This window comes from Roseiconus nitratireducens (assembly GCF_008629675.1).
Taxonomy (GTDB): domain Bacteria; phylum Planctomycetota; class Planctomycetia; order Pirellulales; family Pirellulaceae; genus Stieleria; species Stieleria nitratireducens.
On sequence record NZ_VWOX01000002.1, the window covers coordinates 173015 to 230685 of the forward strand.

General features: G+C 60.5%; 44 protein-coding genes (1 of these 44 cut by a window edge). 16 read left to right on the forward strand and 28 right to left on the reverse strand.

Features of this window, described 5'->3' with window-relative positions:
* Positions 1-227: 227 nt before the first annotated feature.
* From FYK55_RS03275 to FYK55_RS03285, 3 genes are all read right to left on the reverse strand, one after another.
* Positions 228-1601, reverse strand: a complete 1374-nt coding sequence (locus tag FYK55_RS03275; protein ID WP_150074853.1) for a Gfo/Idh/MocA family protein — start codon at positions 1599-1601, stop codon at positions 228-230.
* A gap of 144 nt (positions 1602-1745) precedes the next feature.
* Positions 1746-2855 carry a formylglycine-generating enzyme family protein gene (locus FYK55_RS03280; protein ID WP_235908389.1) on the reverse strand — a complete coding sequence of 370 codons (1110 nt, stop codon included), beginning with the start codon at positions 2853-2855 and terminating at the stop codon, positions 1746-1748.
* Positions 2852-4147 carry a PQQ-binding-like beta-propeller repeat protein gene (locus FYK55_RS03285; protein ID WP_150074857.1) on the reverse strand — a complete coding sequence of 432 codons (1296 nt, stop codon included), beginning with the start codon at positions 4145-4147 and terminating at the stop codon, positions 2852-2854. The genes FYK55_RS03280 and FYK55_RS03285 overlap by 4 nt, the downstream gene beginning before the upstream one ends.
* Before the next feature lie 254 nt (positions 4148-4401).
* Here FYK55_RS03285 and FYK55_RS03290 point away from each other — a divergent pair, with 254 nt between their 5' ends.
* The 3 genes from FYK55_RS03290 (at position 4402) to rpoN (ending at position 7032) form a co-directional block, all read left to right on the forward strand.
* Positions 4402-4758: a YbaB/EbfC family nucleoid-associated protein gene (locus FYK55_RS03290; protein WP_150074859.1), complete on the forward strand. Its 357-nt coding sequence runs from the start codon at positions 4402-4404 to the stop codon at positions 4756-4758.
* 37 nt (positions 4759-4795) lie between these two features.
* The gene (recR, locus tag FYK55_RS03295; RefSeq protein ID WP_150074861.1) at positions 4796-5395 is read left to right on the forward strand and encodes a recombination mediator RecR; all 600 of its coding nucleotides are present in this window, start codon (positions 4796-4798) and stop codon (positions 5393-5395) included.
* Positions 5396-5544: 149 nt separating this feature from the next.
* Positions 5545-7032 (forward strand): RNA polymerase factor sigma-54, encoded by a 1488-nt coding sequence (gene rpoN / locus FYK55_RS03300; RefSeq protein ID WP_449314224.1) that lies wholly within the window; start codon positions 5545-5547, stop codon positions 7030-7032.
* 132 nt (positions 7033-7164) lie between these two features.
* Here the strand turns inward: rpoN and FYK55_RS03305 are convergent, their stop codons facing one another.
* The 5 genes from FYK55_RS03305 to FYK55_RS03325 all read right to left on the reverse strand — a co-directional run bounded on the left by FYK55_RS03305 (position 7165) and on the right by FYK55_RS03325 (position 11093).
* Positions 7165-7809, reverse strand: coding sequence for a 3-keto-disaccharide hydrolase (locus FYK55_RS03305; RefSeq protein ID WP_150074863.1), 645 nt, complete (start codon positions 7807-7809; stop codon positions 7165-7167).
* A gap of 243 nt (positions 7810-8052) precedes the next feature.
* A complete protein-coding gene (locus FYK55_RS03310; RefSeq protein WP_150074865.1) occupies positions 8053-8454 on the reverse strand; it encodes a hypothetical protein in 402 nt (133 codons plus the stop codon).
* A 432-nt stretch (positions 8455-8886) separates the two neighbouring features.
* Entirely contained in the window at positions 8887-9744 is an 858-nt protein-coding gene (gene ilvE, locus FYK55_RS03315) for a branched-chain-amino-acid transaminase (RefSeq protein ID WP_150074867.1), read from the reverse strand.
* A gap of 60 nt (positions 9745-9804) precedes the next feature.
* Positions 9805-10653: an enoyl-ACP reductase FabI gene (locus FYK55_RS03320; RefSeq protein WP_150074869.1), complete on the reverse strand. Its 849-nt coding sequence runs from the start codon at positions 10651-10653 to the stop codon at positions 9805-9807.
* Positions 10650-11093 (reverse strand): 3-hydroxyacyl-ACP dehydratase FabZ family protein, encoded by a 444-nt coding sequence (locus FYK55_RS03325; protein ID WP_150074871.1) that lies wholly within the window; start codon positions 11091-11093, stop codon positions 10650-10652. The genes FYK55_RS03320 and FYK55_RS03325 overlap by 4 nt, the downstream gene beginning before the upstream one ends.
* Before the next feature lie 266 nt (positions 11094-11359).
* Between FYK55_RS03325 and pgsA the strand changes: the two genes are divergently transcribed.
* Together pgsA and FYK55_RS03335 are read left to right on the forward strand one after the other, a co-directional pair.
* On the forward strand, positions 11360-11965 hold the full coding sequence (pgsA, locus tag FYK55_RS03330) for a CDP-diacylglycerol--glycerol-3-phosphate 3-phosphatidyltransferase (RefSeq protein ID WP_235908390.1): 606 nt from the start codon (positions 11360-11362) through the stop codon (positions 11963-11965).
* Positions 11962-13026, forward strand: coding sequence for a CPBP family intramembrane glutamic endopeptidase (locus FYK55_RS03335; RefSeq protein ID WP_150074876.1), 1065 nt, complete (start codon positions 11962-11964; stop codon positions 13024-13026). The genes pgsA and FYK55_RS03335 overlap by 4 nt, the downstream gene beginning before the upstream one ends.
* A gap of 308 nt (positions 13027-13334) precedes the next feature.
* On the opposite strand, the gene FYK55_RS03340 is transcribed toward FYK55_RS03335, so the two are convergent.
* Complete coding sequence (locus FYK55_RS03340) at positions 13335-14717, reverse strand: hypothetical protein (RefSeq protein ID WP_150074878.1); 1383 nt, start codon at positions 14715-14717, stop codon at positions 13335-13337.
* On the reverse strand, positions 14714-16051 hold the full coding sequence (gene der, locus FYK55_RS03345; RefSeq protein ID WP_150074880.1) for a ribosome biogenesis GTPase Der: 1338 nt from the start codon (positions 16049-16051) through the stop codon (positions 14714-14716). Before der ends, FYK55_RS03340 begins: the two co-directional genes overlap by 4 nt.
* 181 nt (positions 16052-16232) lie before the next feature.
* Between der and FYK55_RS03350 the strand changes: the two genes are divergently transcribed.
* Together FYK55_RS03350 and FYK55_RS03355 are read left to right on the forward strand one after the other, a co-directional pair.
* A complete protein-coding gene (locus FYK55_RS03350; protein WP_150074882.1) occupies positions 16233-17183 on the forward strand; it encodes a uracil-DNA glycosylase in 951 nt (316 codons plus the stop codon).
* A 134-nt stretch (positions 17184-17317) separates the two neighbouring features.
* Positions 17318-19006 carry a glutamate ligase domain-containing protein gene (locus tag FYK55_RS03355; protein ID WP_150074884.1) on the forward strand — a complete coding sequence of 563 codons (1689 nt, stop codon included), beginning with the start codon at positions 17318-17320 and terminating at the stop codon, positions 19004-19006.
* Between the two features lie 187 nt (positions 19007-19193).
* Here FYK55_RS03355 and ribH read toward each other — a convergent pair whose 3' ends face one another.
* From ribH to FYK55_RS03380, 5 genes are all read right to left on the reverse strand, one after another.
* Positions 19194-19682 carry a 6,7-dimethyl-8-ribityllumazine synthase gene (gene ribH / locus FYK55_RS03360; RefSeq protein WP_150074886.1) on the reverse strand — a complete coding sequence of 163 codons (489 nt, stop codon included), beginning with the start codon at positions 19680-19682 and terminating at the stop codon, positions 19194-19196.
* On the reverse strand, positions 19672-21186 hold the full coding sequence (gene rho / locus FYK55_RS03365; RefSeq protein WP_150074888.1) for a transcription termination factor Rho: 1515 nt from the start codon (positions 21184-21186) through the stop codon (positions 19672-19674). Before rho ends, ribH begins: the two co-directional genes overlap by 11 nt.
* A gap of 301 nt (positions 21187-21487) precedes the next feature.
* On the reverse strand, positions 21488-22228 hold the full coding sequence (gene coaE / locus FYK55_RS03370; RefSeq protein WP_150074890.1) for a dephospho-CoA kinase: 741 nt from the start codon (positions 22226-22228) through the stop codon (positions 21488-21490).
* Positions 22192-22908, reverse strand: a complete 717-nt coding sequence (locus FYK55_RS03375) for a zinc ribbon domain-containing protein (RefSeq protein ID WP_150074892.1) — start codon at positions 22906-22908, stop codon at positions 22192-22194. Before FYK55_RS03375 ends, coaE begins: the two co-directional genes overlap by 37 nt.
* A 152-nt stretch (positions 22909-23060) precedes the next feature.
* Positions 23061-24569, reverse strand: coding sequence for a class I adenylate-forming enzyme family protein (locus tag FYK55_RS03380; protein ID WP_150074894.1), 1509 nt, complete (start codon positions 24567-24569; stop codon positions 23061-23063).
* A gap of 337 nt (positions 24570-24906) precedes the next feature.
* On the opposite strand from FYK55_RS03380, the gene FYK55_RS03385 reads away from it, so the two are divergent.
* From FYK55_RS03385 to FYK55_RS03395, 3 genes are all read left to right on the forward strand, one after another.
* The gene (locus tag FYK55_RS03385) at positions 24907-27267 is read left to right on the forward strand and encodes a DUF1592 domain-containing protein (protein WP_161604277.1); all 2361 of its coding nucleotides are present in this window, start codon (positions 24907-24909) and stop codon (positions 27265-27267) included.
* Positions 27264-28601: a DUF1552 domain-containing protein gene (locus FYK55_RS03390; RefSeq protein ID WP_150074898.1), complete on the forward strand. Its 1338-nt coding sequence runs from the start codon at positions 27264-27266 to the stop codon at positions 28599-28601. The genes FYK55_RS03385 and FYK55_RS03390 overlap by 4 nt, the downstream gene beginning before the upstream one ends.
* Positions 28602-28970: 369 nt before the next feature.
* Complete coding sequence (locus FYK55_RS03395) at positions 28971-30659, forward strand: BBP7 family outer membrane beta-barrel protein (protein ID WP_150074900.1); 1689 nt, start codon at positions 28971-28973, stop codon at positions 30657-30659.
* Between the two features lie 71 nt (positions 30660-30730).
* Here FYK55_RS03395 and FYK55_RS03400 read toward each other — a convergent pair whose 3' ends face one another.
* Positions 30731-31672: a nucleoside hydrolase gene (locus FYK55_RS03400; protein WP_150074902.1), complete on the reverse strand. Its 942-nt coding sequence runs from the start codon at positions 31670-31672 to the stop codon at positions 30731-30733.
* A 97-nt stretch (positions 31673-31769) separates the two neighbouring features.
* Here FYK55_RS03400 and trpD point away from each other — a divergent pair, with 97 nt between their 5' ends.
* The 3 genes from trpD to FYK55_RS03415 all read left to right on the forward strand — a co-directional run bounded on the left by trpD (position 31770) and on the right by FYK55_RS03415 (position 35813).
* Positions 31770-32783 (forward strand): anthranilate phosphoribosyltransferase, encoded by a 1014-nt coding sequence (trpD, locus tag FYK55_RS03405; protein ID WP_150074904.1) that lies wholly within the window; start codon positions 31770-31772, stop codon positions 32781-32783.
* A 175-nt stretch (positions 32784-32958) separates the two neighbouring features.
* Positions 32959-34104: an aminofutalosine synthase MqnE gene (gene mqnE / locus FYK55_RS03410; RefSeq protein WP_150074906.1), complete on the forward strand. Its 1146-nt coding sequence runs from the start codon at positions 32959-32961 to the stop codon at positions 34102-34104.
* Positions 34105-34373: 269 nt separating this feature from the next.
* Positions 34374-35813: a pectate lyase gene (locus FYK55_RS03415; protein WP_150074908.1), complete on the forward strand. Its 1440-nt coding sequence runs from the start codon at positions 34374-34376 to the stop codon at positions 35811-35813.
* A 216-nt stretch (positions 35814-36029) separates the two neighbouring features.
* Here the strand turns inward: FYK55_RS03415 and FYK55_RS03420 are convergent, their stop codons facing one another.
* The 7 genes from FYK55_RS03420 to FYK55_RS03450 form a co-directional block, all read right to left on the reverse strand.
* On the reverse strand, positions 36030-37676 hold the full coding sequence (locus FYK55_RS03420; RefSeq protein WP_161604278.1) for an FAD-dependent oxidoreductase: 1647 nt from the start codon (positions 37674-37676) through the stop codon (positions 36030-36032).
* Entirely contained in the window at positions 37673-39211 is a 1539-nt protein-coding gene (locus tag FYK55_RS03425) for a polyamine aminopropyltransferase (protein WP_150074912.1), read from the reverse strand. The genes FYK55_RS03420 and FYK55_RS03425 overlap by 4 nt, the downstream gene beginning before the upstream one ends.
* Positions 39208-39474: a DUF350 domain-containing protein gene (locus FYK55_RS03430; protein WP_150074914.1), complete on the reverse strand. Its 267-nt coding sequence runs from the start codon at positions 39472-39474 to the stop codon at positions 39208-39210. Before FYK55_RS03430 ends, FYK55_RS03425 begins: the two co-directional genes overlap by 4 nt.
* Before the next feature lie 16 nt (positions 39475-39490).
* Positions 39491-39691 (reverse strand): hypothetical protein, encoded by a 201-nt coding sequence (locus FYK55_RS03435; RefSeq protein ID WP_150074916.1) that lies wholly within the window; start codon positions 39689-39691, stop codon positions 39491-39493.
* A 21-nt stretch (positions 39692-39712) separates the two neighbouring features.
* Positions 39713-41263, reverse strand: a complete 1551-nt coding sequence (locus tag FYK55_RS03440) for a DUF4178 domain-containing protein (RefSeq protein ID WP_150074918.1) — start codon at positions 41261-41263, stop codon at positions 39713-39715.
* Positions 41263-41751: an S-adenosylmethionine decarboxylase family protein gene (locus FYK55_RS03445; protein ID WP_150074920.1), complete on the reverse strand. Its 489-nt coding sequence runs from the start codon at positions 41749-41751 to the stop codon at positions 41263-41265. Before FYK55_RS03445 ends, FYK55_RS03440 begins: the two co-directional genes overlap by 1 nt.
* A 108-nt stretch (positions 41752-41859) precedes the next feature.
* Positions 41860-42987, reverse strand: a complete 1128-nt coding sequence (locus FYK55_RS03450) for an SPFH domain-containing protein (RefSeq protein ID WP_235908391.1) — start codon at positions 42985-42987, stop codon at positions 41860-41862.
* 495 nt (positions 42988-43482) lie between these two features.
* Between FYK55_RS03450 and polA the strand changes: the two genes are divergently transcribed.
* Complete coding sequence (gene polA / locus FYK55_RS03455; protein ID WP_150074924.1) at positions 43483-46287, forward strand: DNA polymerase I; 2805 nt, start codon at positions 43483-43485, stop codon at positions 46285-46287.
* 357 nt (positions 46288-46644) lie between these two features.
* On the opposite strand, the gene FYK55_RS03460 is transcribed toward polA, so the two are convergent.
* Entirely contained in the window at positions 46645-48705 is a 2061-nt protein-coding gene (locus tag FYK55_RS03460) for a sigma 54-interacting transcriptional regulator (RefSeq protein WP_235908392.1), read from the reverse strand.
* 301 nt (positions 48706-49006) lie between these two features.
* Between FYK55_RS03460 and FYK55_RS03465 the strand changes: the two genes are divergently transcribed.
* Together FYK55_RS03465 and FYK55_RS03470 are read left to right on the forward strand one after the other, a co-directional pair.
* The gene (locus FYK55_RS03465) at positions 49007-50368 is read left to right on the forward strand and encodes a DUF1598 domain-containing protein (protein ID WP_150074926.1); all 1362 of its coding nucleotides are present in this window, start codon (positions 49007-49009) and stop codon (positions 50366-50368) included.
* Positions 50369-50731: 363 nt separating this feature from the next.
* Positions 50732-52561, forward strand: a complete 1830-nt coding sequence (locus tag FYK55_RS03470; RefSeq protein ID WP_150074928.1) for an arylsulfatase — start codon at positions 50732-50734, stop codon at positions 52559-52561.
* 235 nt (positions 52562-52796) lie between these two features.
* Here FYK55_RS03470 and FYK55_RS03475 read toward each other — a convergent pair whose 3' ends face one another.
* From FYK55_RS03475 to FYK55_RS03490, 4 genes are all read right to left on the reverse strand, one after another.
* Positions 52797-54140 carry a sigma-54-dependent transcriptional regulator gene (locus tag FYK55_RS03475; protein WP_150074930.1) on the reverse strand — a complete coding sequence of 448 codons (1344 nt, stop codon included), beginning with the start codon at positions 54138-54140 and terminating at the stop codon, positions 52797-52799.
* Between the two features lie 10 nt (positions 54141-54150).
* A complete protein-coding gene (locus tag FYK55_RS03480) occupies positions 54151-55980 on the reverse strand; it encodes a sensor histidine kinase (RefSeq protein WP_150074932.1) in 1830 nt (609 codons plus the stop codon).
* Between the two features lie 747 nt (positions 55981-56727).
* Positions 56728-56985: a hypothetical protein gene (locus FYK55_RS03485; protein ID WP_150074934.1), complete on the reverse strand. Its 258-nt coding sequence runs from the start codon at positions 56983-56985 to the stop codon at positions 56728-56730.
* A 385-nt stretch (positions 56986-57370) separates the two neighbouring features.
* A protein-coding gene (locus FYK55_RS03490) for a thioredoxin domain-containing protein (RefSeq protein ID WP_161604279.1) crosses the window boundary here: on the reverse strand, positions 57371-57671 show its 3' portion. 2042 nt of this gene lie beyond the right edge of the window; 301 of the gene's 2343 nt are visible here — the last part of the coding sequence; the start codon falls outside the window, past its right edge; the stop codon is at positions 57371-57373.

Consider the following 57671-nt stretch of genomic DNA (forward strand, 5'->3'; position numbering starts at 1 on the left):
GAAGATAACAAGTCGTTGGCAATGACGACCGACCGACGGTCATCACCTGGAAACCATGGACTGCCCCGTCATTGCCGACGAAGCAGCGTGATCAGGTACATCGTGGACGCACGCGGACACGGGAGAGCGGGCCGTCGTGATGGCACCGCGGCCCCAAAGGTCGGCCAGCGCGCCGAGCGCGGCATCAAACGTTCGCCGCCGGTCGGCAAGACGTCCGTCAGCGTCGATCAAAGGTATTCGCGCCGCTTGACCAGACCGGGCATCGGCACGCTGTACTTTCCATCGGCATTGGCTTTCAACGGAGATTCAGAATCCAGGGTCAACTTGTCGATCCCCGGGCCGAACTCGTGGTCGTGCTTCATGAACGCTTCCAAAGTGATCTCCTGACCGGTGTGGGCAGCCATCCGCCCCATGCTTGTCACCGCGCTGGCCATCACACCGCGCTCCACTTCGTTGTACGTTTGGTCTTCGCGAACAGCCCGGATCAAGTCGTCCCATTCCAACTGGTAAGGGTTCGGCTCCGGTTGAGGGTAGGCCCAGACCAGATTGGCGTCGTCAGCATTCTGACCGCGATAGATTCGCGATTTGGCCGGCGTGTGCGACGCAGTGGAGATGATCCCCAGGCCTTTGGTTCCGTGGGCGAAACTGGCAAATTCACGTTTGCACCCCGGGATCGTCCGTCCGTCGACGAACAGCTTGGTCCCGTCCGCGAAGGTGTACTCGATGTCGTAAACGTCAAAGTTCTGGTCGACGTTGTCGCCGCGATAGTGACGTCCGCCACAAGCGATGGCTCTTTCCGGCCAAGCGTTCTTCATCCAACACGATTCATCGATGTTGTGAATCAAGAAGTCGCTGACCGCTCCGCCGCTCAGCCACAAAAACCCGTGGAAGTGTTTGATCTGGTATTGCAACTCGCTCAGGTCGCCGTTGTTCGGCGGCGCAGCGGCCGAACCGGTGGGTCCCGCCATGCGGTACGCCCGCATCATCAGGATGTCTCCCAGCTCGCCATTCTGAATCCGGTCAAACAGTTCCTGCCGTGCGACGCAGTGGCGGCACATCAAACCCACCGCCACCTTCAAGTTCTTATCGATTGCTTTCTTGTTGAGTTCCAGCATTCGCACCGAGGTGGGGGCATCGACGGTCACCGGCTTTTCCATGAACACGTTCAAACCACGCTCGATGGCGTAGGTGTACTGCACCCAACGGAACGCCGGCGGCGTCGCCAGAATCACGATGTCCCCCGGCTCCAGGGTGTCCATGACCTTCTTGTACGCGTCAAATCCCACGTGACGACGTTCTTCGGGGACGTCGACCTTGCTGCCGACTTCTTTGTGCGTCGACAGCGAAGCATGCGTGCTTTTCAGTTTGTTTTCGAAAACATCCGCCAGAGCAACCAGCTTGATCGGGCCGTTGTCCACCGAAAGCGCGTTCAGCGCTGCTCCCGTTCCGCGGCCGCCGCAGCCGACCAACCCGATCCGAATGGTGTTGTCTTCGGCCGCGTGAACACGATGGCCGGCTGCTGCGGCCAGCGTCGTGGCTGCTGCGGCGGCTTTGGTCGATGTGTGCAAGAACTGTCGGCGAGTCGATTGTGGTGAAGTCATCTGATTCTGTTGGTGGGAGAAAAATGGACGAGAAGCGGGGAGGTTGGGGAAAGGCACGTGGGGTTCGTGCGGGCAACGGACAATGCAATCGCTGAACGGGCGGCCGATTGGAAAAGCGGCCGCACAGTCGGATGATTCCTCGGGTTATTCTTCGGGGTCTTTTTGTTCGGGCTCAGTCTTGTCCCACTTGGCGGCTTTCTGATCGTCGGAGGGCTCGTTCAGCGGCCGCACGACGCGAAACCCGACCGACAGCGCGTCGGTGTGATACCAAATGCTTCGCGGGATTTGGGGGTCCTGTTGTTTCCAGTCTTCTTCTGACGCCTTGCGGGCGGCGCTGCGCAGCACTTCGGGGTCGTCATCCCATCCGCCGCCGCGAACGACTCGCGGGTAAAGCGTTTTTGGGACGGCCAACGGATCAAGCGCCTCTTGGATTGAATCGTAGGGGGTGTACTGGTCCAGCACCCATTCGGAAACGTTCCCGTGCATGTCGTACAATCCCCAGGGGTTGGGCTTCTTCTGACCAACGCGTTGGTAACTGTCGTCACTGTTGTCAAAGAACCACGCGTAGTCCTCCAGCTTGTCGGGATCGTCGCCGAACGAATAGGCGGTTTCCGTTCCGGCGCGACATGCGTATTCCCATTCGGCTTCGGTCGGCAAACGGTAGTAACGGCCGGTCTTGGCGGACAGCCATTTGCAGTAAGTCCTCGCGGCGTGTTGCGTCATGCAGATTGCAGGATAATTCCCGCGTCCCATGCCAAAGCTCATGTCCGTGTACGGTTCGGTGGGTTTGGAAACGCCGTCGACCGCTTCGTCGCGAGACGTCTTGGCGAGCGACAGCATCTGCCGACGCAGCTGGTCGATCTCTTCGTTCCAGACGTCGTACTGGTCCCAAGTGATCTCATGCTTGCTCATCCAGAACGGAGAGACGGAGACGACCCGCTGCGGCCCTTCGTCCTCGTTTCGATCGGCTTCCTGGTCCGGACTCCCCATGCGGAACTTGCCACCGGGGATCGGAACCATTTCGATTTTCAGCTCGGTGTGTTCAATCACCTCCGCGTAGGGCTTCATCTCCCCTTCACTGGACGCCATTGCATCCGGAATCTCCAGCGGCGCGGGACGGCTGGGCGCCTCCGCTTGCGCGTGCATCGCGCTCCATGACGAGCCCCAGGCCAACAACAAACAGGTAGAAACGGTTCGCAGCATCGCAGTCGAATGGATGAAAGTAGAAAACAGGTGAAAGGAAGAAACCGTCAATTGGAATCTGTACGAATGCAGTACAGGCATTGATCGCTTCTGAGCAGCAGGCGATCGCCGACGATCGCCGGAGTGGCGTTGAATCTCTCTTCGGAATCGCCAAGCCGGTTGACGGCCAATTCGTTGTACTTGGGCCCCGCGTCGAGCACCAAGACGCCGGCGTCACGCGTTGTCAGGAACAACCGTTTGCCGTCACTGACAATCGAAGCGTAGACCCGCGCGCGTGTGGGCATTCGCTCGCGAAACATTTCCTCACCGTCGGAGGCACGCAGGCACAACGCGATCGCTTTGTCGTGCGACCAGTACAAATAGTCGCCGACCAGAATCGGGCTGGTCACGTTGGCACCCCGCGACTGTTCCCACAGCAGATGTGATTCGGAGACGTCGCCGCGTCCGCCGGCGCGAATCGCAAACGTCTTGTTTGATCGGCCTCCGCTGCAATAAAGCACATCGCCACGCGCGATCACGCACGGCACCACGTAGTCGCCGATCGCATCGCATTGCCACAAGCGATCACCGGTGTCGGGATCAAATCCCAGCACGGCGCCTTTCTGGTTGACGATCAATTCGGTCTTTCCGCCGGGCAACTCCACCAGCGTGGGCGTCGTCCAGGCACGGTCAATCGAATCCGCTTGCCAACGGATTTCGCCGGTCGCTTTGTCCAGGGCGAACAGTTTCCCCGATTCGATCGATGCATTCTGGATCACCAGATCACGATAAAGAATCGGGCTGGCAGCGGCACCAAATCCAGCCGTTTCGCCGCCGACATTGCGTCGCCAAAGCAATTCGCCGTCATGTGAAACGGCCGCCACGCCGGAGGGACCAAACGAGGCATACACCGCGGACCCGTCGGCGCAAGGTGTTGGCGAGGCGTAACCGTGCTCCGCGATCCGTTTCCCGACCGGTTGCTCTTCCGACGATGGCTCAATTTCGCAGTCCCAGATCAGTTCGCCGTTGTCCAGGCCGATGCACAAGACATGCAGCCGCAATGCCGACCGCTCCCCCGGGTCCTCCACGTCCAAGCCGTAGCCGTCGTAGGCGGTCAGGTAAATGTGGTCGTTCCAAACGACCGGACTACTGCTGCCCTTGCCCGGCAGTTCCGTTTTCCAAGCCAGGTTTTTCTGATCGCTCCACTGGACCGGCAGATCGGCATCCGCCACGCCCGATGCCTGAGGACCGCGAAACCGCGTCCAAGAATCTCGCCTCCCATCAACATCTTGGGACGCCGCGATGCCGGCAGCCAAAGTCGCAGACGCCAGCAACACCGAGAGCAGGAAGAATCGCGGCAGCATCAGGAGTCAAAATCGGTGGGAAGGAGAGTTCAGGCGGGACCCGTCATTCTATTCGACCGCACGACCAGCGTGGGAAACCTGCCGGACGCTTTTTCGCGACGCCGATCGGGTGGCCGCCGGGGAAGCGGAGGCCTGGATTTCGGCCGCCCGCCAGCGTCACGGGCCGCCGGGGATCTTATTCCGCCCCCGTTTCCATTCCGCTACAATCCCCTGCCCTCTGGCAACGCTTCCGGCCCCGCAGTATCGGCGAAATCATGTTCAAAGGTCTTGGTAATCTCGGCAACATCGCTTCCATGATGGGGGCGTTCAAAGAGCTGCCGCAAAAGATGCAGGAACTCAATACGCGGATGAAATCCGAACACGTCTCCGGTAGCTCCAGCTGCGGGCGAGTTTTGGTGGTGGTCAACTGCGTCGGCGAAGTCCAATCCGTCACGATCATTGAAGTCGAGCTGGAAAAGGCCGAATTGGAACAGGCCGTGACCGAAGCCACCAACCAGGCCGGAGCGACCGCCAAACAGACCTACGCCGATTCGATTCGGGACATGGTCTCCGAGATGAACCTGGACATGCCCGGCATTGACGGTCTGCTGACGTCCTTCACCGGCAACTGATCGACGCCAGCCTTCAACGCAAGCGGGAAAGCACGTGGTGGACAAACACGCCGGGGCCGTTTCGGAACTGGTCGATCAGCTTGGACGACTTCCCGGTATCGGCCGCAAGAGCGCTGAACGCCTGGCATTTCACCTGTTGCGGATCCCCGAAGGAGAAGCTTTGGCATTGGCCGAAGCCATCCGTCGGATCCGCAACGACGTCCGCTATTGCAGCGTCTGCTTCAACCTCTGCGAAGGCGACCTGTGCTCGATCTGTCGCTCGGACAACCGGGACTCCACCCGGCTGTGCATTGTCGAACAGCCACGTGATTTGATGAGCCTGGAGCAGTCCCAGGCTTTTCAGGGGCTGTACCACGTGCTGCTGGGGCGGATCGCCCCGCTGGAAGGCATCGGCCCGGATCAGTTGACGATTGACGCTCTGGTCGATCGGGTCCGCGAAGGCAACTTCAGTGAAGTCATCATGGCGACCAACCCCACGGTCGAAGGCGACGGGACCTCGCTGTACATCAGCAACCTGCTGTCCGAGTTCCCGATCCAGATCACCCGGCTGGCCCGGGGAATCACCGCCGGAAGCATTCTGGAATACGCCAACCGCGAAATGATCGCCGATGCGATCACCGGAAGGCAAAAATTGTGACGATTGGCACACTATGTGCTTGCCAGTGGCGCAAAAACGCTATGATGGGGCTGGCTGAAGGATGCTGGCCTATCCACCGGGTGATGTGACGACGGTGGTCGAAAGTGCATCTCAGACGTGGATAAATGAATCCGATGAGTGGAATGCGAATGTCGATGGGCCTTCAGGCCCGCCAGATGCAAGTCCAAAAGCTTGCCCCGCGGATGATCCAATCGATGGAGATCCTGCAGCTGCCGATGCTGGCGCTGCAGGAACGCATCGAACAGGAAATGAACGAGAATCCGCTTCTGGAACAGCAGGATATTGACAATCCCGCCAACGACGACAACGACGAACCGCCATCGGCGGACACCCGCAGCGAGGACGAAAAGGAGCTGGTCGTCGACGAAGGTGGCGACAACTCGGACGATTTCGAGCGGCTGCAGAACATGGTTTCCGAGCTGCCCAGCACGTTTGATGACTCCTTCCGGCGCTCCGCGGGCCGGATGCAGGAAGAGGCCGATCGACGCCACGACTTGATGGCCAACGCCCAATCGCGGCCGGAATCGTTGAACGACTACCTGCTGCACCAGCTGGCCGAGCTGGACATCGACGACGACGTCGAACGGCTGGCCGAACGCATCATCAGCACGCTGGACGCTCGCGACGGCGGCTACCTGCGGTCGCCCCTGGCCGATCTGCTTCCGAGCGATCACAGCGTCAAGGACTACGAAGTGGCCGAAAAAGCACTCGCGGTCGTCCAGTCGCTCGAACCCACCGGCATCGCCGCCCGCAGTCTCAGCGAGTGCCTGCTGATGCAGTTACGCCCGGAATTTCCGCATTACGAGGAAATGGAAAAGCTGATCAGCGAGCACCTGGAGGATCTGGCAGCCAACCGCCTGCCGCAGATCCAAAAGAAAACCGGGTATTCGATCGAGCTGATCCAGACGGTTCGCGAAGAGCTGCAGGTCCTGAATCCGAAACCGGGCGCCGCGTTCATGGAGACCTACGTCCCCAACGTCACGCCGGACATCATCCTGGAGCAGGACGAAAACGGTGAGTACAAAATTCGGCTGGACGACGACCGGGTTCCCACCCTGTACATCAGTGAGTACTACCGTCGTCGCTTGGAAGACCCTTCATGCACGCCGGAAGAACGCGAGTACATCAAACGCAAGATCAACAGTGCCCAGTGGTTGATCGAATCGATCGAACAACGTCGAAGCACATTGACCAAGGTTGCCGAGGCCATCGTCGCCCACCAAAAGCGGTTCTTTGAAGAAGGCCCGGAAGCGATTGAGCCTCTGAAAATGCAACAGATCGCGGAGAAGGTTGGCGTGCACGTCACCACGGTCAGCCGTGCGGTCAACGACAAGTGGATGCAAACACCACGCGGCATCATCCCCTTGCATCGTCTGTTCGTCGGCGGCACGCAGACCGAAGACGGAGAAGACGTCGCCTGGGATACGATCCGGCTGAAACTTCAGGAGTTGATCGACAACGAAGACAAGAGCGATCCGCTCAGCGATGAAGGCCTGGTCAAGAAGCTGGCAGAATCAGGCATGACCGTCGCCCGCCGCACCGTCACCAAGTACCGCAAGCGGATGGGAATTCCCAGCAGCCGCCAACGGAAAGACTGGTCGCTGGCGAAGAAGTAATGCGCTTGAAGATGCGCTGCAGGGCAAGCAACGCGTGCCGGTGCGTCAAAGAAACACCCCCGTAGATCACGCCGTCATGCACAGCATGACCTACGTGGATGACACGCGTTCCACCTTGATGGTAAGGTGGATCTACAGCTTCTTGACGCGGATGTTTTTGAAGTAAACCTTGCTGTCAGGATCATGTGCCTGCAGTGCGAAGGTGCCTTCGCCAAGGCGTCGTTCAAAGTCGTTGCTGAACGCTTCCTTGTTCTCCGGCTCCGTGTAGTCGACCAACGTCTCGCCGTTGACGATCAGCTGGATGTGACGTCCTTTGACGATGATTTCCTGGGTGTACCACTCGTTGTCTTTCACCCCCGGGTCGTCGACGTTTTCCACACCGTACAGGCTGCTGGTCTTCTTAGGATCGCCGTGGGAAACGTTGACCTGGCATTCGTACCCGTAACGCGGCCAGCCGGTCGGCTGGTACTTGGTGTGAAAGTAGATCCCGGCGTTGCTGCCCGGTGTGGTTTTGACATCGCATTTGAAGTGAAAGTCATCAAACGGTGCCAGGTCACCCACGTAAAACAGGTGGCAACGAGCGCCGTCGCAGACCAGAGCACCGTCTTCGACGTGCCAGGCATTCTGGTTCTCTTCGGCCAACTTCCAATTGTCCATCGACTTGCCGTCGAAGATCGTCGTGAACCCGGTTTCCGTCTTCGGCTCTTCGGCGTTCAAATTCGTGGACAGGCAGACGACGCCGAAAACGGCGATCAGGGAAAACAGTGTGAGGCGCATGGGGGTCTCAAGCTTGTGGGAGGAACAGGGACACGGAAAATATCGTATCACGCGGCGCGGCGAAGCAGTTGCCGCACTGGACACGCGGGGGCGAACGGCGGATCGGCCAGTGCCCGCCCGCCGGATCGTGATGTGAGATGTCAACGGTGAACCGTAAAAAAACGCTTGCCGTCGACCACGATCGGCAAGCGTTTCGATTCGTTTCCGGGGATCGGACAGCGTCCGAAGTCCGACGCGACAGGATCAGTCGTCCAGTCCGGCGTCGGTCGCGGGCAATTCGCTGTTCTTGATCTTGGCGGCGAACTCTTTGCCGTCCTTGCTCTTCTTTTCGCCAGCCTTCTTCAGCCCCTCGGTGATCTTCTTGGCGGCTTCTTCCGGATTGGCTGTCACGTAGTCCTTCGGGAAATCCTCGGCCTTCAAGAATTCATTGACGGCTTTGCCATATTCGTTGCGGACTTTTTTCTTGTCTTCGCCTTTGACGTGGCACACGTAGCAACCGGCCTTGCGGGCCGTCTTCACGAAATCTTCGTTGACGTCATCGCCGCTCAAATAAGTTTCTTTCCATTGCTTGTTGAAAGTGCTAGTTGCCAACACCGGGCTGGCGATCAAAGCAAAACAACTAAACAGGATTGCGAACCGTTTCATGCAGTGTCTCCGAGGGAAATGTGTGTGCCTCACTTGGGGGCACGCCCCGAGATGGGGGCAAAGGTGGGTAGGTGGAGCGGGAATGCGATGCTTCCGCCGCTCCACATTAAGCCTCAATGGGCCTCAAAAGTCAAATCGGGGCAGGCTCAAATCGCTGTATTTCTTGCTAAACAAGCCCTTTTGACACCCGACTCGCTGGACGGCGCCCCTCTCAATCAAAAACACCATGATTTGCGGTGCAATGACCGGCAAGACGCTCGCCGCCGGTGGAGGCGGGAAAACCCGCGGCTGGCGCCACGCGGCTCACCAAACTGGCGCTGTCCAGCCAGGCTCCGTCTGAAAAACCGATCGCCGGGGCTCGTTGCCACCGGATGGCGGCAGACTGGACGGCCGTGGACGCAACGGCGGAAGAATGTCCATCGGCCAATCGACTCACTGGCGGACCAGTTTCCGGAAAGCTTCGTTCAGTTTTTTGGTGATCGGGCCGACATTGCCGTCGCCAATGTCACGACCGTCAAGCTTGACCGCCGGAATCACCTCGGCGGCACTGCCGGTCAGAAAGCATTCGTCGGCCACATAAATGTCGTGGCGGGTCATCGGACACTCGGAGGTTTCGATGCCTGCCTCCCGTGCCAACTCCAGCACCGCATCCCGCGTGATCCCCTGCAGGATACCGGCCTCGACCGGCGGCGTGGAAAGCCGGCCGTTTTTGACAATGAACAAGTTGTCGCCGGTGCATTCGGCCACCTCGCCCTTGTGGTTCAGCATCAGGGCTTCAACGCACCCGGCCTTCAAACCCTCCATCTTTGCCAAGATGTTGTTCAGGTAGTTCAGCGACTTGATTCGGGGGCTGAGTGCAGCCGGATGATTCCGAATCGTCGACGCGGTCACCAGTTCCAGTCCGTTCTCATAGAAGGATTCCGGGTACAACGTGATGCTGTCGGCAATGATGATTACTTGCGGATCGGAACATTTGAACGGGTCCAGCCCCAGCGGCCCGCTTCCCCGCGTGACGACCAACCGAATGTAGCCATCCTCAATCGCGTTTTTCTTGACCGTCGCGTTGACGTCCTCTGCCAGCTGCTCCATCGAGATGGGGAACGGCAACCCGATGGCCCGCCCGGATTCCTCCAACCGAACCAGGTGCTCCTTCAATCGGAACACCTTTCCGCCATAGATCCGCATCCCTTCGAAAACCCCGTCGCCATACAACAGCCCATGGTCGTAGACGCTGATTTTGGCATTCTCAGAATCGAAGAATTGGCCGTTGATGTAAATCTGGCGGGACATCGTGATGGTTGGTGTGAATGAATGATTGAACGGAAATGGATCGCCCGGCAGCCGACGTGGTCAGCGGACCTCGGAGTCGGTGACGGCTTGGACGACCGCGGCGTCAAAATAGTTGATGGCCATTCCGGCGTCGACGACGATTGACTGCGCCGTGATGCCGCTGCTGCGGGGTGAGAGCAAAAAGACAGCCGTCTGCGCCACTTCGGCGGTCTGCACGGCCTGTCCCCGCGGAATCACCCGTTCGGCATACAGATACGAATCGACGTAGCCGGGGATCCCTGCCGACGCGCTGGTCTTCAACAGCCCCGCGGCCACGGCATTGAATCGAACCCGGCTGAACCGGCTGAACGATTTGGTCAGGAATGCCAGGGACGATTCCAACGCGGCCTTGATGGGTGCCATGAACCCGTAACTTTCGCTGGCCATCCGCGTGGTGCTGATGCCGATCGTGACGACCGACGCGTCCGGATCGAATCGGTCTTTCAACGCGTTGCACAAATTGATCAGCGAGTAGGCGGAGATATCGACGGCCTGCAGGAACTGCTGCCGCGTCGTTTCGTGAAATGGACGAATCCCTTCTGGATAGTCCGCGAAAGCGATGGCGTGGACCAATCCATGAAGAGAGACTCCCTCCTCGGCCAACTGGTTCGCCAACGCATCGATCTGACTCTGGTCCTCGACATCACACACGCGAACGTCGCGATCGGCGAGCAACTTGGCGGTGCTTTGTCGACGCGATTCACTGCGGACCGAATAGATCACCTGACCGCCGGCCTGTTCGATCAGCCTGGCGATCGCAAATGCGACGCTCTTCTTGTTGGCAACTCCCAGTACCAGAAAGGTCTTTCCGGCAAGCTGCAAGAAATCAAACGCCTCCCCGGCGGGGGCCGACTTCGCGCGATCGTTCAAACCGATGCCTCCTTGGCCGTCCGGGTAATGCTGCAGGCAAAGTCCAGCCGCATCGCGGGCTTGCCGTCAAGCAACATTTTCCCGGTCAAGAAGTAGGCATTGCTGACACTCTCCTTCAGCTCCACGTGGATCTGAACCGTGTCGCCGGGACGCACCATGCGTTTGAACTTGACGCTGTCCATGCGGGTCGCCACCGGCACACTGCCCTGCTCATCTTGAAGCTGCTTTTGCAGCAACACCGCACCGGCCTGCAGGCAGCATTCGCACTGGATCACCCCCGGTACGATCGGGTCACCGGGAAAGTGTCCCTGCACGAAAAACTCGTCGTCGCCAAACGTCTTCTCGCAAACGATGTTGTCCCCGTCCTGCGAGACGATACGATCCAGCAACAGCATCGGCTCGCGGTGCGGGATCGCCGCTTCGATTTCTTGCTTGTTCATGTTCGGTAATTGAATTTCTGGAGTAAAACGCGCCAAGCCCGGGATTGGCCAAGGGCCGGTCGCCGGCGGGCTGAAACGAAGATCTGCGTCGCGGGAAAACGCGTTCCCGCGCCCGGATTCAGGCGAAGAGCGCCGGTCACAACGGGCTCCTTGCCGATGGGCCCCCGGCTGTCAGGTCAGGCCCGGACTGCTGCCCCTTTCCTACCCGGCCGGAGAAGATCATCATGAGCGGGATATTGACTGCAGGCAAAACGAGTGGAAAAGCTTTGAGAGCTCCCGAATCGCGTTCGATCTTCAATGTCCCCAACGTCCTGACCAGCATTCGCTTTTGTTTGGCGATTGCGGTCATGGCCTTGATTCCGACGGGGCATTACCTGCTGGCGACGATCATTTTTCTGGTCGCCGCGTCGACCGATTGGATGGACGGCTACTGGGCCCGCAAGTACGGCCAGGTCACCAAATTCGGCCGAATTTTTGATCCTTTCGTCGACAAGATCATCATCTGCGGCTCCTTCATCGCCCTGGTGGGCATTGAGGGATCGCTGATCGCGTCCTGGATGGCGACGATTGTCGTCGGGCGAGAATTGCTGGTCACCAGCCTGCGCGGGATGGTCGAAGGCAGCGGCAAAGATTTCTCGGCCAGCTGGTTGGGCAAGTGGAAAATGGTGCTGCAATGCGCCGCCATCGTCTCGACGCTGCTGTGCCTGATCAGCCCACCGCCGGCGACCTGGCTGTGGATCACGACCAACGTGCTGGTCTGGTCCGCAATCCTCCTGACCGTCTACTCGGGCTACGACTACACGGTGACGGCGGCCCGGTTGATGCAAACCCAGCCTGATGACCCTGACGCATCGGAACCAGCTTCGGAATGACTCACGAAGCTCTCTACACGGCCGGTTTCGCCCTGATCGCCGCGTCGGTCGTTGCGGCGCTGCTGGCCGGGTGTGTGCTGTGGATCCGCTGGTTCGCGGGCAAATCCAAGCGGAATCTGTGTGGCGACGTTTCGCAGGAACTGATCACCCGCCAACCGCAGCCGACCCCGCGGTGGACCGTCTTCGACTTCCTGTTGATGTTCGGTCTGTTCATCCTGGCCGCCAGCCTGCTTTCCGGGGGCCGGCTTCCCAGCGGCGACCTGCCGGCCGAGCCGCTGCCTGCCGGCGCAAATCAGGCCAATTCGGGCCAGGCCGTTTCGCAGCAAGCGTTGTCCTCCGCCCGTCCGATCGCGGACAGGTCCGTCGAGAGAACTGAGGATGCGACGGAATCGTTGCCGGATTCACAAGCCACGTCGGTGACGGAGCGTTCCCCGGCAACCCCTTCGCTGCGACAACAAATCCGTGCTCACTTTTATGCCAATCTGATCGCGTTCGGACTGACGCTGGCCTACTTGCGAGTGCTCAACGGAGCCACGCTCTCCAATCTGGGGCTGATCCCGACGCTCTCCGATCTTCGTCGCGGCGTGATCGCCACGCTTTGGATTCTGACTCCGGTCTTGCTGGTCAACATCGTGGTGGTCCAATTGATTCAGTACGAGCATTCGGTCACCAACCTGCTCGCCGACGACACGCGTCTGGGGACCTTCCTGTTTCTGCTGCTATCGGCCGGGTTTGTCACGCCGATTGTCGAAGAGTTCCAGTTTCGGCTATTGCTTCAGGGCGGTCTGCAACAGTTTGCCGATCCGCCGCCGGCCAACGACGGGACGTCGAACTGGATGCCACGTTCGTTCTGGCCGATCGTGGTGACCAGCCTGATTTTTGCCGGGATGCATTGGGGACAAGGCGGCGCTCCCATCCCGTTGTTTTTCCTCTCCGTGGGACTGGGAGCCTTGTATCAAGGAACCGGCCGATTGACTCCCGCGATCGTCGTGCACCTGTTGTTGAACACCGCGACCTTGTGCATGGAATTCTGCCGCATCAACGCCAACATCCAAACCTGACCGCTGGACCGGGTCCAGCGTCGATGACGGAGATTGGGGGCGTTGCCGCCAGAGCACAAACGGCGGGGCCTTCGGCCCGCCAATCCCGTGACCGATGGGGGCGATGCCCCGGCCGTTTGTTCCCAAACGATGTTCGACCGCCAGGCATTAACGACAGGGGCAACGCCCCGTCCGTTTACCCAGCCCGGCCCAACGGGCCGGGAAAACGGCATCCCCATCCAACGCGAGGGCCAACGGCCCGGCCATTTGTTGTTTGATCGCCGCCCTGCCCTTTTCGACGCCCTGCCCTTTTCGACGCCCTGCCCGTCTCAGCGTCCTGCTCGCCAACCCGCGATCGGCCCACAAATCCCGATCACGAAACTTCCCAAAACCGCCGGCAAGAAAATGGCCGCGGCATCGGCGAAACGGCCTAACGGAGGACTGGAAAGAATGATCAACGCGAGCTTGAAACCGGCATACGTCAGCCCCACCAGCGTGAGCGCTGTCCAACCCTCCGGGACGTGCAACGGAGATCGATTGGGATGCATCGTGATTCGCACAACCAACGTCAGGCCCCCCAACAGAATCATTGCCAAAAAGACGGGATGCATGGCGATGTCGGCCACGATTCCCCACACCGCCCGACGCGCCGCAAGCGGCAGCCATCGCAAATACCCGCGCCCATGGCTGGCCAGAATCTGACGGTTCATGGCTCCGATCCGGCGATGAACGCGAACATTGAACGGGTCGCCAGAGCCGCCGGCATCGCGGTCACGTTCCAAATCCTGAGCGATCGGCAGAATCACGAAATAGTTGATCCGATCCCACTGCGCTTCCAGGGTCATCGTCGGCAGGCCGCCGTCGACCGGCAATTCATAACCGTCCTGTTCCAAGCGGTCGGCCACCCGACTGGCAAGCTCGCCGCCGTCTCCCGAAAGTCCGCGAAGGGTCTGCGGAGAAACGGTCTGCACCAGCACCGCGGACAGGTTTTGGTGACCGAACGGAAGCAAACCGAATTCGCCCACGCGGACTTTTCGCAAAGCCATCCAGCTCAGTAAAGCAACCAGGACCACCGCGGCAACCACGCAGCCGTGGTAACGGGGCCGCTGACGCGAGGACGTATCGCCGGCTGGGTCGGGGACAAGGCGGTCGTCATGCACCGCCAGCATCCAGCCGACGACGGCAAACCAGGGAATCAAAAACAAATAGGCCGGTCGGACCGCGATGGTCAACAAACAACACACCCCGGCGGCAATCCAGACGGCTCTGGAGCCCGTCCGCGTTGCGTGCATCAATCCCACCGCGCAGATGACACCCAGGGATGCCGCCGGCGCATCGGTGCTGATCGTGCTCAGATGGTCGGCAGCGGTGCATCCGACCAGCACGCACAACGCTGCCATCCATGCGGCAGGCGCAGCCATCTGTCGCGCCAGCAATTCCTCGATCAACACCCACACCGCCAACACGTGCAGCAACAACTGCAACAGCGGCACGGCGTCCAGCCCGACGGTCAATTCAACCAGTCGCAAAAACAACGGGTAGCCAGGCGACCGGATCGACGACAGAGCCTGGTCGAGTGATTCAAACGGATAGTCGACGTAGCTGGGGGTGTCGTTGACGGTGTGCACCGCCAGACGCCCCGAAACCGCCGCCAGCGTCAACCCGATCAACGCGAGCAGGGCAAATCGCAGCAGGCCGGCGCGGGACATCATCGATTGATCGCGTCCTGATCGTCAGCCCGCGTCCGCTTTTGCAGGTACAGCTTGATCGGCACTTCGCCGAATTTCAGATGATCCCGCAGGACGCTCAACAGGTAACGCCGATAATCCTTGCCGAACGCCTTGGGATCGTTGCACATGATCACGATCGTCGGCGGTTCGGTCGCGACTTGCGTCGCATAGAACAGTTTCGGTCGGCGGTTCTGGTACAGCGGCGGCTGGTGCGCTTCAATCGCCCCGCGCAGAAGCCGGTTCAGCTGGCCGGTCGAAACGCGCTGGCGAGCCTGTTTGAACAACATGCTGGAGTGGTTCAACAGGGCTTTCACGTTCTTGCCGGTTTGACCGGTGATGAACGCAATCGGCGCATACGCCAACGTCGGGAACTGTCCACGCAGGTAGCGGACCCAACGTTCGGTCGGGACGGTGCCGTGCAGTTGGTCCCACTTGTTGATCACAAAAATGCACGGCTTGAAATTATCGATGACGTAGCCGACCAACTGCTTGTCGACCTTGCTGACCGTTTCATTGGCATCGAAAAACATCAGCACCACGTCGGCACGTCGGATACTCCGCTGCGCCCGGTGCATGCCGTAGAACTCCAAATCCGTGCGTTGACTTTTTCGCTTTCGCAAACCAGGCGTATCGATCGCGATAAACGTTTGGCCGTCCACTTCAAAGTGCACGTCGACGCTGTCACGCGTCGTCCCCGGCACTTCGCTGACGATCATCCGATCCGATTCGGCCAAGGTGTTGACGAAGGTACTTTTGCCAACGTTTCGCCGACCGACGATCGTCAACTTCATCGTCGGCGTGTTGACCGATTGGTCGGTGGGAGGCAAGCGATCGCGGATCAATTCCAGCAATTCGTCGCGATTCCGATTCTGAGTCGTGCTGACGGTGATCAACCTTCCGCGGCCCAACTTGTGAAACTCCTCCGCCAGCGTATCCTGGTGGGCCTGGTCGGATTTGTTGGCGACCAGAATCACCGGCCGCTCGACCCCGCGCAATCGTTCGACGACCAGTTCGTCCAGCGGCATCACGCCGGTTTGCACGTCGACCACCAACAGGATGACGTCGGCCGTGTTGATCGCCATATCGATCTGACGCCGAACGTCGTCGGTCAGATCGTCCGGGTCTTCGATTCCCAGGCCCCCCGTGTCGGTCAGCTCAAAAAACACGTCCTCCGATTCGATCAGCGTCGTCATCCGATCCCGCGTCACGCCTTCGTAGTCATCCACGATCGCCAGACGCCGACGTGCCAGCCAATTGAACAGGCTGCTTTTTCCGACATTGGGTCGGCCGACGATCGCAACTTGGGGGACAGGCATGGAATCAACGCGTCAAAGCGACAAAAACGGTAGAAACAGGCGATTGGGCAGTGTAAACGCCACGCTTGGAATCCAGTAGGGCCGGCAATCAATCCCCGAGACGTTTCCCCAGGTGTTTCGACCCGGCACCCAATTCCCCCGACCGTTGGCAGCCGCGTGTCATTGTGTTATCCCATGGATCATGTCGGACACGAAACCATCCCCCGAGTCTCCTGATCCCGCCGCGACGCTGCGTCAGGCCGCCGGGCTGGCGGAACATCTGGGCCGGATCGGCGCTCAGTGGCTGCCCGTCGCCCAACCGGATCAGGTTCAAAAATTGGCGGCGCAATTCGCATCGCCGTCACCGCCAGAAACTCCAGCCGAACCGGTTTCGAAAGCGGCTTCTTCACAAGCCGCAGCCTCGCCGCGACCGGCCGCGTCGTCGCCCGAGCAGCGTCCCGAGCAGCGACCCGAGCAGCGTCCCGAGCAGCGTCCCGAGCAGCGACCCGACGGGAAAGCGTCCGCGCACCGTCTTCCCGAGGATGATTCGTCTGGACGTCAACCCTATCCCGGTGATCCGTTGCCGGAACCGCAGCGTGCTCAACGCCTGTCGGATCTTTCGGAGCGTGTCGCGGCCTGCACTCGCTGCGAACAATTGGTCCAATGTCGCACCAAAACGGTCTTCGGGGAGGGCCACGTCAATCCGCGTGTCGTCTTCTTTGGCGAAGGCCCCGGACGTGAAGAGGACTTGTCCGGGCGACCGTTTGTGGGCCGAGCCGGACAACTGCTGACGAAGATGATCGAGGCCTGCAAGTTCGATCGGCAGGACGTGTACATCATGAACACGGTCAAATGCCGACCGCCCAACAACCGCAACCCCGAGCCGACCGAAATCGAAAACTGTCGCGAGTACTTCGAGGCCCAGTTGGAGTTGTTGCGGCCGGAATACGTTGTCTGTTTGGGGTTGGTCGCCGCCCAGGCCTTGTTGCGCACCAAACTGTCCGTCGGACGGTTGCGAGGAAAGTTCCACCAACACTTTGACAGCAAAGTGCTCGTCACCTACCACCCCGCATACCTGTTACGCACTCCGGCCGCGAAAAAAGCGGCGTGGGACGACTTGCAGCTGATGTTGCGCGATGCGGGACTGATGTGAGCTCGAAAAACTCGTCTTGACCGATTTTGGGATACGAGAACAATTCGAACCCTCACGAGGATTCACGCGGGTGAAAGGATCGCCTGCCGCTCGTGAAGGTTACGATTGATCACGATGTGCACGGAGGCCATCCTATGCGACATGCGCTGGACGCTGCTGCGAACGTTTCTCTTCGCACTCATCTGCCGGACCAAGTCCCGCAAGACCCAACGATTGGCCAACCGCTTTCCCGCGGTCCGCAGCCGATCCCGGTCACTTCAGTTTCGGTCGAGCAAGGCTTCGCATCGGCTTCGGACCATTCGTGCTTGGAAGACGCGTGCTTGGACGACCAGGCCCCGGTCTACCTGAGCAGCGTGCTCGGAAACGCCAAGTTTTTCGGCGGCACCGACCTCGTTTGGACGCAGGCCGCACCCTCGGCGTCAGAGTGCACCACTGGCGATGTGGTCGTCTTTCGGATCGGCACCGATGACCCCAGCGAGACGATCGCCCAAGCGTTGGCACGAGGGGCCAGCGGCATCCTGACCGAACAAATCTTGCCCTGCCCTCTGCCGCAGTGCGTGGTCGGCAGCGCGGATCGAGCGTTGGCGGAAATCGCTTCGCATGTCTGCCTACGTCCGGATCGCAAACTTTTGACTATTGGAGTGGTCGGAAACAGCGGCAAGACATCCACTTGTCTGCTGACGGCCTCCCTTTCCGCCGCAGCCGGGTTCCGCACGGCATACCAGTGCGACCTGGGATCCAGCGACGGCGTCGTGGAGTCGACGGCAGCGGATCGCGTCCCGGCAGGGGCCGATCTGATTTATTGGTTGGAAGAAGCACGCGATTGCATGAGCGAGCTGGCCGTGATTGAAGTCAGCGAACGGGCAGCCCGCGACGGTTGCTACGACGCGATGCAATTCGATGTCCTGATCGTTGCCGGACGCAGCGAGTTGGCCGACGACTTCGGCCCGTCGGGGCTGCAATGCATGCTCGATCGCCTGACACCCAGCGGCGTCGTCATCGCCCCCGAGCAGGATGCCAAAACCCGACGCGCCATCGAACAGACCGAGGCCAAGCACCTGTTCTATGGCACGCAAACCTCCAGCGAATTCGGAGCGGTGGTGTTGGACCAATCCGGCGGAATGTCGACCCTGATGCTTTCGGCCGGTGACACCACCGCCTTGATGGAAACCCCGCTCTGCGGCGAAGCCATGGCAGCCAACATCGGCGCGGCGATGACACTGGGATCCTTGCTGGGCACGTCCCTTCACAAAATTGCCGGCTACCTTTCGAAGCTCCGGTCGATCCCGGGCCGGGGCCAACGGTTGGTTGATTTCGGCCGGTCGACCGTGGTGCTGGAAACCGGTGGTGCGGTGGACCGAGTTCGCCAAGCGTTGCAAACGGCCAAGGCCACCGGCGTGGGAGGCCGAATCTGGTGCGTCCTGGCCGTCGGTCAGACGATGTCAAACGAAACCCTGGCCCAGTATGGTCGCTGCATCGAACGCCACGCACACCAATGCGTGGTCACCTCCCGCCCCGGTGGATCGAATGCCTTTCTGCAGAGCACCCATCAATTGCTGGACGGCGTCAAGCATTGCGCGGCGATCCGCATGGTGGCCGACCCGACCGATGCGATCAGCTGGGTGCTCCGCCAAAGCGGTCCGCGCGACACCGTCGTGATCATCACCAACGCACCGGCGGGATCGCCACAGCAGGGACGTTTGGAACTGCAACAGGTCGAACGGCTGGTTGATTCCGTCCGGGAATCGATGGAAGTCGCCGAGGATGCGGCAGCCGAGGACACTCCCGAAGGCACCAAGGTCACGCTGAAACTGTTCAAGTAGCATTTCAAGACGGCGGCACAACCAACGTAGCCACCGTCGCCAGACGGTGGCTCTTAACCTAGACACCGTTGCCAGATGGTGGCTCTTGAAGTAGACACCGTCGCCAGACGGTGGTGCACGCGAGACGCGATGTGGTGAACACCAAACGGTGGTGCACGCCAGACGCGATGCTTGCCGCGGTGTCCGGCTACGCCAACTTCGCTGCCAACCGCAGCAATTCCACCATGGCTTCGGCGGCCTCGTTTCCCTTGTTACCGACGGTGCCGCCGCTCCGCTGCAACGCCTGTTCGAGCGTGTTGCAGGTCAGCAGTCCAAAACCGATCGGCTTTCGGGTCTTCAAACCCAGCTGCATGATCGCTTCGCTGACGGCGCGGTTGATGTGTTCGTCATGCGTCGTTTCGCCCTTGATCACGCAGCCCAGCGTGACAGCGCCGATTACCGCCGGCTGGTCCAGCAGTTCGGCGGTGACCAGCGGCAACTCCCAGGCGCCGGGGACCCGCACGATCTTCAGATCGCTTGCCGCGAAACCGGCCTCAGTCAGCGTTTCCACGCTGCCCTGCACCAAAGCATCGCAAATGCCGGCGTTGTAGCGGCTGGCCACGATGGCAACCGTCCCGCGTGGCAGTTCGCCCGCGAGCCCGGTGATTTCGTCTCCGGATTTCACCTCAGTCGACATCCTTGATGCTCATCAAAAACTCGGCGTTGTTTTGGGTCTTTTTCAACCGCTTGATCAATTCCTGCATCGCATCGGCGGGTGAAAGCTCCGCCATGGCACGCCGCAGTGCGGAAATCCGCTCGAATTCGTCTTTGTCCAGCAGCATTTCTTCCCGACGCGTTCCGCTCCGACTGATGTCGATCGACGGCCAGACGCGGCGTTCGACCAGGGCGCGGTCCAGCACGATCTCCAAGTTGCCGGTGCCCTTGAACTCTTCAAAGATCACGTCGTCCATCTTGCTGCCGGTGTCCACCAGGGCGGTGGCCAGGATCGTCAACGATCCACCTTCTTCGGTCTTCCGGGCCGAGCCGAAGATGGACTTCGGCTTTTGCATCGCGCCGGCGTCCAATCCGCCGGAAAGCAGCTTACCGGTCGACTCCCCGTCGCTGTTGTGCGCCCGGGCAAGCCGCGTGATCGAATCCAGGAACACGATCACATCGGTTCCAGCTTCGACCATCCGCTTGGCCTTTTCGATCACCATCTGCGCGACTTGGATGTGTCGCTGAGCGGGCTCATCAAACGTGCTGCTGATCACTTCGCAATGGGGACCGCGAACTTCGCGTTCCATGTCCGTGACTTCTTCTGGCCGCTCGTCGATCAGCAAAATGAAGACGTAGGCATCCGGATAATTGGCCAGCACCGCCCGAGCCATGTTCTGCATCAACACCGTCTTTCCGGCGCGCGGCGGGCTGACGATCAAGCCCCGCTGGCCGAAACCGATCGGGGTCAACATGTCGACGACGCGCGTGGACAACTCATCGCTGCGGTGCTCCAGCATGATGCGTTTGTCCGGGTGCAACGGCGTCAATTCGTCAAACGGGATCGCCGTGGAACGCTGGGACGGATCGGTCCGGTTGATCGCTTCGATCCGCAACAGCGCGAAGTATCTCTCGTTCTCCTTGGGCGGTCGAATCTGGCCGGCGACATGGCTGCCGGTCTGCAACCCGAATCGACGAATCTGGCTGGGAGAGACGTAGATGTCGTCCGGACAGGAAACGTAATGGTGCTTGCTGCTGCGCAAAAAACCAAAACCGTCGGGCAAGATCTCCAGCGTCCCCTCGCCGTACATCAACCCGCCCAGCTTCATGCGGTTTTTCAGCACCGCAAAGATCAGCTCCTGCTTGGGAAGCTCTTCGGCGTGGGTGATGCCTTCGGAGACGGCCAGTTCCGCCAATGCCGCTTCGTCCATCTGTTGCAGCTGGGCCAGATTCAGCGTCTGGCCGTCCTGGCCGGTGGGGATGCCGACGCGTTGGCCGACCTTGGTGGCTTCGCTAACGATCTCTTCGGGAAGCGACAGCGGGTCCCGCTCGGCATCAAGCTCGCGGATTCGACGGTCGATCTGACTGTCGGGATGTCGTGGTTGTCGCGATCGGCGGTGATTGGAGGAGTCACGGGAACCGCCATGACGTCTTTGCCCACGACTCTCGCCGCGGTTGTCATTGCCCGTAGGCCGGTTGGATTGCATGGTCGTGGTGCCGCGGAGGGCACATCGAAAGATAAGGAGCGTTGACGGTGAAGTCGACGGAAAGGTGGGATGCGAAAGAGGCGGGAGGAGAGAAGGAAAAAGGAGGTGCGTGTCCTTTTGCACGACCCCGGACCGCTCGCACGGTGATCGGAGGCGGGACTTCCTGCCCGACATTGTTCGCGGCAAAACGTTCGCGGCAAAACTGCTCTCCGGACCCCACTGTAATCAAAGCGTTCCGGTCCAAAAACCGATTCGCTTGGCGGACGTCCCGAATCGCTTGGGCTCCCCGTGGGAAACAAACTCAATCGGGATAGTCGGATTTACAGTGTCGATCACTCGCCGGATCACTGGAATGAGCGCCGGTCGGTCGACCACTTGTGCCGCGTAACTCCTTCGACTCTATCGGATTGATTCTACCGAGCAAATCCCATTCGCGTTCAACAATTTCGGCCAAAGCCTTTAAGGTCGAATCATTTCGCATAACAAGATTGCTGAGTCGCGATTTCGTCTCTATCGCCAATTGATTGGATTCGCGGCGGTCCAATTCCAAACTGTCCCAGCCACGGTCCCGTGCTCGCGTCAGGCGGTTTTCTCGCGTGGCGTCGACACACCAGATGGCGTCACAGGCCAGATCCCACCCCGATTCGAACAACAGCGGCACATCCAGCAGGGCGGCTCGTTTGCGACAATCAGCCGCTGATTCGATCCGCCGCATGATCTCCAGACGGGTCCGCGGGTGCACGAGCGATTCCAGAAAACGTCGCGCCGCGTGCTGCTCGGGTTGATCCCCGAACACAAGATTCGCGATCGCCTTGCGGTTGACCGTTTGATCCTCCGACAGGACCTGTGGGCCGAACCGCTCGCGTAGTTGTTGCACCACTTCGGGACGGCCCAGACACTCGCGGGCAATCAGGTCGGCGTTGATCCATTCGGCGCCCCATTGCTGCAACAGCGAAGCCACCGTCGACTTGCCGCCGGCCGGCGTTCCGACGATCCCCAGCACGATCACTTGACGTACAGCCAGGCCGCGCAGGCCGGGCATTCGACCAGGAATTGCAGCCGCAACCGGTCAAGCATCTGCGTGGTCAACGTTTGATTGCATCCGCCGCAGGAGCCCTCTTCGACCGGCGCCAGAAATTCGTCGCCTCGGGATTCGTACAGTCGCCGGTACTCGCTGCGGGCGGTCGCAGGAATCTCCTTTTCGGCCTTCTCCAATTCCGCGTGAATGTACTCCAAATCGCCTCGAACCACTTCGGTCCGGTTCTCAATCTCTTTAACCCGCTTCTGGTGCTCTTCGGTCTTTTGTTTCAACGTCGCTTCGGCCTGCTTGACGGTGGCGTTCAGTTCGTCAATGCGCTCCAAAGCCTCCAGGATTTCATCGCTCTGCACACTGTTGGCTTGCTGATCGGCGGCAATCTGTTCCTTCAGCAAGTTGTACTCCTTGTTGCTCGCCGCGGTGTTCAGCTTGGCTTTCAGGTCTTCGATGCGATCCTCGCGGCTTTTCAACTGCAACTGCTTCTCGTCGCATGCGACCGTGGCGGACTTGACGTCGTCTCGCGCTTTCTGCAAAGCCGCCGTCGCCTCGGCCACCAGATTCTCCCCCGCCCGGATCTGACGCGGCGCTCGTTCCAACTGACCTTCCAGATCGGCAACTTGCGAATGCAACGAATGCAACCGCCGCAACAGGTCACTGGGGAATTGCGTCTTCTGGTCAAGGGCCATGAAACTGGGGTCCGTTGGGGTGAGCAAACGTTGGATTTCCGTCCGAATCCAACCGCGTCTGTCAATCATACCGGTTGGGGACCGACCTGCGGAACCGGACGCAGCTGCGAGCTTCCTCTCCGGCGACGACTCCTTGACCGCCTTTACCCGGATCACTCAATCGGCAAATCCCTCACGTACGCCATCAACGCCGCACGACGGACCGCTCCCTTCCGATTGACCATCTCCGGTCGCTGCGTCGCCGGCAGCTGAAACCATCCGACCCGCTTTGGACGTTCCCAGGCGGCCAGAGTTTCAGCCACCGTGTCAAGCGACGCCTCCAATCCGGCGGCCGGTTCGGCATCTGGATCGCGTTCGATCCACAGATCAATCCCACGACCATTCGCGCTGCCAACCACCAACGCCGTTGCGACGCCCGGTAGCGATTGAAATCGTTGTTCGATGGCCGACGGATCGACGTTGAATCCGTTGCTCAGATTGATCCGATCGTCGGCGCGTCCAAGGATTTGCAGCTGGCCGGTCTGCTCGCACTGACGCACCAGATCCCCCGTGTCCAGCCAACCGTCCGGATCGATTCGCTGCCGCGTCGACGCTGGATCTTCCAGATAGCGGTTCATCGTGCACGCGCCACGCACAAACAGGCGATCACCACGGAGTTCGCTTTCCCAACCTGTGACGACCTGTCCGACGCGCTCGGGGACAGAATCCGAAGGCGTTTGACTGCTGATCACCGGACCGCATTCCGTCAGCCCATATCCTTGGATGACCGTCACGCCCCGTTGCTTCCAAGCCTGGAAAGCGTCCGGCGGCAAAGCCGCGCCGCCACACCCGAGCAGCCGCAACCGATTCAGCCCGAGCTCGGAGTCCAACATCCGCTCGGCCAAGCTTGGCACGGTGTTGCACAAAGTCGGTTCGATCAATCCTGCCGACCGACACCAGCCATCAAATCCCCGCGTCACCGCCAGTTGACATCCCGACAGCAGCCACGTTCCCAAATCGCAGGTGCGAGCGTAAGCATGCGCGAACGATAGCACCGTCAGCCGGGTGTCCGAAACCGCCTGCGGAACCGCTTGCAACTTGGCTGCCGCATTGAGCGCCAATGCCCCGACAGACAACACCACGCCCTTCGGTCGGCCGGATGTCCCGCTGGTCCACAGTACCAGGGCATCGTCCGTCGGCGACGCGAATGAATCTGGCCTCGGCACCGTCGCTCCCGCCGCCGCCCGGGCAGCGGCCCGGTCGATCATCGCCACCCGCTCACCACCGTCCAGCGAAACCGCTTCCAGCTGGCTTCGACACGCCGCGATGTACGCTGCCCCGCCCGACAGGTCGATCGGGCACTCGACGATCCCCGCCGCTTGACAGGCCAACGCAATCAAAACATCCCGAAACGTCTGATCGGTCGTGTGCACCAACCAACCGCACGTGTCTCCATCGGACGGCCGACGCGACGACGATGCCAGCCTGTCCCGCAAGTCCAACGCCAGCTGCGCTACCCAGCGGTCCAGAATCGACCACGACACCACACACCCCCCCGATTCAACATCTGACAGCGTCGATGGTGGGCGGTCCCCGCCTGGGATCCAGAGCGCGGCACGATGGCCACGCCGCTGGGCATTTCGCCGCAACGCCGCGTCAAGAGAAAACGTCGGCGAATTCATGGTGCCATTCGTTTGGTGGTTCAATTGATCATGCCATCTTGGCCCCGTCTGATCGACTCGTCATCTCCCGTCAGGCATGGGGTGCCGGCAGATCGGCTGCGACGGAGCTCTGGAAACATCCCCCCGCTGTTTCGGATATGCTGGAAAGCACTCTCGTTCCTTCCCGCCGATCGCTGCGTTTTAACAAAGCGTCCCTGCCATGCCGATCCATCGCCGGCCAAATTCCTGTCCAACCGTCATTGTGAACCCCTTGTCGTCGGCACTAGGTCCAGTCGTCGATCCACCCCGCAACGGTCGATCCGGTTGCTGGGTGTTGATCATCGGATTGCTCGTCGGCATGCTCATCGCCACCCCGGGGTCCGCGGACGATTCCGCCCACGCCACGGCTGTCCAGTTCATCCAGAATCACTGCCTGGATTGTCACACCGGTCCAGATTCCGAACGCGGTTTTGATTTGAGCGGATTTGCCGAAGTGGTGCCGGCCAATCCGCAGCACCGGGCGGACACTGCCATCTGGGAAAAGGCCTACCGTCGGATCCAAACCCGTCAGATGCCGCCGCCGGACTACGAGGTCCCCGAGCAGACCGAATGGCGGCAGGCTGTGCGGGCCATTGACCGGCACCTTGCCGACCACGCCACCGAGTACCCGTTCGCCGGCCACACCGACTCGCTGCGACGGATGACGCGGGCAGAGTACGGAAATGCGATCGAAGATTTGCTGGCGGTGCAAGTCGACGTCCAGTCGCTGCTGCCGCCGGATTCTTCCAGCGACGGGTTCGACAACATCACCGTCGGTGATCTCTCACCGCTGTTGCTGGACCGCTACCTGACGGCCGCTCGTGAGATCAGCCGCGCCGCGATCGGCCGCTCGATCGACCAACCCAACGGAATCACGATCCGCGTTCCGGCCGATCAGACCCAAGAGAATCATGTCGACGGTTTGCCGCTGGGGACACGCGGCGGCACACTGATCCGTCATTTCTTTCCTCGTGGCGGACTTTACGAAATCCAAGTCCGATTGACCCGAGACCGCGATGAAAAGATCGAAGGTCTGACGGAACCGCATGAATTGGACGTGTTGCTCGACCGTTCACGCAAGCACCGATTCCAAGTCAAACCGCCGCGGGGTGCCCAAGGTCACGCAACACTTGATGCGAACTTGAATACCCGCATCGAACTACCGGCCGGCACGCATGCCATTGGCGTCACCTTTGTCCAGAAATCCAATTCGCTGCTGGAGATAAAACGGGCACCCTTCGAAGCCAGCTACAACCAGCACCGACATCCACGGCAAACACCGGCCATCCATGAGGTGTCGATCGTCGGGCCGTTTGACCCGATGCAACACGGCGACGGATTTGACGCCTCGCCCAGCCGCCGCAAAGTGTTGATCGCTCGCCCGTCAGCGTCTCTGTCGCCACAGCATGCAGCGAAGCAGATCTTTCGACCGCTGCTTCGCCAGGCTTACCGGCGTCCGATCGAACGCGACGATCTGAACGTCCCGATGGAGTTTTTCGATCAATCGTTCTCCGAATCGGCCACCGCGGCAACCGATCCGCAATCGTTGCAAAGCCGCTTCGAAATCGCCATCGAAAGCGGACTGACCGCGATCCTCGTCAATCCGAACTTCCTGTTTCGATCGTTTCGGCAACCGCCGGGGATTGCTCCCGGCACCGTCTACTCGCTGCAGCCGACGGAATTGGCAAGTCGCCTGTCTTCGTTTTTGTGGAGCAGTCTGCCCGACGAAGAACTGCTGGCATTGGCCGAATCCGGTGCGTTGGTCAAACCGGACGTCCTGGAAGCTCAAACCAAACGCATGCTGGAAGATCCGCGAAGCAACGCGTTGGTCGACAATTTCGCCGACCAATGGCTGTATCTGCGCAACCTGGCCACGGTCACACCCGACCTCCGCCAATTCCCCAGTTTTGACAACAATCTTCGCGAAGCATTCGCGGAGGAAACTCGGCGGCTGTTTGGGGATCTGATTCGTCGTGACGCCAGCGTGCTGGAGCTGATCGAAAGCGACCACACCTTTCTGAACGAGCGTTTGGCAATTCACTACGGAGTGCCGAAGATCATCGGTAGCCATTTCCGCAAGGTTGCCTTGGACGCGGAATCGCATCGCGGCGGGTTGCTTCGTCAGGGGAGCTTGTTGACGACGACGTCGTACGCCACGCGAACCTCACCCACCATCCGAGGTGCGTGGGTCTTGGACCACATCATCGGCACCCCGCCGCCTCCGCCTCCGCCCAACGTGCCCACGCTAAAGGAGAAATCCGACGGCCAAGCGACCACGTTCCGGCAGGCATTGGCTTTGCACCGCGCCGATGCCGCTTGTGCCAGCTGTCACGATTTGATCGATCCGGTCGGGTTTGCGCTCGATCGCTACGATGCCGTCGGTCGCTGGCGATCGCATTTGGAGGGGGATCCCGTCGACGCGAGCGGTCGATTGCCGGATGGACAAGAAGTGATTGGCGTCGAGCAACTCGAAAGGGGTATACTGGAAAGACCCGAAGTGTTTGTCACGGCGATGGTCGAAAAGCTGATGACCTACGCTCTGGGCCGGACGCTGGAACCGGCCGACGGACCGGAAGTCCGCAAGGTGGTGCAGCGGGCTGCCCACCGCGACTATCGCTTTTCTGAATTGATGACCGGGATCACACTCAGCACGCCCTTCCGAATGCGGACCAGTCAATGATTTTCAAAACGAAACCGCTTTCTCGCCGGACGTTGCTTCGCGGCACCGGCGCCGCGATCTCTTTGCCGCTGCTGGACGCAATGACTTCCTCGGCCAGCGCGGCGGCCCCGACGTCCCCCGTGCGGCGGATCGGCTACGTCTACATTCCCATGGGGTTCAACCCCAGCGAATGGACGCCCACCGACGACGGCCCGTTGGCCAGCTTGCCCTCCAGCCTCAGCCCGCTGGCTCCGGTCAAAGATCATCTGACGGTGATGACCGGAATGGATCTGCAAAATGCCTATCCCGGATCCCATGCCACCAGCAACTCCGCCTTCTTGAGTGCCGCCCGCGCAAAGCTGACCGAAAGCACCGACTACTACCTGGGCACCACCGTCGACCAAATCGCCGCGCAGCGGATCGGCCAACAGTCGCCACTGGCGTCCTTGGAATTGGCAATGGATTCGGCAAACACGGTCGGCCAATGCGACAACGGGTACGCCTGCGTCTATCAAAACAACTTGTCTTGGTCGTCGCCGACCACGCCGCTGCCGTCGGAATCACACCCCCGACTGGTCTTTGAAATGCTGTTCGGCGACGGCGGATCGCCCGCCGAGCGTCGGGCTGCGTTGAAACAACGTGCCAGCCTGCTGGACTCGGTCACCGAAGAAATGAAGCGGCTGCAAGGCCGCCTGGGCTCCGGCGACCGAAACAAGGTCGACGACTATCTATCCAGCATCCGCGAAGTTGAACGACGAATCCAAACGTCCGAAGCGAATGCCAAGGACAATCCCCTTCCGGACCTGGATCGGCCGATCGGCGTTCCGGCCGCTTACGCCGATCACGCCCGCCTGATGTTCCAATTGCAGGCGTTGGCGTTCCGCGGCGACATCACGCGGGTGATCACGTTCCAACTGGCACGCGAAGCGAGCAACCGGACCTACCCGGAGATCGGCGTCCCCGATCCACACCACCCGACCACGCACCACGGGAACAATCCGGAAAAGCTTGCCAAGGTCGCCAAGATCAATCGTTTTCACGTGTCGTTGTTTGCGGAATTCTTGCAAAGCCTGGCGGCGATCCCCGAAGGCGAAGGTTCGATGCTTGACAATTCGCTGTTCCTGTACGGCAGCGGCATGGGAGATCCCGACGCGCACGACCACAGCAATTTGCCGATCCTGCTGGCCGGGGGCGGCGCCGCAAAGATCCGTGGCGGTCGACACGTCCGCTACGACAATCCGATGCCACTTTCCAACCTGCACCTGACACTGCTCAATCAAGTCGGGGTGCCGCTGGAAACCTTTGCCGACAGCACCGGCCGCATCGACGGCCTGTTCGACCCGGTGACGCTGTGATGCTGTGATCTAGATTGGCCCGTCGGCTTTGGTTTTCATGCACGGCGATCACCGCCAGGTCGCACCGACCGATGGCATTCTGGCGGATCGGACACAACATCCGGTTCCGCCTGGTGAGACTGGCGAAAGTGTTCCAATTCTGCGGATCCCGGTATTCAGGCGGCTCTGGCACGGTCGACCGGGTTAGCCGAGGCCGGGTGTCGCCGTCATCACCAATTTTTTCGCCGCAACCGTTTCTGCGTGCACATCAGGACGATCAGACAGGTGGGGACGGTGCCGCCAGTTGGATGTCTGCTGCGGCGCTACTTGCACCGCCCGATCGCCGTCGGGCGTGAACGCAACCGCGAGGGAATCGGAAGGAGCCAGGTCGTGAACGTCAATCGCTTGCCGCAGGCCACGATTCTGCTGGTGACTCTCTTCGGTGCGGCGCCCGAACACTGCCACGGGACGGAATCCGCTGTTGCTGCCGTCACAGCACGGTCGGACAGCGACCGTTGGAATCGATTTCGTCCACCCTCCTGGCCAATCTCCGAGTCGTCATCCGCGACCGAGACACATCACCAGAGAGCGCTCGGACCGGCGATCTTCCAGGCGACGGCTCGCAAGACCAATCAACCGGATCTTCCCACGGACACGGAACTGTTGCCGGCCCCGACACCGACGGCCGAACCGGTTCCGACGACTGCCGACGATCGATCCAGTGACGTTGTGGGAGGCCGTGGCAGGCCGGGCGACTTTTTGCTGGACGACGATTCATTGATTCCAAACGAATCCCTGCAGCCCGATCCTGCGGGCCGCCCGACCCTGGGTCCGCCGTTGGTCACGCAGCCATCGATGGAGCAACCGTTCGATGCTCCGCCCGCCGGACTCCACGATCCGGCGGCGACGATGGTCGCTCCATCCCTGGCCGGACCACCCGCGGTTTCCAGCGACGGTGTGCCGATGGCATGTCCGACGGAAACCTGCGCGTGCGCCCCCGCGCCGATCGGTCCTGGACCGATTTGCCCCTGGTTCGGCGGCGCGGACCTGTTGTTCTGGACGCTCGCGGACACGGGCGATCAGGTGTTGGTCGTCAATGATGCGTACGACACGTTGGCGGACACCACCGACTTGGATCCGTCCACCACGCTGGGTTTTGATGTCCACCTGGGACGCTACTTGTGCTGCGGCCGTTACGCATTGGACGTGGGGTTTCTGTATTGGAACCCGGATCAGGAACAGTTCGTGATCCCGGGAGCCGGCGGCCTGCGCGCCTCCCTTCCAACGCTTCGCGATGTCTCGATCAACCGGACCGGCGCGGCCACCACGGTGTTTGACGATTTCGACAACAACGCCGCCCGCATTCGCCCGACACGCGACATTCGTGTGTTGGGATTGGAAGCCAACCTGACCTGTTTCGGAATCCTGGGCGCACGGCGACTGGGCGAATGTGGACCTTGCTTGCTGGGATTGCGAAACGGCTACTTTGGGGGTCTGGCCGGACCTCTGGCCCGTGCCGCCGGCGGATGCTACCGCGTGCAAACCCTTCACGGATTCCGCTGGTTTCAATTCGAAGACGAGTTCCAATTGGCTGGAAACGTCGATGGCGTCGCGGGATATGCGGCCGACGACTTGTATTACGACGTCCAGACCGAGAACAACCTGTTTGGATACCAATTCGGCGCCCGCTGGGCCTACTGTCTTGGCTGTCGCACGTTGGTGACCGTCGGCGGGAAAATGGGCATCTACGCCAACGACGTTCAATACCGCCAGCGGTTGGGCACGCAATCGATCCTTGCCTACACCAACTGGGAAGGCGCCGGAGCCGGCAACGTCTTGACGGAGGACTCTGACGTTACGTTGGCCGGCTTGGGCGAACTGGATCTCGGCTTGGGATACCGCCTCAGCAATCGCTGGATGGTCCGCGGCGGCTACCGGATGCTCGCGGCCACTGGCGTCGCGACTTCGGTGGGGCAACTGACGACCGAATTCACGTCGGCAGCTTCCAGCGGAAACGTGCGCGCCGATGACGCCTTGATCCTGCACGGAGCCTATGTCGGCTTGCACTTCAACTGGTAAAGGCGTCAGGCACGACACGATGATCCGATGCGACGGTGCATCACCACGCTCTTTCGCCCCCCAGCAACCACTCAGGAATGCTGACCGGCAAACCGCAGGCTGCGGAGGACGGAGCGTTTGACAACCTCCACATCGGCCGCGACGGCGACTTCCATGTTGACGTTCCATTCCGGACGCAATCGCCGGTCGAAAACGCACATTCCACGGGTCAGGGTTCCATCGGTTTCGACTCGACCCGCCATCTCCGACCACTCGAAAAGCTCCGGTTCCACGACCGCAGCAATCGTGGTCGCGTCCTGCAGCGGCAACAACTCACGTCCCAACCGCTGATGCGCGACGCGGAACGCGTACGGAAGGATCTGTCGCAACAGCGTCCCGGCGGCCGTCGATTCGGGCGGGAGCTGGTCCAACAATTCCAGGCCGAACGCAATTTTAGACGTCACATCCAGGGGCAGCAGACTCTTGGTCGTCGGCGAGGCGAACACGTCGCTGGCCGCCACCGGATCGAAATGCAAATTGAACTCCGCGACCGGGGTCGCATTTCCTGCCGCGCGGTAGGCACCCCCGCTGATCACGACCTTGTCGATCAGCGTGATCACGGCCGGATCCCGTTGGTACAGCCGCGCCAAGTTCGTCAGCGGTCCCAGACAAACCAGCGTGATTTCACCCGGGTACTGCCGCAACAACTCCGCGATCACCTTCTCGCTGTTGGGCGTGTGCTGACGCTCGGTCACCCCCGCCGAAAAGTCCCCCAGTCCGTGTGCCCCGTTCAAGAATTTGTCATTGGTCACCGACGCGTCATCGGGCGGTGACGCTTTGCCGATTCGCGGATACAACGGCGGGTCCAGCGTCGAAATGATCGCGCCGACATTGGACGTTGCCAGATCCGCCTTGACCGTTCCCGCCGTCGCCGTGACGGCCAACACATTGATCCGCGGGTCAAACAACGCGGCGGTCAGTGCCACGGCATCGTCAATTCCCGGATCACAGTCGATGATGATTTTTCGTTCCATCCACCAAGTGTAAATCGACTTGGGACACGAAACGAGCCCGATCCGCTAAAGTGCCGCTGGCGCACCTTAAAGTCACCCTAATCGGTCTGATCAATCCATGATTCAATTCCCCGATGCGATCGCGACTGCGAACTCCGGACAGGACCTGTCCGCCGAGCAGACCGCGGCGCTGATTGACCAAATGCTTTCCGGCGACGCGGACGAAGATCAGGTCGGCGATCTGCTGCTGGCCCTGCGTCAAAAAGGCGAAGCGGTGACCGAAATCGTCGGTGCGGCTCGCGCCATGCGGGCACACATGACCCGCATTCCGCACGGACACCGTTTGCTACTGGATACTTGTGGCACCGGCGGCAGCCAAAGCCACACGTTCAACATCAGCACCGCCGTCGCGATCGTCACCGCGGCCTGCGGCATCCCGGTCGCCAAACATGGCAACCGCAAAGCGACCAGCGTCACCGGATCCGCCGACGTGTTGGAAGAACTGGGCGTCGGCATCGAATCCGACCCGGACGCCGTCGCTCGCCGCCTGGATGAGATCGGCATCTGTTTCTGTTTCGCGGTCAAGCTGCACCCCGCGATGCGTCACGTCGTCGGAATTCGAAGAAAACTGGGCGTCAAAACCCTGTTCAACCTGCTGGGCCCCCTGTGCAACCCGGCCGGAGCCACCCACCAATTGCTGGGAACCAGCCAACCGGAAGCGTTCGAGAAAATTGCCCAGGCGATTTCCGAATTGGGCACCACCCGATCGTTCGTTCTGCACGCCGCCGACGGCCAAGACGAAGTGTCGTTGGACGGGTACACCGATGTGATCGAAGTCTGCGGGGACGCCGAACCCCGCCGGCACCGCTGGACACCGGCCGATTTCGGGCTGTTGCCGGCCGGCGTCGAAGCCCTCGCGGCGAGCGGCCCCGCCGAAAGTGCCGCGATCATCCGGCGAATTTTTGACGGAGAGCCGGGGCCCTGCCGCGACACCGTGGTCGCGGGTGTCGCGGCTTCGCTGGTGCTCACCGAAACGGCACCAAATCTCTCCGAAGCCGTGAAGCAGGCGTGCGAATCGATCGACTCCGGGGCCGCAAAAGACAAACTGTCGCAGCTGGCGACTCCCGGCTGATCCGGCCCGTCGGCGACCCGCAACGCGGCAGCCGGAGGGGTGCTGCTGGACATCAACCGGCCGCCGCCAAGCCGACCGATCCCCGGTATTTGGTGCCCCCGGGGCGTTGCCGACGGCCGCGTCCTGCGGTAGACACCTCGTATCCCATGTTTTGCCCCACGCAAACATCCAACCCATGAACAATCACGAACGGCAAGCTCGATTCCGCGAAATCCGCGAGAAAGTCGAAGCCGAACAACGTCTGTCTCTCGATGAAGGCATCTTCCTCTACGACCCCCAGGTTCCGTTGCAGGAAGTGGGGGAACTGGCCAACCTGGTCCGCGAGCGAAAGAACGGCAACGTCGGCTACTACAACATCAACACGCACTTGAATCCGACCAACGTGTGCGTGTATCGCTGCCGGTTCTGTGCCTTCCGAAGCGATTTGCGAGACCCGAAGGGCTACGCAATGTCCGATGAACAGATCCTGCACCGCGGTCAGGAGGCGCACGAGAACGGCTGCACCGAGATGCATATCGTCGGCGGGCTGCATCATCAGCGGCCCTATGAGTGGTATCGACACGTCATCGAACTGCTGGCGGAAAATTACCCCAAGATTCATTTGAAGGCCTGGACCGCCGTCGAAATCAACTGGTTCGAATTTCAAACCAAAAAGTCGATTCGGTGGGTGTTGGAGGACCTGCAGCAGGCCGGTCTGGGAAGCATGCCCGGCGGTGGCGCCGAAATTTTTCATCCGGAAGTTCGCGACCAGTTGTGCGAGCACAAGGCCAACACCCACGAATGGCTGAAGATCCATCAAACGGCGCACGAGGTCGGGCTGAGAACCAACTGCACGATGCTTTACGGGCACGTCGAACAGGCGTATCACCGCATCGATCACTTGATTCGGCTGCGTGAATTGCAAGACCGCACCGGCGGCTTCCAGGTCTTCATTCCGCTGGCATTTCATCCGGAAAACACCAAGTTGTCCGACATCAAAAAGCCGTCGGCTCTGATGGATTTGCGGACGATGGCCGTCAGCCGGCTGATGCTGGACAACGTCCAGCACGTCAAGGCGTATTGGATCATGTTGGGCATCGAAACGGCGCAGACGGCACTCGCCTACGGTGCGGACGACATCGACGGCACCGTCCGTCATGAACTGATCTACCACGACGCGGGCGCGACAACCCCGGAATGTTTGTCGGTCGACCAGATCCGACAACTGATTCAGGAAGCCGGACGCGAACCGGTCGAACGCGACACCGTCTACAACCGGGTGCACCGCGAATCGCAAGACCTGACGGACTGGACCACCGGCGAACCCGTCGCCGCGGGCTGAGCGTCGAAGCAACCGCCGTACGTAGCTACCATCGACAGACGGTGGTCCGCCCATGGGGTGTCCCACGCTCTGGCGAGCGTGGCTACGCCGATTTCTACTTTCTGTAGCCACCGTCACCCGACGGTGGAGGCCTTCCAAAATCGCCCACACGTCCCGACCGACGATTCCGCCGCAGGATCTCGGGGGCGAACCAAGCTTTCCGGGCTCGGAAGCGTTAAAGTGGGGCGTTTCTTACGCACCGGTCCGTCCCCACTTGCCGCCCCGCCACGATGCCCACCCCCTCTGTCTTCCGCTTCACGCTGCTCGGCCTGATCTCACTTTCCGCGGTTGGCGGCGCCCGCCAAGCCGCAGCCGACCTGCCGCAAGACGCGCTGGCCGCCGCCAAGAAGGCCACCAGGTTTTTGACCGAGAAGGTCAGCACCCACGGAGGCTATTTGTGGCGTTACTCCGCCGATCTGTCACGGCGTGAAGGAGAAGGCGTGGTCGAGATGGAAACGATTTGGGTTCAGCCTCCCGGAACGCCCTCCATCGGCGAAGCCTTCGTCCGTCTGTACGAAGCCACCGGCGATGATCAGTTCTTGCAGGCGGCGCGGGACGCCGCCGAGGCCCTTCGGCAAGGACAGATGCGCTCGGGCGGTTGGCAGGCGATGGTGGAGTTTGATCCTCAGCGGCGCGCCAAATGGGCCTATCGCGTCGACCCGCCCAATTCAAAACAGAAGGATCAATCCAGCCTGGATGATGACAAGACCCAGTCCGCGATCCGTTTCATCGTTCAACTCGACCGCGCGTTGGAATTTCAGGATGCCCAAGTGCACCAGACCGCGATGGACGCCCTTTCGGGGCTGATCGAAAAGGGCCAGTATCCCAACGGCGGTTTTCCCCAGGTCTGGCAGGACGAACGACTGCCCCAGGCAAATCAACCACCGCGTGCCGCCAGCTTTCCCGAAACGTGGTCACGAACCTATCAGGGACACAACGAATATTGGCGGCGATGCACGCTGAACGACAATCTGGCCGGCGACGTGATGGAAACGCTGTTCTTAGCCGAAGATGTCTACGGCGACCCGAAGTACCGTGCCGCCGCACTGAAATTGGCCGACTGGCTGTTGCTGGCGCAGATGCCCGAACCTCAACCCGCTTGGGCGCAGCAGTACAGTTTTGACATGCAGCCAATCTGGGCCCGCAAGTTTGAGCCTCCGGCGATTACGACCAGCGAGTCTTTTGACGTCATCAACACGCTGATGACCGTCTACGAAAGAACCGGTGACAAGAAGTACTTGGCCCCCCTGCCCAAAGCCATCCAATACCTGAAACGATGCGAACTTCCGGACGGTCAGGTTGCCCGCTTCTACGAGTTGGAAACCAACCGTCCGCTGTATTTCGATCGCGAATACCAGCTAACGTACGACGACGGCGATCTGCCCACCCATTACGGCTTCAAACTCTCGAGCAAGGCCGACAAGCTGGAAACGCGTTACCAGAAGTTGGCTGAACAACCAGCCCCTGCGAAAGCAACCTCCAAACAATCCAAGAAGCCACGCGACCGTGACGTTCAACGCGTGATCGAAGCATTGGATGACCGTGGTGCCTGGCTCTCCAAAGACGGACTCCGCTACCACAAAACCCCCGGCCCGACGATCGACATGGCGGACGTTCGCAAGAACTTGAACTTGTTGGCTGACTACCTGGCCCACTCGTCAGACCGTTGACCCAACTGGGATCCAGCATTGCTTCACCCTCCCGCCGGGAGGGTTGCGGAGAAGCCCCGCGACGACGCGGGGAGGGCGCGCCCGCCCGAATTGATTTTAGCTGGTTCTTGAAGACACCCTCCCCAAAGGCTCGTGCCTCGCCTTTGACCCTCCCCGAGGGAGGGTGAAGTGGCCAAACAAGTCGTCACTGGTCACCATTCCCGAATGGAAGAACCACTAAGCGCGCGACTTCGGATCTGCCTGGACGACGGCGTTCGCCGCCGAAACGCCGCGACTGAACGCCTCCTCCAGCAACGCAATCCCGCTCAGATCCGTCCCCGCGAAATGCACGCGTCCGATCGGCTTCGCCGCTTGTTCGCGCTCGGCACCGAAAACGAAGCCCACCCGAGGCTGGATCATCGCGTGCCCCCATCGCATCACCTCCAGACGCTCGATCAACGATTCAATGTCCGGATGTCCCTTGCGCAGGTCGGAGACGATGACGCGTGCCCAATCGCTCCAGTCCAACCGCATCAACTCCGCCCGGGAAACGCGTGGATCGTCATCCAACAGCGGTTGATACCAGGTGATCACCGTTGGCCCATGGTCCAGTCCGACCTGGTGAGTCGACGTGACGTAACCCAATGAACGGCTGTCGAAAAAAACATTGTCCCAGCACATCTCGGTCAGCCGTTCGGACGGGCGTTGGCTCAATCGCAGGTTGGCCACCACCCAACCGCCATAGTGAAACGAATTGATGGACCTGCCGCTCGCGTTCCAATCAGCGACGACATGAGGTGCGACAAACTGCGGAGCGGCAAAGATGACTCGGTCGGCCACATACGCGACACTTGCCAACATCGCATTGTCAACCGCTTCCACCCGCACGCCTTCACCCTGATTCTGGACTTTGACGACGGTTTGACCGCCAATCAACCGGTCTCCACAGTGCTCAGCAAGATGCCGGACGACTCGACCATTTCCCTCCGGCCATGTGATCACCGGTTGTGATTCGGTTCCCTCGGCCGGAATTCGAGACGTGAAATAAAACAGTCCCGCCCAAGCGCTTGTCTGTTCCAGGGTCAATCCATAGTCGTCGCGGCAGGCATAGTCGGCCAGCCAGCGCAGCCGCGGCGAATCGAATCCGTTGTCCGTCATCCACTGAGCCATCGATTGCCGGTCCAAGGCACGAACCTTGGCGGAATCGGATCCCGTGGCCATTGGAATCGCAAACAGGCGGCGTCCCCGATCGTCCCGACCGTGGGCAAGCTCAATCATTTTCTGCTGAAAACGCTCCAGCTGCCGTAAATCGGATTCGGTTGCGTCCTGATCCGGATACAGACCATAGTGCCACCGTCCGTCGACGCACAATCGTTCCGACGGGTCACGACACAGGAAGGCTTCGCCGACGACCGGTTCTCCGTCCGTCGTCCGGCCGACAATCACGTCCATTTCCTCCAGCAACGCGACCAGGTCCCGATTCTCCTTCATCGGAGCCGGAATGTAGTGAGCCCCCCAGGGAAAACGAAACTCCCCATCCTGTCCCGAGATCGCCGTGCCGCCGGGCCGATCCTCCAGCTCCAGCACGACAAAGTCTTCCACGCCGCGGCGTGACAATTGCCAGGCTGCCGCAAGCCCCGCGATCCCGCCGCCGACAATCACGACGCGACGTCCCCCAGGATCACCCTCCGGCGGCGGCGGTCGCCAACCGTCGCGTAACCGATGGGCGACGGAATAATTGGGGTTCAGCAGATCGCCCGAAAATGAGAACGCACGCCCACCATCGCATCCCGCCAGGCCCAGCAGCGGAACTCCGGCCAGATAGGCCAGCATCTCACGTCGCCCGAGACGATGTTTTGATTCGGCGGTTCGGCGGCTCGTCACCCTCCGCTTCTCCATTCCTGGTCGTAATAGCGCACCAGCACCTGGTCGTTCAAGCGATTCGGCAGCGTCTCCACCGGCTGCACATCCACCGGCAATTGGAACAACGACGCCAGGTTTGATCGGTTCAAGAAACGCAGACCTTGCGGCAACGCGCTCGCCAGCTCCGGGCCTCCATCGGCCGATAACTTCAAGGGCCGAGTACTGGCCAGGGCAAACCCCCACACGCCAAAGGTTGGCACGGCCGCGTGATAGGGCAACGCGTCGTAGCCCGCCGCCCGCAACGTGTTCAGGATGCACCAGTAAGACTGCGGGGCGACCAACGGAGAAGTGCACTGAACGGAAATGACCGCCTGATCTGACAAACGTTGGCGCAGCAGGTTAAAAAACCGAGTCGTGTACAACTTTCCGACTGAATAGGATCCCGGATCGGGAAAGTCAACGATGACAGCGTCAAAGGTTTGATCGCTTTCGTCAATCCAAACGAACGCGTCTCGATTGATGACCGTCACACGGGGGTCGGAAAGCGCGTGACCACTCAACTCGGCCAAGGGTGGAAAGGCGTCGGCCAGTCCGGTCATCGCCGGGTCCAAGTCAACCAGTGTGACGGATTCGACCGACGGATACCGCAGAATCTCGCGAACCGCCAACCCGTCCCCGCCGCCCAGCACCAGAATCCGACGCGGATCAACCATCGCGGTCATCGCCGGATGAACCAGCGCCTCGTGATACCGGTATTCGTCGCGCGAATTGAACTGCAGGTGGCCGTTCAGATGCAGCTGAAATGCCCCCCGGTCTTCGGTCACCACGATCCGCTGAAACGGCGACTGCTTGGTGTAAACGATCGGCGTCTGCAAAATTGCTTCTTCCGTCCACAGGGTCAATGTGTCGGCTTTGATGAAACAGACGACCAGGATTCCCATCACCAGAAACGCCCGCCCGCGAAGCCCCGCCAATCCACGTTGGCTCAACAGCGGGCGCAACAGATACGTGCCCCACAAACCGACCACGGCGTTTAACAATCCGAACAGCAGCGACGTGCGGACCAGTCCCAATCGCGGGACCAGAAGAATTGGAAACAGGATCGATGCGACCAGGGCTCCGACGTAGTCGAACGTCAAGACGCGGGCAACTAGTTCACGGAAATCCAAGTGGTCCCGCAAAATGCGCATCAGCAACGGCAGTTCCAACCCCACCAAAATCCCGATTGCGAAGACCGAGCCGAATAGCAGGATGCGGAACCAGGCGATGTGTGCGAACGCCACAAACAGAATCGGCGCCGAAAGCCCACCCAAAAGCGCTAACGCGATTTCCACTTCGATGAACGTCCGCGCGACGCGCGTCTCGACGTAACGAGAGATCCAGGAACCGACGCCCAGGGCTGAAAGGTACACGCCAATGATCAGCGAAAACTGCGTGACCGAGTCGCCCAGCAGATAGCTGGCCAATGTCCCGGCCAACAACTCGTAGATCAAACCACAAGTCGCAATGACCAAAACATTCAAGTACAGCAGGTAGTTGGGTGCCCGATGGATCATCCCAAAACCGCCGCCCCGATGATGATCGAGATCCCCAAAATGATCGCCCCGATGATCGTCGCGACGGCCTGGTTATGCTCCTCGCCAATCTCACGCAAGATTGAAAACGGCGTGATCTTCTCCAAGATCAGCAGGCACACCGCGAAGACGATGATCCCCACCACGGAAAAGATCACCGCCGCCAGCAGATGACCGCCCAGCAGCGAAAGCCGACTGGGAACCTGCTCCTGGGCCAAGATCATTGCGACGTCGATACCAGTCATTGACACTGTCTCCATGCTATTTTCCACCTCCCCAACTTCCACCGTACGAACGACCACCACCGTAGTAGCCACCGCCCCCGCCGCCACGGTTGCTCTCCCGGAGCGCCTTGACGACTCCAAAATCTGGCGCACGCCACTGGTACGCCGCGGCCATCGTGAACCAGCCGCAGATCAGGCAGCCGGTCACGAAGTAAACCGCCATCAAAGTTGATTTCATTTCGGAATCTCCATCCTGGCCTCAATCGTCCGAAACGTAGGGACTGAAATCACTGTCTCTCCATCGCTGGACTTCAAAGTTGTACAAGTAGGCGAGCACCAACCCGGGAATCAACGACACACCCAGGACGGAGTAGAACCACAGCCAGCCATCGGCTTTTCCGCGGCCGATCAGCACGTAGGCGGCGATCAGATAGCCCACAAACCCCAGCCAGGTCGCGAAGAAACCCATCCCCGGCGAAGGCCTCGGCTGGATCACGCCGACGCCCCAAGGACGCCGCAAATCTTTGACGCCGAACTTCGCTTCCAACTCTTCCGGTTCGATGTAGTGTCCGATTGAGATCGTCACCTCTTCGGTTTCGCCCCACCCGCTCCGTTCGTAGGACAGCATCCGAGGCGGTGCGATGTAGTCCGCCGTGCTGACCCGGTCACCGACCTGGACCTTCCAGTAGAACTCGCCCAGCACATAGCGGGTGTACGCGGTCCCGCGATCATAGATTCGAAAACTGTCGCCGTCGTATTGCATCGTGTCGCCGAACCCGCGGGGCGGCGAATCCACGGTGCCCACCAAGGACCAATGGCCTTCGTTACATACCAGCCAACGGTAGCCGGACTCGCGGTTGTAAAGCAGGTATTCCGTCCAGGGGTAGGTGCGCCCGGCATACTTGGCATAGCGTTCCAGGAAGCCGATGACGGTGTAGACCACGCCACCGAAATCGCCTTCGCTGCCCAACGGAATCACCGGCTGGACTCGCTTTTGATGCAGCGATTGAAACAACGACAGCTTTCCGTCCTTGGCGTCCAGCATCGAGGTGCAATTCGGACACGCGACACGCAACGTGTCGTCCGGCGCGCGCAGCGCCAATTGGCCGCCGCAATTGGGACAATTCAGCTGCAGGGCATCGACCCGGACTTTGTTTGCGTTGGGGTCCAGCGAAGAGAGATCGACGCCCAACTCATCCAGCGACACCTCGCGGCCCAAAAACACGGCCTGTTCTGCGTCCTGCTCTCCATCGCCGTATTCGAACGTCGCCACGCGATGGCCTTCACCATACAGGTCGACAAACACGTGCTTTTTGCCGGGAACGAACCGCCAAGGAATTTCGCCTTCGGCGCTTTCCGCCGTCGCCACGCCCTTTTCACGAACCGTCAATGAAACTCCCTTGACGGTTTGCGGATCGCCCAACTCGATCGAATCAAAATCGGGCAATCGTGTGCCGTGGGAAAGGCGGCGTTGCTGGGTCAGAAAAAACTTTCCCTGCGCTTCGGCCAGCCAGCCCCAACGCTCGCCCGGAAAGGCCAGATACCATTCGTCCCAGGCGCCGCCACCGGCGTGCCGATAGCGGACCCTACCGACAATCGTGAACGACGTCTTGTTCCACGTGCCAGTCATCCCGTGACGCAACCCCGACGCCGGCTCACTAACCTCGGCAACCTTCCCAAGATCCTCAACATCGCGGTCGCCCCGACCGACCGCCGTTTCGCAGAATTCGCAAATCGTAACCAGCGACGACGCCGTATTGAATTCGACCGGAGCGCCGCAAGCGGGGCAAATCGCCGTTCGATGCTTCATCAGGGCCGATCCTCCCCACGCACCCGATCGTCAACGACAGATTGATTCGGCCCTTCGACGGCAACGGAGCAACTTCCACCTTCGGACGTCGAATGGACCTCTGAGATCAATTGGCGATCGATCTGACGAACAAGGACTTGCTGCGCCCCCAATCGCCGTGACAGCTCCTGTTCCCACGGCCATTGCGGACGCCGTCGGCAGCAATACAGGTTGAACGTCGCGAAGCGATGTTCGGGGTAGGTGTGGCAAGCCAGATGCGACTCGCTCAGCAGGTACAGTGCCGTCACGCCACCGGGCGGAGGAAACACGTGGCACAGCGGTGCGGCGACCAAGTTCACGCCCAATCCGTCCACGATCGTCTCGCAGATCGACCGAATCAATCGCAGATCCGTCAGCAGTGTTGACCGGCATCCGGAAGCATCCACGACCCACTCGGTTCCACCCACAAAATCGCGCAGCGGACCGGGCGAAGGATGGACGTGTTCCATGACGCTGCTGCTCCTGTCCCCGATACTCGATTCAACCATTCCCACAGAACTTGCCCGGACGCCCCCATCAAGCAAAGCCCGGCATGTCGTTGCTGAAAAAGCGGCGATTCATTCCGACGGCGGTGGTGGTGGTGGTGGCGGCGAGGACTGGGCCGCAAACAAACCGGCCAACGCGGAAACGGTCCCGGCCGGTTGCCAGCCGTCCATTCCCGCCGTCCAAACCAATGTGTCCCGGTCGACTTCACCGCTGGCCACGCCGCCCGCCAATTGCGACATCGCGAACGGACCCTTCGTTTGCCCCGCGACAGCCACGTGCCAGGCCGGTGGCGGGGGCGGCGGAGCGGATCCACCGGATCCGGCCGCCGGTGCGGCACCGGGACCACCAAATCCGCCCGGCATCATGCGTCCGGCCATCGCCATCCCGAGCCCCAACCCCAGCCCCTCGGCAGCACCCCCGCCGCCGGGATTGTCCGCCGCCGCGGTCATCGCGTTGCCCATCTGGTACTGCTGGAACCGGTTCATGTCGCCGATCACGCCCATGCTGGTCTTGGTGTCCAACGCCTTTTCGACCGCCTCAGGCAGCGAAATGTTGACCACCACCAACTGTGGGCAATCCAATCCGTACTCATCGTCGATCTGTTCGATCAACCGCTTGCGGATTGCCTGGCCGATCTGGTCATACTTGGTCGCCAGATCCAACGCCGCGATCTGCAGATCGGCGACCGTCTGCGAGAAAGCATTGGTGATCATCGACCGGATCAGCCCGGTGATCTCGTCTGTCTGGAAATCTCCATCCGTGCCGACGATCTCCGTCAACAACGCTTTCGGATCGACCGCCTGCAGGGCATAGGTTCCAAACGCTCGAATCCTGATCGGCCCGAATTCCGGATCCCGCATCATGACCGGATTCGGCGTTCCCCATTTCAGATCCGTCACCTGCCGCGTGCTGACGAAGTAAACCTCCGCCTTGAACGGGCTCTCAAACCCGTACTTCCATCCACGCAACGTCGACATCACCGGCATGTTTTGCGTGGTCAATTCGTAGTGGCCGGGACCGTAGGTGTCCGCGATCTGCCCACTGCTGACCAACACCGCCATTTGTCCTGGCCGGACGATCAGCTGGGCACCGTTCTTGATCTCGTTCTGAAACCGAGGGAACCGCCAAACCAGCGTGTGATTGGTATCATCGATCCACTCGATGATATCGATCAGTTCACCACGCAGACGATCAAACATTCCCATCTCGTATCCTCACCGGGCTGTCGACAACCTGAAAAACCGCCTCGCCGCGATCATTGGGGCGGCAAAACTTGGGGCGCGGGGCGCAGAAGTTTCTCCGACGAAGCCAACTGTAACAAATTCGCCGAACCCGGTTGGCATCCGTCCGCCATTTTGGTCGGCCCGCTCCAGTGCCCCAGTTGCTCGGAACGTTGCCGCGCGAACCAATCACTTGCTTCGTTCCAGGGCTCCCGCCTGGGAACCCGTTGCTTTGCCGGCTCGGCCCGCGAAGCGTCGCACCGACGGACCGCGGCGGGTTTCAACGGCAGAATCACGAAACCAGGACGCTACCGTCGGCCGAGTTCCCCGGCGGACTCAGGCAATCCACTCCCGGCTTCCCCTATCATCGTCCACGGCCCGACCGTAAATTCCCGGCGACCACCTTGTTCTTTGCACGTCGGCGTCCCTGGCGCAGCGCTGCGACGCCGTGAATCCCCATCCCGACCGTTTTCGATGGCCGAAGCAACTCGCGATCTTTTCTCACCGTCAAAAAAACTGTTTCTGCTGGACGGCATGGCGCTTGCCTATCGGGCCCACTTTGCGCTCATCCGCAGCCCTCGCTTTACCTCGGGCGGCCAATGCACCTCGGCAATCTTCGGTTTGCTGAGCACGCTGATGGATATCCTGAACAAGGAACAACCGACCCACATCGCCTGCGCTTTCGACACCTCCGAACCGACGCAACGACACATCGATTTCCCCGAGTACAAAGCGCACCGCGACGAAATGCCGGAGGATCTGGCCAGCCAATTCCCGCTGATCGACCGGCTGATGGATGCCATGAACATCCCCACGATTCGCATCCCCGGGTACGAAGCCGACGACGTGATCGGCACGTTGGCTCACCAGGCGGCCGACCAAAGCTTCGAAACCTGGATGGTGACCCCCGACAAAGACTATCACCAGCTGGTGACCGACAAGATCCACGTCTACAAACCCGGTCGCAAAGGCGGTGAAGCGGAGGTGTTAAGCGTCGATGAAGTCTGCCAGCAGTGGGAGATTGATCGTGTTGAACAAGTGATCGACGTCCTCGGATTGATGGGCGATTCCAGCGACAACATCCCGGGCATTCCAGGCATCGGTCCCAAAACAGCCAAAAAACTGATCGCCCAGTACGGCAGCATCGAGAACTTGCTGGACCACGTTGAGGACCTGAAAGGAAAACAGAAGGAACGTGTCCGCGACAACAAGGGCCAGGCGTTGCTGTCCAAGCGACTGGTCACCATCCAATTGGATGTCCCCCATGACATCAAACTGGAGGATCTGGAACGTCACGGTCAAAATGACAAAAAGCTGAAGGCTTTGTTGACGGAGTTGGAATTCGAGACGGTCGGCAAACGCCTGTTCGGAAAGTCGTTCTCGGTCGCATCGGCACGCAGCGCCGTCGCGCGAGAAAAACGTCACGCGGAGATCCAGCAGTCTCTCTTTGAAGACCCCGGAGAACCGACGACACTGGCCGACGTCAAGCACACCTACCACGTGGTCGACTCCCCCGATCAACGGTCCAAGCTGATCGATCGTTTGTCGAAAGAAAAGGCGTTCTGCATCGACACGGAGACGACCGGGTTGGACCCGCGATCCGCCACACCGCTGGGCTTGGCGATTTCGCTTCGACCCCACGAAGCCTACTACGTGGTGTGTCCCCAGGATGCCGAAGCACGTGCCGCGATGCTCGCCGAGTTTGTTCCGCTGCTGTCCAACGAATCGATCGTCAAGATCGGGCACAACCTCAAGTACGACCTGTCACTGCTAAAGTGGAACGGCATCGATGTCGCTGCGCCGCTGGTCGACACGATGCTGGTGCACACCATGACCGAACCGGAAATGCGGCATGGCTTGGACACCCTTTGTGAACTGTATCTGAATTACCGACCGATCCCGACGTCGCAGCTGATCGGTGAAAAGGGCGACGAGCAGAAGAACATGGCGGACGTGCCGCTCAAGCAAGTCGCGGAATACGCCTGTGAGGACGCCGACGTGACCTTGCAAATCGCTCAAATCCTGGACCCCGTCATCGACGAAAAGGGGATGCGGCAGGTCGTGGACGAAGTGGAATGCCCGTTGGTCCCGGTGCTTGTCGACATGGAATACAACGGCATCACGCTGGACACCAAATCCCTGGCCGACTACGCACAAAAACTGCAAGCCGAAATCGATGATCTGCAGGCCAGGATCTACGCCGCCGCCGGGCACGAGTTCAATGTCGATTCACCAAAGCAACTGGGCGTCGTGCTGTTCGAAGAAATGCAGCTGGAAGATAACCCGAAGAAAACCGCGACCGGCCAATACTCGACCCGTGAAGCGGAGCTGGAACGTTTGGCCGGAAAACATCAAATCGTCGCGGATGTTCTCGACTACCGAAACGCGCGCAAGCTGAAGTCCACTTACGTCGATCAGTTGCCTGGTGCGGTCAACCCCGAAACCGGCCGGCTGCACACGCACTACAGCCAAACCTGGACCGCGACCGGACGGATGCAGTCCAATGACCCCAACCTGCAAACCATTCCCGTCCGCAAAGAGCGGGGCCGAGAAATTCGTGCAGCGTTTGTCCCGCGCGACAGCGATCACCTGATCTTGTCCGCTGACTATTCCCAGATCGAGCTGCGCATCATGGCCGAGTTGAGCGGCGATGAAGCCATGATGGAGGCGTTTCAAAGCGGCGAAGACATCCATACCGTGACTGCGGCCAAAGTCTACAAAGTCTCCAACGAAGAAGTGACGCGTGAGATGCGGGCCAAGGCCAAGACGGTGAACTTTGGAATCATCTACGGCATCAGCGCTTTCGGGTTGCAGCAACGGCTGAACATCCCCAGGGCCGAGGCCAGCGAACTGATCCACAACTACTTCGAAAAGTACCCGGGCGTCCAACGCTACATCGACCAAACAATCGCATTCGCGAAGGAACACGGCTATGTGGCGACCAAGACCGGCCGCCGTCGGTACCTGCGCGACATCACCAGCAAGTCGCGGGGGACCGTGGCCGCGGCCGAACGGCTGGCGATGAACAGCCCGATCCAGGGTACCGCGGCCGACATGCTGAAGCTGGCCATGATCAAGGTGCACCGCGCCCTGCGCCAGGGCGAGTTCAAAACGAAGATGTTGTTGACCGTGCATGACGAATTGGTATTCGATCTCTACAAGGCCGAACGGGACCAGGTGCTGCCGGTGATCGAAACCGCGATGAAAACCGCGCTCCCCATGCAGGTCCCGATCGTTGTGGAAATGGGAACGGGAGAGAACTGGCTGGAAGCCCATTGAGAGGGCCCCTGTAGCCACCGTCGCCAGCCGGTGGAACGCCCGTCGGATCACCGGTGACCGGAGTCAGGCACAGCCTGACCTACACGTGCTCCCGTAGCCACCGTCGCCAGACGGTGGACCGCCCGTCGGACCAACCAAAGCCTCCCGCAGCCACCGTCGCCAGAAGGTGGAGAGACCGTTGGATCACCGGTCGCAATTGACCGGAGTCAGGCACAGCCTGACCTACACGTGCTCCCGCAGCCACCGTCGCCAGACGGTCGACCGCCCGTCGGACCAACCAAAGCCTCCCGTAGCCGCCGTCGCCAGACGGTGGACAGTCCGTTGGACCACCGATTGCGATTGACCGGTTCTGCGTCCTCAAGCGGTCGATTTCGCGAATCGCTTCAGCTTTCGGTCCAGGGTGCTGCGTTCAATCCCCAGGATCGACGCGGCGCGGCTTTTGTTCCCGTCGGTGTGCCGCAAGACCCGCTGAATATGCGCCCGCTCCAGGTCGGCCAACGACATCTCGACCGGATCGCGAGACGTTGCCGCACGGCTTCCGCCCAGGCCGCCGACGGCCGCCGGCGTCAGCAGCAGATGCTCGGCTTCAATGGTCGAACCGGAATTCAACACGACCGCCCGCTCAATCACATTTCGCAGCTCGCGGATGTTGCCCGGCCACTGATAGTCCAGCAATTTCTGACAGGCGCGATCGCTGATCGTTTCGATCCGCCGTCCCATCTGTTGATTGAACTCGTTCAAAAAATGCTTGGCCAGCAACAGCACATCCGAGCCTCGCTCGCGGAGCGGAGGCACGAAGATTTCCACGACGTGCAATCGATAAAAAAGATCCTGACGAAATTTGCCTTCACCAACCATCGACTGCAAATCGCGATTGGTAGCGGCGACGACGCGAACATCGACCTTGATCGGCGTTTGCCCTCCGACGCGTTCGAAAGGGTGCCCTTCCAACACGCGCAGGAACTTGGCTTGAATCTCCAGGTCCATTTCGCCGATTTCGTCCAGCATCAACGTGCCGCCGTCGGCCATTTCAAACTTGCCGCGTTTTCGCTCGGTCGCGCCGGTGAAGGCGCCTTTCTCGTGCCCGAACAGCTCGCTCTCCAACAACGACGGCGAAAGCGCGGCGCAGTTCATGCAAACCAACGGACCGGCCGACCGCGCGCTGGCCTGGTGAATCGCCGAGGCCACCAGTTCTTTGCCGACTCCCGATTCGCCGCGGATCAACACGGTGGCTTCGGTCGGCCCGGCCAGTGAAACGTTGCGGATGACGTCTTTGATGGCGTCGCTGTTGCCGACGATCGCCGTCTTGCCTCCCAGCTGTTGCTTCAGAGTTTCGATCTGACGTTGGGATCGACGCAGTGACCGATCCAGTTTTCCTCGATCCCGAAGGTTGCGAAGCGACTCGGCAAGGATCTCCGCCACCGCCAAAACAAACTCCAAGTCCGCCGCGGAAAGGACCGCATCCGCATCGGTGGTCAACAAATGCAGCATGCCCAACAATTGGCCGTCCCGTCCCCGGACCGGGGCCAAAATCATGCTGACCGCATCGATTTCACCGCGGCTGTTCTCCGTGGCCAAATCGCGGTCGCCGGCGACGTTACGCGCCAAAATCGCCTGGCCACCGGGAGCGATCACGCTGGCGATGGCCGCGTCGGCCGGACGACGGTAGCTGGTCGATCCCAACGGCGCGTCGGCGGCCTGCCGGGTCGCGACCAACCGCATTTTGGACGGATCGACCGCCGCGTGCGCGGACTTTCGGCCGGGATCCGCTTCCAACAGGTAGGCTCCCACGCTGCGGCAACGGATCGTTTCCGACATCCGATCCAGCACCAGCTCGATCGCTTTGGACGCCGAATCGGCACCGGCCAGCGTGAACGCTAACTGCAGCAGCACGGCGCTCGCTTCGTCACCGCGAACCAGCCGGTCTTGCTGGGATCCGTCTTTGCCGAAGACTGCCCCCCCGTGAAGGTAGCCGCTCTCAGACCGCCGATCGGTGATCGACACGGCGTCCATCGCCAACGTCAGCTGATCCTCCGTCGCGCCGGCCGGTTGCGGACTGTCGGCCGGGCCTTCCGCAGATGCCAGGTGGTGGACGAATTGAATGGAGAATCCGGCAATCTCGATCCAGTCTCCGTCGCGGAGCACCACGGGCGCGTCGATCTTCTGTCCCCCGACGACCGTTCCGTTGCGGCTACCCAGATCTTCGATCTGCCAGCCGTCGGGCGTCGACCAAATGCGGGCGTGCTGCCGGCTCGCCTTTTCGCTGCGGATGGCAATCGCATTGCTGCTCGACCGCCCCAGAATCACCTCCATCGGGGCGGTCAGCCGGAAAACGTCACTCCAGCGGCCGGCCGACTGCAGGACCAGGTATCCGGATCGCTCCGTCGTGGAGGGTGTCGAAAGAGTGCTATCGCTCAAGGTCGCATAATCCGAAGAATTAGATCGTGTCGCGTCCGCCGCACCGCTTCGATGCGTTTCCGGCGGGCCCGGAGTCGCGAATCCGACCAGGGTTCAAGCTGCATTCTAGCGTTTTGCCGGCGACGGTCATGACGGCCAATCGGGAACCACAAGTCGAACTTGCGACACGAGATACGGGGAATTATTCTCTATCCTAGGCTCGGCCCGCCTCCACGAGCGACTTTTCCGCCGCCCCCGGCAGTGCGCTTTCGCTGTCAACTCCGGCGCACCCCCAAGCAAATCCATTCGGAGATAACTTTCGATGAAACTGAGCAAAGCTCGATTCACGGCCGCGCTAGCGATGAGCTGTCTTGTGGCCATCGCTACCCTCACCACTGCCGGGTTCAACGGCGGTGGCAACAACCAGGTTGGGGGTGTTTCAATCGACCCCGCCGGCGTTGTCCGCACCGCCACGGTGCAAGAAAACCAGGAACTGGTCAATCTCCTTCGTCAGGAAGTCGCCGTCCCGCGTGGCGATTTGGCCGCCCCTGCCGATCTCCGCATGGTTTCTCTGGCCGGGCTGCAAGAAGCGATCCGCGAGGTCCGCAAGACCGGCGGCCGCCTGCCTGCCGAAATTCGCTACCTGGCGGGTCTGACGGCGGTGGATTATGTGTGGGCGGATAAGGATCACAATGATTTGATCCTGGCCGGCCCGGCCGAACCCTGGACGCTGTCGGAAACCGGAAGCGTTGTCGGCAAAGAAACCGGCGCGGCCATCCTGCGTTTGGAAGACTTGGTCGTGGCACTTCGCAATGTTGAAAACGCGCGCGCCCAAGGCATCACGTGCTCCATCGAACCGACCGCCGAAGGCCGCCAACGACTCAATGCGTTTCTCCGACGTGTCAATTTGCGGCCCGGACAAAGTCCGGTCGCCTTGGAAGCCGGCATGAAAGAAGCATTCGGCCCCCAGATGATCCGACTCAATGGCATTCCGGCTAACAGCCGTTACGCCTGCACGCTGGTTGCCGCCGATTACCAAATGAAACGACTGGCCATGGCCCTGGTCGATTCGCCCGTCAAAGGGCTGCCCAGCTACTTGCAAATGTCGCGCAACACTGCCCACACCGGCACCCAGAATCCTCGCTGGTGGATGGAATGCGATTACGAAAGCCTGACCCGGAACGAAGCCGGCACGCTGTGGAAGCTGTCCGGCCAGGGCGTCAAGACGATGACCGAACAGGACGCTATCGCCGCCAACGGCGAGGCGGTCGCCAGCGGAAACGTTGACAAGATCGCTCAGAAATGGGCCGATTCGATGACCGGCAATTTCGAGCAACTGGCGAAAGCGATGCCGGTATTCGGCGATCTGCAAAACCTGATGGACCTGACGGTCGTCTCGACCCTGATCGTTCAAGAACAGTTGGAAGATCGGTCGGGTCTGCAGCTGGATGTGCTCCGCGACCAGGACGCCCTGGCGCCGATCGCCTTTGACGCTCCGCAAACGATCGCTCCCGAATGCAGCTTCATCAAAGGTCGCAGCGGCTGGGTCGTGACCGCATCGGGCGGCGTTTCGGTCAACGCCTTCCAGGTGGTCCACGACCAACGTGTCGATCCCGCTCTGGATGAGCAACTGGTTTCGTCGATCGCCGGCGGATCCTGGTGGTGGAACAAGACGTCCAACTGACACCGGCTTGAATCAACGCTTCGCGGCCAGCGGGCGCTTCTTCTCGCCCGCGCCGCCCAGCTTCTCTGCAGAAGCACTCTCTCTGCCCCGCGTAGATCGCCGCACCTAGCCACCGTCGCCAGAAGCAGCCACCGTCGCCAGAAGTAGCCACCGTCGCCGGAAGTAGCCACCGTCGCCAGACGGTGGCCACCTCGCTCGGGCACCGGTAGGTCAGGCTGTGCCTGACGACGGATCCTGCGTGCCCCACCGCCGGCACGATCCCGCGCACAATATCGGTTCGCGATTGACTCCCGCGTTTCGGTCGGCCGCTTCAGCGATCCCGCTCCTCCCCGCGCTCCCCCCAGAATCCCAACCGTGTGTTCGATGAAATTCCATCTCCTGCTGATTGCCGTCCTGTTCGCTCTGCTGCCGACGACGCTCCTGCCTGCCGCCGAGTCTCCGAACGTGATCGTCATCATGACCGACGACCAGGGATACGGCGAATTTGGTTGCACCGGAAACCCGGTCGCGCAAACGCCGCACATCGACAAACTCGCGTCGGAAAGCGTTCGGCTAACCGACTTCCACGTCGCACCGATGTGCACGCCAACCCGCGGGCAATTGATGTCGGGTCTGGATGCGTTTCGCAATTCAGCGATCAACGTCAGCAGCGGTCGAACCCTATTGAAGGCGGACCTGAAAACCATGGCCGATGTCTTTCACGAAGCGGGTTACCGGACGGGGATGTTCGGCAAATGGCACCTCGGCGACAACTACCCCTTCCGCCCGCATGACCGTGGGTTTGACGAAGCCCTGTGGTTCCCCTCGTCACACATCAACGGTGTCCCCGACTACTGGGACAACGACTATTTCGACGACGTCTACTTGCGCAACGGCAAGCGAGAAAAGTGTTCGGGTTATTGCACGGACCTGTTCTTTGACGAAGCGATTCGCTGGATCGGTGCGGATCAAACTGCCGACTCGCCGTTCTTCGTTTACATTCCGACCAACGCGGCGCACTACCCGCTGTTTGTACCCGACCACTATCGCGAGCGATTCGAATCGGAGGTTTCCAAACATCCGGAAGTCTTTGAACAACTGAAGGACCGCCCAAAGCGACAAAGTGATCTGATCAGCTTTCTAGCCATGGGCGCCAACATCGACGACAACGTCGGCAAGCTCTGCGCGTTCCTGGACGCACAAGGACTTGCCGACAATACGGTGCTGGTGTTCCTGACCGATAACGGCAGCACGTTCGGACAGGACTACTACAACGCGGGGATGCGTGGCCGAAAGACTCAGCTGTGGGAAGGCGGGCACCGCGTCCCGTGCTTCATCCGTTGGCCGGGAGAGATCGAACCGCGGGAATTCGATGAACTAACCGTTGTCCAGGACTTGATGCCCACGCTGGCTGAACTGGCGAACGCGTCGGGCCACTTGCCGGAGGATTTGGACGGACGCAGCCTGGCTCCCATCTTGCAAGGTACCGAGGACACGCTGAGCGACCGGATCCTGGTCATCAACTACAGCCGGATGCCGACCTTCAACGTCGGATACACCGACGGCAACCCCGCGATCCCGGCCCGAGATGGCGCCGGCGTGTTGTGGAAACACTGGCGACTGCTCGAGAACCGCCAGCTCTTCAACGTGGCGGAGGATCCCCATCAAGACCACGACATCGCTGCGGAACATCCCGACGTGGTGGCCAAGCTCCGTCAACACCTCAACGGCTGGTGGGACGACGTCAAAGATCCGGTCATGGTGCCGGAACGGGTGATCATCGGCAGCGAACACGAGAACCCGTCCTTGCTGACCGCCTGCGAATGGCTGGACGTGTTCGTCGACCAACAGATTCAGATCCGACGCGGGGTGCGCAAAAACGGCGTCTGGCACCTGATCGTTGATCGCCCCGGCCGCTATGAGTTTCAGCTGCGACGCTGGCCGAAGGAGGCCGATACCGAACTCGCAGCCGGGCTTCCCCCGGTTACCGTCACCGATGGGCAATACCTGCCCGGCCAAGCCCTTCCGATCCGGGCGGGCCGAATCCAAGTGGGCCAGCAGCAATCAGAACGCCCCGCCGACGCTGACGGCAAGTCCATCACGTTCGGGCTGGATCTGACGGCGGGACCGACGGAGTTGCAAACCTGGATGCTCGGCGACGATGGCCAGGAGATCTGCGGAGCCTACTACGTGGATGTCCGCCGCATCGACTGACGCCTCTGCCGTCGCCTCATTGTCGGCTTTCACTCCGTGAAAGCACCATCGGTCCGCAGAACCTCAGTGACTTCACGCTCCCACTTGGCCCACTTGGAAGTCGCTGCACCTTGTTTGACTAAAGCCGCGAAGCGGCGACAGCCATCCGCTTGGGCGAGAGGCGACGCACTCCAACTCTCGCTGTCAATCGCCACGCTCTGGCGAGCGTCGCTACTTGAACCTGGCGACGTTCCGGCTAGGCGGCCTTCTCGTCAGCCGAATTCAGCTTGTTGTAAAGCGTCTTGACGCTGACCCCCAATTCCTCCGCGGCCGCCTTCTTATCGCCTCCGTTTCGCTCCAGGGCCCGTTCAATGGCGATCAATTCCAATTGCTTGATGGTCATCGGTCCGGAATCACGCACTTCGTGCCGAAGCTGGCGGCGGCTGAAGTGCCGTGGCAGGTGCTCCGCATCGATCGGCAGCGCGTCACACAGGATCGCCGCGTGTTCGATCACGTTGGCCAATTCGCGCACGTTTCCCGGCCACTTGTGCGCCAGCAATTCGGACTCCGCGGCCGGAGTGAATAAGGCGTCGTCGGTACCGTCGTTGCGATGCCGACGCAGCAGATGTTTTGCCAGCGGCAGGATGTCGTCGGTCCGCTCGCGGAGTGCCGGCACGTGGATCTCAAAGGTATTGATCCGGAACATCAGGTCCTCACGGAACTGTTCCTCCTGGACCATCTTCTCCAGGTCGCGGTGCGTGGCACAAATCACGCGAACATCAACGCGTTTGGACTGATTGCTTCCCAAACGCCGGATGTCACCGGTCTCCAAAACCCGCAGCAACTTGGCCTGCATGGTAATCGGCAATTCACCGATTTCGTCCAGGAAGATGGTTCCACCGTCAGCGACCTCAAACAGGCCGACGCGGGCACTGTCGGCACCGGTGAAGGCGCCTTTGACGTGTCCGAACAGTTCGCTCTCGATCAAGTTCTCGGGCAAAGCCCCGCAATTGATTGAAACCATCGGTTCGTCGGCGCGCAGGCTGGCCTGCTGGACCGCTCGAGCGACCAACTCTTTTCCGCACCCGGTTTCGCCTCGGATCAGCACCGTGCTGTCGGTCGGTGCGACCTTCTCGATGACCCTTCGCACCCGATCCATGGCGGCGCCGTTGCCCACCAGCACCGAATCGCCTTCGGCCTGCCGGACACGATGCTCCAATGCCGCAAGCCGGCGGCAAAAGGACAGCCGACGGTGCACCTGGCTCAGCAGCTGCTTGATCTCTTTAAAGCTGCACGGCTTGGTCAAGTAGGCGAACACGTGATGTTCGATCGCGTTGAGCGCCGACGGCAGATCGGGTTTTCCCGTCATCACCACGGCTTCAATTTGAGGCCGGATCTGGCGGGCTCGCTGGATCACCTCCGAACCGTTTAGCCCCGGCATGTCCAAATCCACGATCAGACAGTCAAACGGCTCCCGCTCGAGCGCCGCAACCGCGGTCAGACCGTCGGGGCAAATCACCACGCTGTGCCCCAACTTTTCCAATTGTTGCTTCATCAATGTTTGCAGCGACGGTTCATCGTCTGCATACAAGATGTGCATGGATTCATTTTCAGGCGGCCTTTTGGACATGCTTCCAATCCGTGGAGAGATATTCTTGATGCTTCTTGGCGGCCGGCGTTCCTCGCGAGACCGCGTCTCCGGCAGCTTGACTGGGGAGCCGCAATACCATGCGGGATCCCTTGCCCTCGCCTTCGCTGTACGGCGTCAGTGACCCGTGATGCAGGGAGACGATTCGGTAGCTGATGCTCAATCCCAATCCGGTCCCGGTGTTGTCACGGCGTCGGGTAAAGAAAGGTTCGAACAGGTGATCGATGACTTCCTGATCCATCCCGCACCCGTCGTCTTGAACGGTCACGACCGCTTGCTCGGGTTCCCCGTACGGCCCCGGTTCGGTGCGAACAAATACATCAACACTGCCCTCCGTGTCTACCGATTCCAAGGCGTTGGAAATCAGATTCAACACGACTTGCTGAATTTCCTGTGAATTGCAATGCGCGATGACTCCGCGGTCACAGTGGGTGCGCAGGGTCTTGCAACGATACTGCCCGACCTTGCTGACCATCGACACCACGCCCTGGACCAGTTCGCCGATGTCTTCCAGGTCCCGACTGGAATCGCTCAACCGGCTGAAATTCAACAAACGGCCGGTGATGCCTTTGCAGCGGAAGGCTTCTGATTGGATCAACGCCAAACTGGTCGCAAGCTCTGCCAAGAACTCTTGATTGATGGCTTCCCGTTCTTCTTCGGTAAGATCCTCCAAGGATCCCTCCAGGGCTTCGGCACTCCACGCGATCGCTCCCAGCGGATTGTTGATCTCGTGCGCGACGCCGGCGGCCAAAAAACCCACACTCGCCAGTTGTTCGCTTTGAATGACCTCCCGGGTCCGGTCACGAACCTCCTGTTCGGCGTGCAGTTTGGCCTGGGTGACATCGGCAACCGCCCGGTTGAACCTTTCGGTGATGTCGTTGACGGTGTCGGCCATCGAACCAATTTCATCATCGGTCCCCAGCAGAATCTTGTGCTGGTGATGCCCACTGGCGATCAACTGAGACCCCCGCAACAGCGTTCGAAACGGGACGACGATCAACGTCCAGAACTGCCAGGCCAGGAACGCGATCAAGAAAGTCGCCATCCCGGTGAAAAGTAAAAATTGGTTCTTCTTGGCACGTTGATCGTCGTGAACATCGTCGCGAAAGTTGGACATCGCCTCATAGATGGTTTGGTAATGTTCGTGTGTCAAACTGACCAGCTGATTGAACGCATCCCGAACCCGAGCGTGTCGCTTTTCCACGGACAGCGTGACCGGGTCCATCGAAGACGTGCCCTCCCACTCCTTTTTGGCGGAGGTATGTGATCTGATGATCGCTTCCAGACTTTTCAGTTGACGGTTTCGGTCAACCAGCAAGTGGGTTTCGCGCGTTGTCGCGGCGTGATCGGAAAGGTCCTTCTGGTATCCCTCGAACTCGTGCTCCATCCGCATCAGCGCAATATCGATCAGGGCTTGCTGGGTCTCCAAATCCGATTCGTCCAGCCGGTCCATGTCGATCATCCGTCTCGCTTCGCTAATGTCGACGAAACGGTCGTGCGCGGTGCTGGCGCTATCGGCCCACCGGCTCAATTCCTGGGCGGAGTAAAGTTCGCTGGCCAGCTGGCTGATTTCGTTGGCCAGCCCGCGATCTCGGACCAATTGAGAGTAGCTGCTATAGAACAGCAGCCCCAACACGAGCGCCAGACCGGCCAGCCCCGTGATCATTTTGGTGCGAATCTTCCATTGACGCATGGGTTCGGTGCCTTCCTTAGCCCGCGGGACGCTGCTGAATTCGCCGTGAAACACGCTCCCGCCGACGATAGGACGACGACCGCTCCAGGACAAGATCATTCGGCCAATGAACTCGCCCCAACAATCCACCTCCCGTTTGGAGGTCGTCCAACTTTACGAGCCGGGAAAAGAGGCGCTTTTCTGAAATTCACCCGTCCTCCGGGAAGGTCCACGGCGAGACACGAGCCTTTGGGGAGAGTGTCTTCAAGCACCCGCTGAAATCAATGACGCCGGACGTGCCCTCCCCGCGTCGTCGCAAGCTCCTCCGCGACCCTCCCGGAGGGAGGGTGAGTTAAATCCGCATGCCCCAGGGCCGGAGGCCCGACAGCTCCCTGCCGGGGACCTTGGTCCCCGGTTCCCGGCCATCCCCCTACCCAGCCCCGAAGGGGCGACAGCGAAAAAAAGCATCGGAATCAATCAACCAGCCGAACCCGGTTGCCGTCACCTGCGTCACACTGACACACGGATTTATCTTGATTTCTTCAGGCCAAAGAAAGATAATTCCGTTGTCGGGTCGCGCTAACGCGGTGCGACGGACTACTTCCGAACGACTTCGGGACTCGCTCTGGTTGGCACCTGAGACCCAAGTCGTCTCACCAAGTATTTAAAGGAGGTGATCAAGTGGATTATTGCTGTACTAGCCAACGGGGAAGCAACCCGTAGACCAAGTCGGCGGGCTGACACTACTGGGTCAGCTTCCCCACTCGAGATCATCTTTTGGTCACGAGATATTGCCCGTTTGTCGAGATTTTACCTTGGTCTCGGCAAGCGGGTTTTTTCATGCGCTCCCATCGCCACCGACCAATGTCACAGCTCGCCGACGGACTCGCCGCGTTTGCTGTACCGCTCTCGCGTCGCCACCGCCAAGCAAAAGAAACAGATCGACAACGCGACTAGCTGAACCGCCCCCAACGGGGGCATCTGCAGCCAACGCGAGACGAAGTAACCCAAAAGAGCAAACAGCAGCGCCGCCAATCTCCAGGGACGCTGCGTATCCGTTTTCGAGGATCCAGGAAAAACCTCCGGATCGACCCTGGGCGGCGAATAGGGATTTGTAGGCAACATCGTTCCATTAAACCAAATTCGCCCCCTGTCCGATTGAAAATCGCCAAAGTGACCAACAAGTCCGCCAGGGCGCAAAACGGCACGATCCCTAGCTGGGCAGCGCCACTTCGGGTGAGCCGCGTGGCGCTAGCCGCGGGTTTCCTCGCTTCCACCGGCGGCTAGCGCCTTGCCGCTCATTGCACTGCGAATCATGGTGTTTTTTGATTGAAAGTGCCGCTGTCCCTAGCCGCGAAGCGGCGACAGCCCCCTGCCGTCGGCGTAAGCCGACGGACACCGCCCCCAAACAACACCAGCCGCGAAGCGGCGACAGCAACACCGCCTCAGCGAGAAGAGCGACAATCCACCCCTCTCGCCGCGCTCCCGCTTTTTCAACAACCAATCGAGTTCAGTCACGTGGACGATCCCGCTCACCCCCGGACACGATTGTCACTGGCACTTGAAATGAGCTGACCTCCACCGGCAAACACCGTCGATCATCACAGGCTTGCGTCGTCACCCGGACCGTGACCTTGATCTCACCATCGACCGCCTCCGGCCGCACCGTCACCGGAACCGCAAACTCGATCTTCCCGGTGTACGCGTTGATCGCTTGATCCAACGATTCGTCGACCCGGCGCTCCCCTTCAGGCCGCTGCGTCTCTCCGATCACCAACGATTTCGATTCTTCCACCTCAATATCGCTGGGC

Coding starts and splice junctions, on each gene's coding strand:
- FYK55_RS03275 (WP_150074853.1), bottom strand. CDS start 1,601: ATGACTTCACCACAATCGACTCGCCGACAGTTCTTGCACACATCGACC.
- FYK55_RS03285 (WP_150074857.1), bottom strand. CDS start 4,147: ATGCTGCCGCGATTCTTCCTGCTCTCGGTGTTGCTGGCGTCTGCGACT.
- FYK55_RS03290 (WP_150074859.1), top strand. CDS start 4,402: ATGTTCAAAGGTCTTGGTAATCTCGGCAACATCGCTTCCATGATGGGG.
- rpoN (WP_449314224.1), top strand. CDS start 5,545: ATGTCGATGGGCCTTCAGGCCCGCCAGATGCAAGTCCAAAAGCTTGCC.
- FYK55_RS03305 (WP_150074863.1), bottom strand. CDS start 7,809: ATGCGCCTCACACTGTTTTCCCTGATCGCCGTTTTCGGCGTCGTCTGC.
- FYK55_RS03310 (WP_150074865.1), bottom strand. CDS start 8,454: ATGAAACGGTTCGCAATCCTGTTTAGTTGTTTTGCTTTGATCGCCAGC.
- ilvE (WP_150074867.1), bottom strand. CDS start 9,744: ATGTCCCGCCAGATTTACATCAACGGCCAATTCTTCGATTCTGAGAAT.
- FYK55_RS03325 (WP_150074871.1), bottom strand. CDS start 11,093: ATGAACAAGCAAGAAATCGAAGCGGCGATCCCGCACCGCGAGCCGATG.
- FYK55_RS03335 (WP_150074876.1), top strand. CDS start 11,962: ATGACTCACGAAGCTCTCTACACGGCCGGTTTCGCCCTGATCGCCGCG.
- FYK55_RS03340 (WP_150074878.1), bottom strand. CDS start 14,717: ATGATGTCCCGCGCCGGCCTGCTGCGATTTGCCCTGCTCGCGTTGATC.
- der (WP_150074880.1), bottom strand. CDS start 16,051: ATGCCTGTCCCCCAAGTTGCGATCGTCGGCCGACCCAATGTCGGAAAA.
- FYK55_RS03350 (WP_150074882.1), top strand. CDS start 16,233: ATGTCGGACACGAAACCATCCCCCGAGTCTCCTGATCCCGCCGCGACG.
- FYK55_RS03355 (WP_150074884.1), top strand. CDS start 17,318: ATGCGACATGCGCTGGACGCTGCTGCGAACGTTTCTCTTCGCACTCAT.
- ribH (WP_150074886.1), bottom strand. CDS start 19,682: ATGTCGACTGAGGTGAAATCCGGAGACGAAATCACCGGGCTCGCGGGC.
- rho (WP_150074888.1), bottom strand. CDS start 21,186: ATGCAATCCAACCGGCCTACGGGCAATGACAACCGCGGCGAGAGTCGT.
- coaE (WP_150074890.1), bottom strand. CDS start 22,228: ATGCCCGGCCTGCGCGGCCTGGCTGTACGTCAAGTGATCGTGCTGGGG.
- FYK55_RS03375 (WP_150074892.1), bottom strand. CDS start 22,908: ATGGCCCTTGACCAGAAGACGCAATTCCCCAGTGACCTGTTGCGGCGG.
- FYK55_RS03380 (WP_150074894.1), bottom strand. CDS start 24,569: ATGAATTCGCCGACGTTTTCTCTTGACGCGGCGTTGCGGCGAAATGCC.
- FYK55_RS03385 (WP_161604277.1), top strand. CDS start 24,907: ATGCTCATCGCCACCCCGGGGTCCGCGGACGATTCCGCCCACGCCACG.
- FYK55_RS03390 (WP_150074898.1), top strand. CDS start 27,264: ATGATTTTCAAAACGAAACCGCTTTCTCGCCGGACGTTGCTTCGCGGC.
- FYK55_RS03400 (WP_150074902.1), bottom strand. CDS start 31,672: ATGGAACGAAAAATCATCATCGACTGTGATCCGGGAATTGACGATGCC.
- trpD (WP_150074904.1), top strand. CDS start 31,770: ATGATTCAATTCCCCGATGCGATCGCGACTGCGAACTCCGGACAGGAC.
- mqnE (WP_150074906.1), top strand. CDS start 32,959: ATGAACAATCACGAACGGCAAGCTCGATTCCGCGAAATCCGCGAGAAA.
- FYK55_RS03415 (WP_150074908.1), top strand. CDS start 34,374: ATGCCCACCCCCTCTGTCTTCCGCTTCACGCTGCTCGGCCTGATCTCA.
- FYK55_RS03425 (WP_150074912.1), bottom strand. CDS start 39,211: ATGATCCATCGGGCACCCAACTACCTGCTGTACTTGAATGTTTTGGTC.
- FYK55_RS03430 (WP_150074914.1), bottom strand. CDS start 39,474: ATGACTGGTATCGACGTCGCAATGATCTTGGCCCAGGAGCAGGTTCCC.
- FYK55_RS03435 (WP_150074916.1), bottom strand. CDS start 39,691: ATGAAATCAACTTTGATGGCGGTTTACTTCGTGACCGGCTGCCTGATC.
- FYK55_RS03440 (WP_150074918.1), bottom strand. CDS start 41,263: ATGAAGCATCGAACGGCGATTTGCCCCGCTTGCGGCGCTCCGGTCGAA.
- FYK55_RS03445 (WP_150074920.1), bottom strand. CDS start 41,751: ATGGAACACGTCCATCCTTCGCCCGGTCCGCTGCGCGATTTTGTGGGT.
- FYK55_RS03450 (WP_235908391.1), bottom strand. CDS start 42,987: ATGTTTGATCGTCTGCGTGGTGAACTGATCGATATCATCGAGTGGATC.
- polA (WP_150074924.1), top strand. CDS start 43,483: ATGGCCGAAGCAACTCGCGATCTTTTCTCACCGTCAAAAAAACTGTTT.
- FYK55_RS03465 (WP_150074926.1), top strand. CDS start 49,007: ATGAAACTGAGCAAAGCTCGATTCACGGCCGCGCTAGCGATGAGCTGT.
- FYK55_RS03470 (WP_150074928.1), top strand. CDS start 50,732: ATGAAATTCCATCTCCTGCTGATTGCCGTCCTGTTCGCTCTGCTGCCG.
- FYK55_RS03475 (WP_150074930.1), bottom strand. CDS start 54,140: ATGCACATCTTGTATGCAGACGATGAACCGTCGCTGCAAACATTGATG.
- FYK55_RS03480 (WP_150074932.1), bottom strand. CDS start 55,980: ATGATCTTGTCCTGGAGCGGTCGTCGTCCTATCGTCGGCGGGAGCGTG.
- FYK55_RS03485 (WP_150074934.1), bottom strand. CDS start 56,985: ATGTTGCCTACAAATCCCTATTCGCCGCCCAGGGTCGATCCGGAGGTT.